Raw genomic sequence first — 55581 nt, forward strand, 5'->3', positions numbered from 1 at the left:
ACCAAGCTCGATCATCCCGAATGGGAGCATGTCGCGACGCTCGGCTCGACCATGAGCGTGGAGGAACTGACCGATGCAACGCTGCCGCTGGAAACGCTGGTGTGGCGGCTGTTCAACGAGGAAGAGGACGTCCGCATCCTCGCGGATATCCCGATCAGCCGTGGGTGCCGCTGCGACCCCGAGTACATCAAGGGCGTGATCTCGAAATTTCCGATCGAGGAACGCCAGTCGATGGCCGACGAGACCGGCTTCATCATCGTCGACTGTGCGTTCTGCGCCAAGAAATTTCCGGTGCCGGTCGAAGCCTAATACCTTCGACCGTTGGAGGAGAGCGGAACGTGAGGCGTTAACGTCGTTTTTACGCTTCTCGGCTACACCTGATCACGTGCTCTTATTCGGCACTTTTTTTCTCCCTTGTGGCGCATCTTGCGCCAACCTCAGGGCCGCCTCACCGGGCGGCCCTTTCTTTTTGTGCGCCGCTGGCCTAGCGCACTCCGCATCATGACATCTCCTGCTCCCTTCGCGGTCGCGCTCCTTTCGGGCGGGCTCGACTCTATGGTATCTGCCGCGATGGCGCGCGAAGCCGGCCAGCGCCTGCTCGCGCTGTCGTTCGACTATAACCAGCGTCACCGCGTCGAACTCGCCGCCGCGCGTCGGATCGCCGATGCACTCGGCGCCGAACGCCACATCGTCCTGCCGATGGACCTCTCCGCATTCGGCGGCTCCGCGCTGACCGCCGATATCGACGTTCCCAAGGACGGCGCTGGCACCGAGGACGGTGGTGCCATCCCCGTCACCTACGTCCCCGCCCGCAACACGATCTTCCTCAGCCTCGCGCTCGGCTGGGCCGAAGCCGCGGGTGCCCGCGACATCTATATCGGCGTCAACGCGCTCGATTATTCGGGCTACCCCGATTGCCGGCCTGAATTCATCGCCGCCTTCGAAGGGCTCGCCGAACTCGCCACCAAGGCGGGTGTCGAGGGCGATCCCTTCCGCATCCAGGCGCCGCTCCAGCACATGACCAAGGCGGACATCGTCCGCGAAGGCACGCGCCTCGGCCTCGACCTCGGTTTGAGCTGGTCGTGCTACGATCCCGCGCCGGGCTCCCTGCATTGCGGCGAATGCGACAGCTGTCGATTGCGCGCGCGTGGCTTCGACGAGGCGGGGATTGCCGACCCGACGCGCTACGCTGTGAAGCCGGCCTGACGCCATGAGCTACGCGGTCAAGGAGATGTTCCTGACGCTGCAGGGTGAGGGCGTGAACGCCGGTCGCCGTGCGGTGTTCGTGCGGTTTGCGGGGTGCAACCTCTGGTCGGGCCGCGAACAGGACCGCGCGACAGCGGTATGTCGGTTCTGCGATACCGAGTTCGTCGGTACCGACGGGCTCGGCGGCGGCAAGTTCGCGGATGCGCAAGGCCTCGCGGCAGCGGTTGCCGGCTTCTGGGGTGAGGGTGCACGCGACCGATTCGTCGTCCTGACCGGTGGCGAGCCGATGCTCCAGATCGACGATGCGATCGTCGATGCGCTCCATGCCGTGGGTTTCCGGATCGCGATGGAGAGCAATGGTACGATCGCTGCGCATCCCGGCATCGACTGGGTCTGCATCAGTCCGAAGGCGGGCAGCATCGTCGTCCAGCGCACGGGGCACGAATTGAAGCTCGTCTGGCCGCAGCCGGGCAGCGACATCGACGAGGTCGAGACCTGGGACTTCGCGAACTTCCTGCTTCAGCCGCTCGACGATCCACGCGCCGACGCGAACCGCGAGGCGTGCGTCGATCTGGTCATGCAGCGGCCTCAGTGGCGGCTATCGCTCCAGACGCACAAGCTGCTCGGGCTGCGCTGAGACAGGCGGGCAGCGTGCGAAGATATCGCCCCGCTGCCCTCGCTCAAGTCCATCATCGCTGCAACCGACCCGATCCGTTCCCCGAGATCATTCTGTCCCGAGTGGACCGATCGGCGCCTTAGCGCGTCGCGATCCCCGTACCGGCGGGCGGCCAATTCTGTACGCCGCATTTCTTGTCGACCCACTCGCCCTTCTTGTTCCAGCAGATCGGGTCGAGGCGGATCATCTTAGGCGCCGACCGTTCGCTGCCGATATACCGCGGGAAGCGCTGTTCGCCCCAGGGGATAAGGCTGTTGCGCAGTTCGCGCGAGCGGGCCAGCGCCACCTCCGCGAAGTGGCCGCGTGGCGCGAACACCGCATCGCGACCGATCGACGCCGCGGTCTGGCAGAACCCGTATTGCGCGGCCACCGTCGCAAAGCTCGAATAGGTACGCGTGCCGAACTGGTCGAGCGCGGCCTGTCCGGCGCGGACCCCCGCGGCCTTGTTCACGCGCAGGAAATATTTGGTCAGCGTATCGAAGGCGCCCTTCAACTCGTCGCCATGATCGGCGAGGATCGAATTATAGTTGGGCACGGTCAACAGCGTCGGCTCGAACTGGCACTGCAACGCCGCGACGTTGAGCGCAGCGCGCATGTGCCACACGAGCGCCGCCCGTGTCTCCGCGGAGGTCGCACCCGGCAGGGGCTGGCCCAGATCGGCCTCGTCGCCGACGACCGCCGCACCCGAGAAATCGCGCGACTGCAAGAAAAACTGCGCCGACGCCGACTGCGCCACCGCGAGCCCACTCGACGCCAAGCATAGCGCGAGCGCGGTACGCAACACCTTCATTCCAACCTCCCCGGGGGCACTACTTCAAGTCCGCGAATCTAGAGCGTTTCCACAAAACTCCCAAGCGATTTTAACCTTTTCCGATGAACCGCGGAACATCGACCCGCTAGCCGCGCGGAACTCGATTCGCCGCGTCCGAAACGATCCGGCGGCGTGCGGATAAACGCTCTCGAACACCAGGGTCCGGTACAACGAAAAGGGCCGCCCGGTTACCCGGGCGGCCCTTCACACCGCATAGGTCCTGTCGGAAATCACCGGCCGAAGCAGGTAATCTCCTAGGGATTACATTGCGTTGTTGGTCATCATGGTGTCGTTCGACATCATCGTGTCGTTCGCCATCATGGTGTCGTTGGCCATCATGCCACCGTTCGACGCGCCGTCGACTGCGGTCATGTTGTCGGTCATGGTGTCCATGCCTTCAGTGGCGTTCATGTCGGTGACCATCGTGTTGTCGGTCGTCGTCTCGGTCTTGGGACCGCACGCCGAAACGGCGAGTGCTGCGCTGGCGATCAGCGAACCGGTCAGGACCTTGGAAATGAGTGCACGCATGTGGAAGCTCCCTAGATAGAGGATTTGGCTGGCTGCTCGCCCTTAATACCCAAATCGTAGTGGACATTAATCCGATAACGCTTTGCCCTCAAGCCTCGTTTTCTCGAGGACAAGAAACTGTTTCAAGGAAAGCATCGGCCGTCAACGCCAGGGCGCCGTCTAAAGTTGCAAGGTCGGCTGGAATGCCGAGCGATTGCAGGCTGGTAACGCCGTATTCGGGCAGGCCGCAGGGCACGATACCACCAAAGTGCGACAGGTCCGGGTCGACGTTCACCGAGAAGCCGTGGAGCGTCACCCAGCGCTTCACCCGCACGCCGATCGCGCCGATCTTCGCTTCCCGTCCTTGATCGAGCGTCCAGATGCCGACCCGGCCATCGACCGCGAACGCCTCGACGCCGAGTTCGCCAAGCGCGGCGATCACCCAGGATTCGAGCGCGTGGACATAACACCGCACGTCGCGTCCGCGCTTCGTCAGGTCGAGCACGACATAGCCTATCCGCTGCCCTGGCCCATGATAGGTGTATTTGCCGCCACGCCCGGTCGGGATCACCGGAAAGCGCGCGTCGATCAGGTCATCAGGCTCGGCGCTGGTGCCGGCGGTGTAGACCGGCGGATGTTCGAGCATCCACAGCAGTTCGCGTGCCTCGCCGGCGCCGACTGCGACGGCTCGCGCCTCCATCTCGGCCAGTGCCTCGACATAGGGGGTAAGGCCGGCGCTGGTGCGCCATTCGATATCGGAGGGGAGGGGGGTGGTCACCGATCCCAATTGCGCACCGCCGTCGCGACTTGCAACCTTCACGCGCATTGCAACGATGTGGTCAAGCGCGGGGGCTTGGGCTAACCCGCGAGCTTGGCATGGCTGGGGAGCAACGCGCATGGTGAAGATGGGGACGGTCTGGGATCGCACGATCGAGGTGCTCAACGGACGCACCGGCATGATCGCGCCGATCGCCCTGCTCGGTATGGTCGTGCCCAGCGTGATCCGCGACGGCTATGTCGCGTTCTCGACGCCGGGAACGGTCAGCTTTGCCCTGACCGGCAGCGTGCTGGCGATCGGGACTTTGGTCGCGATGCTGTGGTCGCAACTGGCGATCGTCGCGATCGGGACCGATCCCGCCACCGACGCCGCGTCCGCACGCAGCCAAGCGGGCGCGCGGGTTCTGCCGGCGCTGGGCATCACCGTGCTGCTCGCGGTCGTCGCAGGGCTCCTCTTCGTGCCGCCGGTGATCGTCCTGGTCCAGTCGGGCTTCAACCTCTCCGCAGCCGCCAGCGGATCGACCGTGCAGATGACGCCGCCGACTGCCGGCGCCGCGGGGTTCACCGCCTTGTACGGCCTCGCCTATCTGGTGTTCGCGATCTGGGTCGGCGCGCGGCTGGTGCTGCTCAATCCGGTCATCCTCAACGAACGCCGCGGGATCGGTGCGATTCGTCGCTCGGTCCAGCTGACCAAGGGGCTGACATGGCGGATCATCGGCGTGTTGATCCTGTTCGCGATCGTCATGCTCGTGTCCACCTGGGCCGCGCAGTCGGTGACCGGAATCATCTTTCGCCTCGCGCTCGGCGCAAAGGGCATTGCGACCGCGACGTTCCTGTCGGGCGTCGTCGCCACGATCGTCACCACTGTCTTCACCGCGCTCGCCGCGGTCTTCACCGCGCAGCTTTATGTCGCGGTCAGAGAGAAACTTCCCCAGGAATGAAATCCCCGATGAAGCTCGATTTCGCGACCGTCCTCACCGACGCCTGGACCCTGTTCAAGCGCGATCGCGACCTGCTGCTGCGGATTGCCGCACCGTTCCTGTTCCTGCCCGCGTTCGCGCTCGCGCTGGTCGTGCCCGATCCTCCGATGCCCGACGCGGCGGCGGGCAACAACGAGGCGCAGGCGATGGTCTGGGCCGATGCGGTGCAGACCTGGGCGGCGGCGCATGGCGGCTGGTACCTGCTCGCCTATGTGATGAGCTTCTTCGGCACGTCCTTGTTTTACGCGCTGTATCTCGATCGCGAGCATCTCGACCTGGGGACGGCGTTGACCCGCTGCCTGCGGATATTCCCGCGCTTCCTGCTGGCGATGGTGATCGTGTCACTGCCGGCGGGGGCAGGGCTGCTGCTGTACGCGATCCCCGGCCTCTACATCCTCGGCCGGACGATGCTGACCGGCCCGGCGCTGTTCGCCGAAGCCCCGCTCGGCGCCCTCGGCGCGATCCGCCGCAGCTTCACGCTCAGCCGCGGTTCCGGGTTGCCGCTGATGGGGTTGGCCGCGTTCAGCTACATCAGCGGCTGGCTCGCCGGCGCGCCGTTCATGATGCTCGACAAGGCGTTGCGCGACGGCGGCGAGGCCAACCCGGTCGCGTTGGCGATCGTCGATGCTGGCGCCGCGGTAGCGGCGATGGCGGCAGGTATCGCGATGGCCTTGATCGCGATATCGGCTTACCGCCGCTTGGCTAGGTAAGCGCTGCTTCGTTCAATATAACAGCACCTCCCCGGCGAAGGCCGGGGCCCAGTTGGAGAGGTCGCAGTAACGACGCGCGACCTCCGTTAGCAACGTTTCCCAACTGGACCCCGGCCTCCGCCGGGGAGGTAAACGTGGTCGAATGGGATCGGCAGCGAACCAAGCCAGAGAAGCTGCTACCCCCGCTTAGCCAGAGACGGGATCTGCGGCGCCGTCTCCGGCGGCAGCAATCCCGACGCTCGCGGATCGGGAAACGTCTCGATCGTCCGCTTCACCGCCACAAATCCCTGCGCCCGATAAAACCCCAGCGCACTCGGATGGTCGAGCGTGCAGGTATGCAGCCACACCCGCTCCACCCCCTTGGCCCAGGCCCGCGCGCAAGCCTCGGCCATCAGCCACCGCCCATGCCCTTGCCCGGCCAGCTCCGGGATTAACCCGAAATACGAAATCTCGCATGCCCCTGCCTCGCGGAAATCGAGTTCGAGCATCCCGACCTCGATCTCCGCCGGATCGAGCACCGCATACACCCCGATCCCCGGATCATGGACGATCGCCGCCAGCGCATCGTCCGCCATCACCAGCCGCGAGAACCATAGCCACGGGCTGCCCACGCGCCGAAACAGCGCACGGTATTTCTCCAGCGCCGGACGCTCCCACTTCACCAGCCGCAACCGCGATCCCGGGCTCGGCCGCAGCGGTGGCCGCTTGCGCATCTCCAGCGTCGTGACGATCGTCGCGAGGACGTCGTCGGCAACCGGGATCAGCGCCACGTTACGACCACGTAGCGCGCGGCGGCAGGCTCATCAGGATCGCGTCGATGTTGCCGCCGGTCTTGAGCCCGAACAACGTCCCGCGATCATAGACGAGGTTGAACTCCGCATAGCGCCCGCGCCATTCGAGCATCCGCGCCTCGTCGGCCGCATCGAACGGCGTATCCATCCGCCGCCGCACGATCCGGGGATAGGCGTCGAGAAACGCCTCACCGACGTCGCGCGTGAAGGCGAAGTCGGTCTCGAAATCGCCATCGAGATGGTCGAAGAATATCCCGCCGACGCCGCGGCTGACTTTCCGGTGCGGGATGTAGAAATAGGTCTCCGCCCACTCCTTGAACCGCTCGTAATGCGCCGGATCATGCGCGTCGCACGCCGCCTTCATCGTCGCATGAAAGTCGGCCGTGTCCTCCTCGATCGGCAGCGGCGGGTTGAGATCGCCGCCGCCGCCGAACCAGCGCTTGGTGGTGTTGAGGAAGCGGCAGTTCATGTGCACCGCGGGCACATGCGGGTTGGTCATGTGCGCGACCAGGCTGATCCCGGTCGCGAAGAAGCGGGGGTCGTCGCCCGCACCGTGGATCGACTTGGCGAAGTCGCCCTCGAACGTGCCGCCGACGGTCGAGACGTTGACGCCGACCTTCTCGAAGACCTTGCCCTTCATCACGCCGCGCACGCCGCCACCACCCGGTTCGCCCGACGGATCGATCCGGTCCCAAGGCGTGTACTCGAACGACGCGTCGGAGCGCGCCTCCCGCTCGATCGCCTCGAACTCCGCGCAGATGCGATCGCGCAGGGATTCGAACCAGGTTCGGGCGGCGGCTTGCTGGGGGTCGAGATCGGTCATCCGCGGGTCTCTACCAAATCCTCCCCGGAACGGGGAGGGGCGGCGTGCTTTGCAAACAGCGCTCATCACAATCCCACGTCATCCTGACGAAAGTCAGGACCCAGAGCCATAAGCGTGGCGCCGGTTACTCTGGATCCTGACTTTTGTCAGGATGACGGCGTATGTGGGGGAGCACGACGTGCTATGGCTAAGCGGGCCAGCCGCCCGTCTGGCGCAACGCCTCCGCCGCAACGATCCCCGTCGCCACGGAGATATTCATCGACCGCAACCCCGGGCGCATCGGGATCAGCACCCGCACATCGGCACGCGCATGGACGTCCTCGGGAACCCCAGTCCCCTCGCTCCCCATCAACAACACGTCGTCGCTATGAAACTCCGCAACGTCAAGCCGTACAGCGCCCTTCGTCGTGAGCAACACGATCCGCCCGCTCACCTGCGCCAGGAACGCGTCCCAATCGACATGCCGGACCACGTCGACCGCCCCCACATAATCCATTCCCGAGCGCGCCACCGCCTTCTCGCTCCACGTGAATCCCATCGGTTCGATCAGGTCGACGCCGATCCCCATGCACGCGGCAGTCCGCAGGATCGCGCCGACATTTCCGGCGATATCGGGCTGATAGAGGGCAATTCTCATGCCCGATCCCTTAGCGCGAAGAGGGCCCGGCGGTAACCCAGAGCAAAATGCAGTTGGCAAACCCGGCCCCCGCCGTCTATCAAAGGCCAGCCTCCGTGGGGACGGTCGGGCAGGGTGGGCAACGGTTCGTCGAAACCGAAAGCCCCGCCAGGCCACGAAAAAAATAACGTGCAAGGGCGAGATGAATGGCGACAGTCGACGACATGGTTCCTCCCGGCGAATCGCCAGAGCCGTTTCACGAAGAGGCCCATGATCCTCGCCGCCGTGATTTCATCAACATCGCCGCCGTCTCGTTCGCCGGAGTCGGCGCGGTCGCGATCGTCCTGCCGCTGATCAACCAGATGAACCCGAGCGCCGACGTGCTCGCGCAGTCGACCACCGAGATCGACCTGTCGAAGATCCTCCCCGGCCAAGCGATCAAGACGTCGTTCCGCAAGCAGCCTCTCTTCGTGCGCAACCTGACGCCGAAGGAAATCTCGGAAGCCGACGCGGTCGACATTTCAACGTTGCGCGATCCGCAGACGCTCGAGCAGCGCACCAAGGCGGGCAAGAAGAACTGGCTGATCACGCTGGGCGTCTGCACGCATCTCGGCTGTGTCCCGCTCGGCGCGGGCGAGGGGGAGAACAAGGGCCCGTTCGGCGGCTATTTCTGCCCGTGCCACGGCTCGGCCTACGACACCGCCGCACGCATCCGCAAAGGCCCCGCTCCGTCGAACCTCCACGTTCCGGACTATGCCTTCAACTCCGACACCGTCGTCACGGTAGGCTGAGGAAAACGACATGAGCTTTCCCTGGGCCAAGCAATACGAACCGAAGCTGCCGCTGACGCGGTGGCTGGATGAACGGCTTCCCGTTCCCCGGCTCGTCTACAACGCGGTCGGCGCCGGTTACCCGGTGCCGCGCAACCTCAATTACTTCTGGAACTTCGGCGTCCTCGCCGGCGCCGCGCTGGCGATCCAGATCATCACCGGCATCGTTCTCGCGATGCACTATGCCGCAAACGGGCTGGTCGCATTCGACTCGGTCGAGAGCATCATGCGCGACGTCAACGCGGGCTGGTTCCTGCGTTACGCGCACGCCAACGGCGCCTCGATGTTCTTCATCGTCGTCTACACGCACATCTTCCGCGGGCTCTATTACGGCTCGTACAAGGCGCCGCGCGAGATGGTGTGGCTACTCGGCGTGGTCATCTTCCTGCTGATGATGGCGACCGCGTTCATGGGCTACGTGCTCCCCTGGGGCCAGATGAGCTTCTGGGGCGCACAGGTCATCACCGGCTTCTTCTCGGCGATCCCGCTGGTCGGCGACACGATCCGCATCTGGCTGCTCGGCGGATTCGCACCCGACAACGCCGCGCTCAACCGCTTCTTTTCGCTGCATTACCTGCTGCCGTTCGTGATCGCAGGCGTCATCATCCTGCACATCTGGGCGCTGCATATTCCCGGCTCGAACAACCCGACCGGCGTTGACGTGAAGGGCGAGCAGGATACCGTCCCGTTCCACCCCTATTACACGGCGAAGGACGGCTTCGGGCTCGGCATCTTCATGCTGATCTTCGCCGGCCTCCTGTTCTTCTTCCCGAACTATCTCGGCCACCCGGACAACTACATCCCGGCGAACCCGCTCTCAACGCCCGCGCACATCGTGCCGGAATGGTATTTCTGGCCGTTCTACGCGATCCTGCGCGCCTTCACCGCGGACTTCATCCTGCCGGCAAAGCTCTGGGGCGTGCTGGCGATGTTCGGCTCGATCCTGCTGCTGTTCTTCCTGCCCTGGCTGGACAGCTCGCCGGTCCGCTCGATGAACTATCGTCCCAAGGCGCGGATCGCGTTCTGGGTGCTGGTCGCCGACATCCTGATCCTCGGCTATTGCGGGGGTGCTCCGGCAACGGCGACCTACGTGATCCTGAGCCAGATCTGCGCGGCCTATTACTTCGCGCATTTCCTGATCATCCTGCCGCTGATCTCGCGCTCCGAGCGTCCGCGGCCGCTGCCCAACTCGATCACCGAGGCCGTCCTGGCCAATCACGGTGGTACGAGCCCGGCCCAGACCGCGCTGTCGACGGCTTCTGCGCCGCACACCGCGCACTGATACGAACTAGAGGACACACACATGGTTCGTCTCATCGCATCCCTGGTCGGCGCGGCCTTCGTGCTGGTGCTCGGCATCGCGCTGTTCGGCAGCGTCTACGGGGCCATCACCGACCCCGTCGCAGCCACCGCCGAGAGCGAGTATCATCTCCACCCCAAGGAGCTGGACCTCGCCTCGAACGGCGTCTTCGGTCATTTCGACCGTCGCCAGCTCCAACGCGGTTTTCAGGTCTACAAGGAAGTCTGCTCGGCCTGCCACTCGCTGCGGCTGGTGTCGTTCCGCGACTTGACCAAGATCGGCTATACCGACCCCGAGGTTAAGGCGATCGCCAACCAGTGGGTGATCGAACAGCCGTCGATCAACCCGGAGACGGGCGAGCCGGCAACACGGAAGAACATCCCGTCGGATCGCTTCCCGCTGCCGTTCGCCAACGACGTCGCCGCCCGCGCCGCCAACAACAACGCGCTGCCGCCCGACCTGTCGCTGATGACCAAGGCACGCCATGATGGCGGCGCGTACATCCACTCGCTGTTGACCGGCTACCAGCCGCAGTCGGCGAAGATGTTGAAGGAATTCCCGGACATCAAGACGCCCGAGGGTCTGCACTACAACCCGTATTTCGCGAACCTCAACATCGCGATGCCGCCGCCGCTGACGTCGGATGACCAGGTCGCCTATGCGGACGGGACGAAGGCGACCAAGGAGCAGATGTCGACCGACGTCGCGGCGTTCCTGACCTGGACCGCCGAGCCCAATCTTGAGACGCGTCATGCCGCCGGGTTCGCGTCGATCATCTTCATCCTGATCTTCTGCGGCCTCGCCTGGGGCGCGTACCAGAACGTCTGGCGTGACGTTAAGCATTGATGACGGCCGGCCTCCCGCGGTAAGGGCGCACGGATAAGGGAGCGGCGGACGGGCAAACAGCCTGATCCGCCGCTTTCGTTTTGGCCGTCGCGCCGCGCCGCAATACGGCCGCCGCTCCGTGCGAAGAAGGGAACGCCCATGTTCGATACCAACGAGCGCAACGCCGACCTGAAGGCGCTGATCCGCACCATCCCGGACTTTCCCAAGCCCGGCATCCAGTTCCGCGACATCACGACGTTGCTGCTCGACCCGCAAGGTTGGGCGACGGCGATCGAGCGGATGGTGGCAGCACTTTCCGGCCCCGTCGATCTGGTCGCCGGCATCGAAGCCCGCGGCTTCCTCTTCGCCGCCGCACTCGCCGCACCGCTCAAGGCCGGCGTCCTGCTGATCCGCAAGGACGGCAAGCTTCCCGGCGCCACCATCGCCGAGGACTATGCGCTCGAATACGGCACGGACCGCATCGCGATCCACGCCGATGCGTTTGCGGCCGGTGCGCGCGTCCTGCTGGTCGACGACCTGATCGCCACCGGCGGCACCGCCCGCGCCGCCGTCCGCCTCCTCCACAAGGCCGGTGCTGTCGTCACGCAGGCACAGTTCCTGGTAGACCTCCCCGATCTGGGCGGCGCGGAAGCACTGCGCGCGGATGGCATCGAAGCAACCGCCCTGATCCACTTCCCCGGCCACTGACGCGCGCTTGCCGACGCACGCTACCTAATGCAGGTCCTAATCGTGGTCACGCGTACTCCAATACGCCACCACCCCGGCGTAGGCCGGGGCCCAATTGGGGAATATTGCTGACAGAGAACCGCGCGCCGTTACCTCTTTCATCGCAATTGGACCCCGGCCTTCGCCGGGGGGGGGTAGTGAGGTAGCGGTTTGGTTCATGACTTGGTCGCCGCGTGCGCGAGGGAACGATAAGCGGACGACGTCCCGGTTCGCACAGGCGCGCCAGCCCCAAAACCCGTCAGACCCCATTCATGGAACTTGCGACATAAGGACTCCGTTGTGCGATGAATGGCGGCGCGTTGTGTCCGCTCTCCACGTACGGGAGAACCTCCATGTTTATGAAGCGCTTCGGCATTATCGGCCTCGCCCTGGGCCTTGGACTTGGCGTCGCGGGCTGCACCGACGGCTACGGCTATGGCGGCGCAGGCGTCGGCTATGCCAGCGACCCCTATTACGGTGGTGGCTACGGCGACGGCTATTATGGCGCAGGCTACGGCGGCGGCTATGATGGCTTCGCAGGCTATGGCGGCCTGAATTCCTACTATGGCTGGAGCGGCGATTATTATTATCCCGGCTCGGGCGTGTATGTCTACGATCGCTACCGTCGGCCGCATCGCTGGAACGGCGACCAGCAGCGCTATTGGCAGGGCCGCCAGCAGTATCGCGGCAACCGCAACGACGGCGGCCGCGGCAACTGGGGCGGATTCGGCAACCGCGGAAATGGCGGCCGAGACGGAGGCTGGCGTGGCAATCGTCCGGGCTACCAGGGCAATCCCGGTACGCCCGATCAGGGCCAGTTCGGCAACGGCCGTCCCGGGCGAGGTCCGGGCCAAGGCTGGGATCGTGGCCGTGGTCCCGATCGCGGACAGTTCGGCCAACCCGGCCAGCCGCCGCAACCCGGCCAGGTCACCAACCCACAGCAACCTCAGGCTCAGGGCGGCTTCCGTGGCAATCGTGGCGACGGCGCGTTCCGAGGCAATCGCGGCGGCGGTGGCCAGCGTTTCGGCGGTGGACAGCGTTTCGGTGGCGGACGTCAGGGCGGTGGCAACCGCGGCGGCGGTCGTCCTGCGCAGTAACTAGAGCAGATTGGTTCACGCGAGGGCGCGAAGGCGCGAAGAGAAGGATTAGTTTTTCACGCGGAGGCGCGGAGACGCGGAGAGTAGCTCAGGAACGGCACGGTCCACTCATCGCGACAGGGAAGTCCACGACGAAGCTCTTCCATCCTAAATCTCTCCGCGCCTCCGCGCCTCCGCGCCTCCGCGTGAACAAATCTTCTCTTAGCGCCTTAGCGCCTTCGCGTGAAAAACACCAACGTCAGACGAAGAGCCGGACTACGTGAGGGGCGATCGACCGCCAATCAACCGGTCGGCGTGCCAGCAGGGCGGGTAGCTACTAACCCATTAGACACGAACGTCATCACCATCACGTCGTCCTGATTGAACACCCGCATCCGGCTTTTGAAGATCCCCATCTCCGGCCGGCTCGCCGACACGCGTTTCTCCAGAATCTCGGTCTCGCAGCGCAGCGTGTCCCCCGGATACACCGGCTTCACCCATTTCAGCTCATCGATCCCCGGCGACCCGAGCCCAGCCTGCCGGTTCTCCTTCAGGTTCGCGACCACCATCGACATCACCATCGCGCACGTATGCCAGCCGCTCGCCGACAACCGCCCGAAATGCGTCTGCGCGGCCGCCTCGTCGGACAGGTGAAACGGTTGCGGATCGTACTTCGCGGCGAAATCCATCACCTCCTCACGCGTGACCGCATAGGAACCGAACGACGCAGTCCGACCGACCTCGATGTCCTCGAAATACTGCACAACCTCTCCTCTTATCGTTGCAGAACCTTCTGGAAGGGTGCGTCAGTGCCGTCCAGCCCCGCCTCGGCCGGCAACCCAATCAGGTCGCGCAGCAAAGGCTCGATCGCGACGTTGTCGAAGCTGGCAATCGTCTTGCCGCGCGCAAACGCCGGCCCGTTGGCGATGAACAGCGCGCGCATCTCCGGCGCCATGTTGTCATAGCCATGCATCCCGCCGACCGAAGCCTTGGTCGGCGCACTCGGATCGACCCGCCAGCCGACATCGGCAAGGCACAGATAGCTCGGCACGCGCGGGTTGCGACCATAATGGAACCGCGCCGGGATCTCCCCCTTCCGCCAGCATTGCAGGTGATCGTGACGGGTCAGCAATCGCGCCTCCAGCGCGGCCTCGTGCCCCGGCACCGCGAACAGAGTCGCATACGGCCCCGTCTCGACGGTGCGATAGTCTGCCTTGTCCGCGATCGCATCGAGCGCCACCACCCGTGTGCTGCTAGTCGCCGCCATCCCGTGATCCGCGACGATCACCAGGTTCGCCCGCTGCCCGAGCGCGGCCAACCCATCGACCAGCGTGCCAATGCTCGCGTCCACGTCGGCCACCGCCTGAGTCACGCCGGCGCTGTCCGGGCCGCCCGCATGACCCGCACTGTCGACCGTATCGAAATACAGCGTCACCAGCTTAGGCCGTATCGCTGCCGGCCGCCGCATCCAGTCGAGCACCGCGTTGACGCGCTGCGTCCCCGACACCTGCTGGTTGAACTGCTGCCAGTCCTCCGGCCGCGTACCGCCCTCGATCGCACCGTGGCTCTCGGCCTTCACCGTACCGCCGACCGCGACGTTCGCGCCTGGCCAGAACATCGTCGCCGTCCGGATCCCGGCCTTCTCCGCATCGACCCAGATCGGCGAGCTCTCGCTCCACCAGAACGGATCGTCCGTCGCCATCGTGAACGTCTCCCCCGGGCGCGCCGGATCTTCCATCCTGTTCCCGACGATCCCGCTCCGATCTGGCCGCAGCCCCGTCACCAGCGTCCAGTGATTGGGAAAGGTGATGCTCGGAAACGACGGCCGCATGCTCGCGAACACCCCGCCGGCGCGCAGCCGGTTGAGATTGGGTGTCACGCCACGATCGAGATAATCCGGCCGAAAGCCATCGATCGACACGAGGATCGTAACCGGCGCCCGAGTCTCGCCCGGCATCGCCGCGGCCGCGATCGATGCGGGGGCAGGCGCAGTGATCGGCGCAAGGGCAGGGGGCGTATACGGATAGGCACACCCAGCGAGCGTTAGCCCGAGTGCAGAACCGAGGAGAGCCAGCGCGTTCTTCATCATAACCGTTCGTCCCGAGCAGGTGGCGACTTCGCGCGATCCCTACTCGGCACGAACGATGAGAGAAAGCGATCCGTTCGGCGGCGAGCTTACCCTCGCTTGTTTCCCCGCGAAGGCGGGGACCCAGACTGGGCTCCCGCCTTCGCGGGAGAACAAGGAGCGCTGTGCGCTGTTATGCAGCCTACAACCCCACAGCCAGCTTGCTGAACAACGTCCAACTCACCGGCGTCTTCCCATACGCCGCCTCCAGCGCCGCCGGCTTGGCATACGCCGCGACGGTCCCGCCGAGCGCCAACCCAAGCGGCCCGACGATCGGCACCCGGTACGCATACCCGACCTCCGCCTTCGTCACCCGGAACTTGGTATCGTGCAGCGGATCGCCCTCGTCCGGAAAAAGCTCGTCGTTCGCCACGTTCTCGAGCCTGCCGAACACCGCATGCCGCGCCGAAAGCTCATAAGTCGCCTCCGCCAGGAACGCGCTCAGCTTCTCCCCCGGCACCCGGTCCTTAAGACTATACGCAAACGTCGTCGCCAGCCCGCCCCGCGCATATTGCACACTCGCGGTCGAGCGGTTCTCGTCCTCGCCCGGATGCTGCGCCTCGGGCTCCTTCAGATGGCCATGGCTCACCTGTACCGCCCAGAACGGCGACGGCGTCCACGTCCCCCGCACGCTCCACGAATCGAGCCGCGGCGTCTCGATATTCCAGCGATGCTCGTCCGGCTCGCGCCCCTTGAACGCCGACGCCTCCAGCTGGAACGCGGGCGTCGCATACCCCGCTGTCACCACGCCGTAGGTGATGTGCGTCGAATCGAACCAGTGATGCGTGATCGGCGACATCGGCTGATACCGTGCCGACCCGCGGTGCATGAATGCGCTCGGCCCCAGCGCCGGCTCGCCGACCGGCCCGCCATACAGGAAGACGCTCGCTCCGTTCCCCAGCCGGTAATCGACCTTCGCAGCAAGCTCCATGAACAGGTCGTGCGGATGCTGCCGATCGACCAGCGGCCGGTCGTTCGCTAGCTCGCCGGTCGCGAACAGATTGGTATAGCCGCGCGCGCCCATCAGCGGCTCAAGGCTGTTCATCGTCCGCAACTGGATATGGAACCGGTCGCCCAGATCGCGATCCGCCATCAGCATCGCCATCGACTGCACGAACGCCTCGCTCTTCCCGCGCGGGCCCCCCTGGTCGGTCGCGACGCCCCACGCATAGCCATGCGCCATCAGCATCCATTCGCCCGCCTGGACCATATACCCACGCATCGGTCCCTCGGCCGCCGGCAGCCGCGAAGTCCCGCTACCCTGGCTATAGAACCCCGCCGACGTCCCCATCGCCATCCCGGACATCGCCGAACCCGCCGGCATCTTCGCCAACGCCGCATCGGACGCCGCGCGATAGGCGGGGTCGCCGATCATCGCGTGCCCCATCGCGCCATGATCCATTGCCATCCCGGGCATCGCCGGGTGATCCATCTGCGCATGATCCATCACCGGCATGGCGTCCGGCATCGCTGCCGGTGCGGCCGGAGCCGGCGGCGCGACCGGAGCAGGGTGTCCATTCGTCGAATGGTCCATCGTCGAATGATCTACCGTACCGGCAGACTGCGATGGTTGAGCCGTCGGGGCAGCCGAGCGCGCACCCGAGCGCTTAGCCGCCGGCCGCGACTTCGCCTTCTTCACGGTCTTCTTGGGAGCCGCATCCGGCATCGTCATGCCGGGCATCGACATGGCATGTTGCGCCACCGCGGCAACCGGCAACACCGCCCCCACGACACCGCCCGCAAGCAGCATCACTCTCACGGTCCCAGCCGCGAGAAACCTCGATCGAGTCATTATTATATCCTTGGAAAAGCCTGAAAATCACGGTGCCTCAGCACCCGACGATCAAGCCTTTCGCGGAGGCCGCAAAGCCGGTGCGACGCCCGCCCCAAGATCCAGCACCGTCGCGCGTTCGGTCACCATCGCCGGCTCCCGCAACGCCACGCCGAGCACCCGAGCAGTATTCCAGTTCGAAGGCGGCACGCACCCGATGCACCCATGCAGCGGCGTAGCCTTGCGATCGGGCGCCTCGTGGTCTGGCATAGCCGCCTGCGTCCCGCTCATCGCCGCCATGTCCATGACGACGGCATGCCCGCGCGAAGCGGACGCATCATGACACGCCGCTGGCGCCACCGCAGGAAACGCAAATGCGGCAAGGAGCAAAGCCAGGATCAGGCGCGCGAGCATGCCTGCGGTCTAGGCTCTCGCCCGAGCCGGGACAACCGTGCAGTCTTTGCTTGCGCCCGCCAAAGCCAGAATAGCGCGAGATTGCCGACTTGCCCGAATGCCGCGAAAGGTTCAGCCTCGGCGCATGAAGACCCCAACGCATCCCGACCGAAACGAAACCCGCCAGGTCCCCGCCGCAAAAGTCTCGATCAGGATCGGCAAGCGGACCACCTTCGATGCCTCGGTAACGACCGTCGGACTGCTGTCGGTCGGCGCGCTCGTGTCCAGCATTCTCCTGTCCAGCGCCGTCATCGTCGTTGCAGCAGGCCGCAAGGCCGCAAGACGACCGTTGGCGTTGCCTGATCATACCAGGACCGACGGCTGACGCTTACACCATGCTGGTGGCCCCTCGAAACCTGCCCTCCGTTCCGGCACTGATTTCGGCGCACCTAGGTCGCTTTGAACATCGGCCTTATATCGAGGGGCTACGCGTATCCATTCCGCGCCCGATCAAACCCTGGCCGGTTCCTTGCGCTGTTGCGGACGTCCTGAAATCCGACCGTCACGACGATCCTTCATGCGCCGTGACGAGCCACATTATCCCACTGGGGTTCCATGCGTCATCATTGCATCGATCTTGGCTTTCGGCAGGTTGATCAACAAGCCGTTCTTGTTTCGCGCGAATGATCCGACGTCTACCTCCACGCTGCCCATCGAACTCGCCACCACCGCAAAGCCGTTCTCGACTTTTGCGACCCTGCCGATGACAAACCCATCGGCGTCGTGCACCTCCAGGCCCTGTCTGATATCTTTCGGCCTTGCCGGGAATTGTTGCAGGGCTCGGGTGGATCCCGCGACATCGCCATCGAGTCGGCGATAGTTGGTTTGCCGGTCGAGCGTCATTTCAGCAAAATCATTAGGGGTCGCGCTCATTGCCGGCTGGGCCGCCGAAGCTGACGGACCAGCGGTTTGCGCCTGTGCTGCGTCAACGAACACGGCGCCCCATACCCCGGCCGCCACTACAAGCATGCGCACGGTGCTTCCCCTTGCCCTACCACTATGATCAAACCAGTGAATTGGTACGTACGGTGTCGAATTTGCGACACTACGCTCAAACGCTATGCTTCAGCTAACGAATATCGATCGAATTTGGTGGGGCCGATTCAGCTCGTCCCTGGCTATTCGGAAGAAGCGGAAAATCGCGGTATCAGACGTCAGTCCGGAGCCCTATCCAGCCGATCCGTGTCGAACCGTCCGATTTTCGAAAGGATTCGATCAGGAAATCGGTTGTATACTTGCTCGCTCTTCCGCGATCATTGCCGCATTTGCTGAGCGTCGCGATTTCTATCGCCGTTACAACTCGCAAGAGAATTGAGCATCAGTAGCGATCGCTACACCGGTCCGCTCTTCGACGGGCTCCCGGTCGGACAACTCTGTCTTCAACAGCGGCTGTAACGATGGCGACGGGATAGCCTGCGAAAACTATCGCTAACCAGCCGCCGCCGCCGAACCCTCAGCTATGCAGGAAGTGCATCACGTCGCCGTCGTTCACGACGTACGCCTTGCCTTCCGCGCGCAGCTTGCCCGCCTCGCGCGCCTTCGATTCCCCACCGAGTGCGATGAAGTCGTCGAACGCGATCGTCTCGGCGCGGATGAAGCCCTTTTCGAAATCGCCGTGGATCTCGCCTGCCGCCTGCGGTGCGGTCGCGCCCTCGTGGACGGTCCAGGCGCGCGCCTCTTTCGGGCCGACCGTGAAGAACGTCAGCAGGTGCAGCAGCTTGTACCCCGCGGTGATGACGCGCGCGAGACCGGTCTCTTCCAGCCCCAGTTCGCCGAGAAACTCGCCGCGATCCTCGGCGGGCATCGTCGCGATCTCCGCCTCGATCGCCGCCGACACGACGACCGCTTCCGCGCCCTCGGCCTTCGCTTTCTCGAACACCCGCGCCGACAGCGCATTGCCGTTCGCCGCATCGCCCTCGTCGACGTTGCACACGTACAGCACGGGTTTCGCGGTCAGCAACTGCGCCTGCGCGAACACGCGCGCCTCGTCCTCGTCCTTCGGCACGGTCAGCCGCGCGGGCTTGCCTTCGCGGAGCAGTTCGAGCGCCTGGCCGAGCACGGCGGCGCCGATCTTGGCTTCCTTGTCGCCCTGCATGCCCTTCTTGGCGAGGTTCGGCACGCGCTTTTCGAGGCTTTCGAGGTCGCTCAGCATCAGCTCGGTGTCGACCGTCTCGGCGTCGGCGATCGGATCGACCTCGTTATCGACATGCGTCACGTCGCCGTCCTCGAAGCAGCGCAGCACATGGACGATCGCGTCGACCTCGCGGATGTTGCCGAGGAACTGGTTGCCGAGCCCTTCGCCCTTCGACGCACCGCGCACCAGGCCGGCGATGTCGACGAAGCCGAGCTGAGTCTCGATGATCTTCTGCGATCCGGCGATCTTCGCCAGTGCGTCGAGCCGCTTGTCGGGCACGCCGACGTTACCGACGTTCGGCTCGATCGTGCAGAACGGATAGTTCGCCGCCTGCGCCGCGGCCGTCTCGGTCAGCGCGTTGAAGAGAGTGGACTTGCCGACGTTCGGCAGCCCCACGATGCCGCAGCGAAAACCCATGATATGCCCTTGGTATAAGAATGTGGTGGCGCTTTAGGGCAGGGCGGTCCGGAAGGCCAGCATTCGCCCAAAGTGCTACGCTGATCCTCCCCCGCCAGGGGGAGGTGGCAGGCACTTGCCTGACGGAGGGGGAGGCTGGCGCGACCACGGTTTCGTGTTCCTCCCCCTCCGTCGCTTCGCGCCACCTCCCCCTGGCGGGGGAGGATTAGTAAGAGCTAGCCTAATCGACTCACTCGATTGCCGCAGTGCAGCAAAATAATTATACCGCTCGGTAGAGAAGTGCCGGCTCGACGGTTATGATAGCCGTCTCTCCAGATATTCCAGGAATTTCATGACCACGACCGCCAACGGCTACGCCGCGCAATCCCCCGAAACCCCACTCGCCCCCTTCAGCTTCGAGCGCCGCGAACCCGGCAAGACCGACGTCGCGATCGACATCGCGTTCTGCGGCGTCTGCCATTCCGACCTCCACACCGCCAAGGGCGAGTGGGAAGGCACGCTTTACCCCTGCGTCCCCGGCCACGAGATCGTCGGCCACGTCACCGCCGTCGGCAGCGACGTCACCAAGTTCAAGGTCGGCGACGTCGTCGGCGTCGGCTGCATGGTCGACAGCTGCGGCGAATGCCCGTCGTGCAAGGACGGCGAAGAGCAATATTGCGAGACCACCGGGTTCGTCGGCACGTATAACGGCCCCGATCCGGTGCTCGGCGGGCACACCTTCGGCGGCTATTCGGACAAGATCGTCGTCGATGAAGGCTTCGTGCTGAAGGTCTCGCATCCCGAAGCCGACCTCGCCGCGGTCGCGCCGCTGCTCTGCGCCGGCATCACCACCTATTCGCCGCTCAAGCACTGGAAGGTCGGCCCCGGCCAGAAGGTCGGCATCGTCGGCTTGGGCGGTCTCGGCCACATGGGCGTCAAGATCGCCAATGCGATGGGTGCCGAGGTCTATGTCTTCTCGACCTCGCCAAACAAGCGCGACGATGCCAAGCGTCTCGGCGCGAAGGACCTGATCGTGTCGAAGGACGAGGCCGCGATGGCGGAGCACGCCAACAGCTTCGACTTCATCCTGAACACCGTCGCGGCGAGCCACAACCTCGATACGTTCACCGCGTTGCTCAAGCGCGACGGCACGATGACTTTGGTCGGCGTCCCCGAGCACGCGCATCCGTCGCCCTCGGTCGGCAACCTCATCTTCAAGCGCCGCGCGATCGCCGGCTCGCTGATCGGCGGCATCGCCGAGACGCAGGAGATGCTCGATTTCTGCAACGAGCACGGCCTGGTGTCGGACATCGAGATGATCCGCATGGACGAGATCGAACCCTCGTATCAGCGCATGGTGAAGAGCGACGTGAAGTACCGCTTCGTCATCGACATGGCGTCGATGAAGTCGGCGTAATTTCCACCCCTCGTCATCCCCGCGCAGGCGGGGATCCATATTCTAAGGGGTGCGTGAGTATCGCCAAGGCCAGCCGATATGGGTTCCCGCCTCCGCGGGAATGACGAAAGGGGGGAGGGCGCCCCTCTTTATTCCGTCATCCTGACGAAAGTCAGGACCCAGGGTTACGGACGCCACCGTTCTTGGCTCTGGGTCCTGACTTTCGTCAGGATGACGAGGTAACGGGGAGCGGCGCCCCCATCACCACCGATAATTGAAACTGATACTAATCCGCTCACCCTTGGCAGCATTCGGCACGACCTCATGCCGCAACCAGCTCTCCCACAAGAAAACACTCCCAGGCTTAGGCTCGGCATACACAAACGTCCGCAAATCCTCCGCCGCATCCTCCAGCCGCGTCGGCGCCGCCATCATCATCGGCAGCCGAGGATCCTCCAGCTTCAACGCCCCAGCCCCCTCGGGAATCGCCACGTACATCGTCCCCGACACGACGCTATGCGGATGGATATGCCCCGAATGTGCGCCCCCAGGCTTCAGGACGTTCACCCAAAGACTGTCGAGCTTCAACTTCCGCCCGCCTAGATCGAACGCACAATCCTTCGCGAACTGCGCGACATGCTTGTTCAGCAGCCGCACCAGATCCCCGAACCGCGGATCGCGCAACGGTAGGTCGTTCAGCGACGCATACGAGGTGTACCCGCGATACCCATGCGCCTTAGACCAGGCGACGCCCGCGCGATCGGCCTTCGCCAGTTCGAGCGCGGCGTCCTCCAGTTCCTCGACCAGATCGTCGTCGCCGAGATCGGCCTCGTAGAACCGCGTGGCGAACAGGGAGCGGGTGGTCATGGCTGCATCCTCAACGCGACATCGTTCATGAAGCGGACGTCGTCGCTCTCCGCCAGCCACTTCGCCTCCGCCGCCACCGCGCCGAGCATGTCGGACAACGGTTCGATCTCGGCCTTCGCATAATTGCCGAGCACATAGCCGGTCACGCGATCCTTGTGCCCCGGATGCCCGATCCCCAGCCGCACGCGGCGAAACTCCGGCCCCAGATGCTGGTCGGTCGAGCGCAGGCCGTTATGCCCTGCGGTCCCGCCGCCGGTCTTCACCTTCACGCGGAACGGCGCGATGTCGAGTTCGTCGTGGAACACCGTCAGCGCCTCGACGCCGAGCTTGTAGAAGCGCAGCGCCTCGCCGATCGCGCGGCCGCTCTCGTTCATGAAGGTCGCAGGCTTCAGCAGCAGGATCTTGGTCGAGCCGATCCGCCCCTCCTGCGTCCAGCCCTGAAACTGCTTCTTGACCGCGCCGAAGCGGTGCACCTCGGCGATCGCGTCGGCGACCATGAACCCGACATTGTGCCGGTGCATCGCATATTGCGCCCCCGGATTGCCGAGTCCCGCCCAGATCTGCACGTATGATTCTCCAAAAGACCGCGTCGCCCACGCAACCGTGTTCTCCTGCGAACGCAGGAGCCCAGGGTAACGGGCGGCGGCGCTGCTTGATCCTGGACCCCCCCGTTCGCGAGGGAACAGTAAGGGGCAGCCCCATAAAACGAAACGGGCGGGAAAGCCCTAGCTTTCCCGCCCGCCAGATCATCCTAAGACGAAGGGCTGAACCCTCAGTCCTTCTTCTGCGGCGTGATCTTGTCGTCGTCATTATCGTCGTCGTTAGGCTCGACGACCGGTTCTTCCTCGGCAGCAGCCTCGGCAGCCTGTGCTTCGGCGACTTCAGCCTCGAGTTCTTCGTCCTCGACGGTCGGCACGGTCGGCGGCACGATCGTGGCGATCGCGAAGTCGCGGTCGTCGATCGCAGGCGTCGCGCCCTTGGGCAGCTTCACGTCGCTGATGTGGATCGAATCACCGATCTCCAGACCGGCGAGCGAAATCGTGATCTCGCTCGGGATGTCCGACGCGTCGACGACCAGCTCGATCTCATGGCGCGTGATGTTGAGGACGCCCTTGCCCTTCTTGATGCCCGGTGCGTCGTCCTCGTCGGTGAACGCGATCGGCACAGCGACCGTCACGGTCGAATGCTCGCCGATGCGCAGGAAGTCGACATGGATCGGACGATCCGAAACCGGGTGGAACGACACGTCCTTCGGCAGCGTGCGCACGCCGTTGACCATCACGACGGAATTCATGAAGTGGCCGGTCATCAGCGCCTTCATCAGCGCCTTTTCCTCGAGGTGAACCGAGGTTGGTTCCTGGTTCAGGCCGTAGATCACGGCAGGCACGCGGCCATCACGACGCAGCGCCCGGGAGGCTCCCTTGCCAACCCGGTCACGCGTCTCGGCTGCGAGCGTCAACTGGTCGCTCATCAATATTCTCCGAAACTCGTTTGTTGTCCTTCCCGCCCACGCCTCCAGGGATGACCATGGACCGGAAGCGCGGGCGCATAGCGGAGATCCGTGCAAAAAACAACGGTTGCGGGGAAGGTGCCTGCATCCTGCCGATACCTGCTACGCTTCGACCGCTGGCAATCTCGCCAGTTCTCGAGGAGCAGAACTATGACGTTTGGCAATGTCTGTGTTCTGCTTCTGGTGTTGTTCGCCTTTGCGACCTTGATCTTGAAGGTCGTCGAGACGGCACGCCGGAAGTAGCGCAACGGGCGGGGGGTGCGCGGCAACGTGCCCCCCAAACGATTGAACCCCCGCCACGGCAATGGCGAGGGTTCGTATCTCAAGGCACAGCCATGACGTTTGGCTTGTGATATATACGCCCGATTCAAACACCGTTCAATGCCCCTCGCCCCTCCGGGGAGAGGGAGGGGCCCGCGTGCGCTTGCACGTGGGAGGGTGAGGGGTGGTGGGGCTCGGGGCGATTATCCCAACTCCCCCTCACCCTTCCGTCGCAAGGGCTCCTCCCTCCCTCTCCCCGAGGGGAGAGGGACTCGGGCATCAATACCTGACCCGCTCGGCTTTCACGCCAAGCTTCGCCAACTGCGCCTGAACGCTGTCCTTGCCCGCAAGATGCCCAGCACCGACCGCGATAAACACAGTCCCCGGCGACTTCATCCGGTTCGCGACCCACTCCGCCCACCGCGCATTGCGGTCGAACAGCAGCGCCTTCGCCACCTCGGGCGAGTCCTTAAGGTCGTCGTTCATCTCCTTGGCCAACGCCTCGGGATCGCCCTTCGCCCACTCGTCGACCATCGTCGCCATCGTCTTCTCCAGCGTCGGCAGTTCGTCGATCGTGCTCCCCAGGAACTGCAACTGCGCCTTCTGCGAAAGTCCCCCGAAATACCCCAACTGCTGCTCCGCGGTCTCCAGCCCGATCACGGGCTTGCCCGCAGCCTTCGCCGCCGCGGTGATCACCTGCTCGGGCCCGTTCGCCGCATCATAGCCAAGCTTCGACAGCGGCGCGATCGACAGGTTGGTCGCGGCCAGCCACGGCTTGAACCGATCGAACGCATTCGCCGGCAGCCCCAGATCGGTCACCGCCTTCGCATACGCCGCACGCTTGTCCGCGGGCAGCTGCTCGGTCAGCGTCGGGCCGTCCTTCGACACGCCGGTCGCCATCACCAGCGACTGCATCTTCGCCGGATCGGGCATCACCAGCTCCAGCACCACCTGGTTCGAGCGATCGAACGCGGTCTTCACCGCTTCGTCGAACCACGTCATGCCGGGCTTCAGCACATGGATCGTCCCGAACAGGTAGATCGTCGTGTCCTTGTCCTTCACCACCCACAAGGCCGGATCGGCATCGTTCGCAGCTTGCACAGGCTTCGGCGCGACCTGCGCACAGGCGGGCAGGGCGAACGCCATCGCGATGGCGGACAGCGCGGATCGGAACGAAACGATCTTCGAAAACAGCTTCAAGGGGAGGGAATCCTTATCGTTGGTGCAGCCCATGTAGGACGCCGCACCTTAACGCACCACTTGCCTCCCGCACCCCCATCCGCCAAAGCCCGCGCGTGACCCAGCCCGTGACAAAGCCTCTTAGCTTCCAGCGCATGATCCTCACGCTCCACGATTACTGGAGCGAACACGGATGCCTGATCCTGCAGCCCTATGACATGGAAATGGGCGCGGGTACCTTCCACACCGCCACGACGCTCCGCGCGCTCGGCCCGAAACCGTGGAACGCCGCATTCGTCCAGCCCTGCCGCCGCCCGACCGACGGCCGCTATGGCGAGAACCCCAACCGGCTGCAGCATTACTACCAGTATCAGGTCATCCTGAAGCCATCCCCCGCCAACCTCCAGGAACTCTACCTCGGCAGCCTGGCCGCGATCGGCATCGACATGCTGAAGCACGACATCCGCTTCGTCGAGGACGACTGGGAAAGCCCGACGCTCGGCGCCTGGGGTCTCGGCTGGGAGGTCTGGTGCGACGGCATGGAGGTGACGCAGTTCACCTATTTCCAGCAGATGGGCGGCTTCGACATGAAGCCCGTCGCTGGCGAACTCACCTACGGGTTGGAGCGCCTGGCAATGTACATCCAGGACAAGGACTCGGTCTACGACCTCGCGTTCAACGACGCCGGCGTGACCTACGGCGACGTGTTCCTGGAGAACGAGCAGGAGATGTCGAAGTGGAACTTCGAGATCGCCGACACGGACTCGCTCTTCGACCAGTTCCGCAAGCACGTAGCGGAATGCGAGAACAGCCTCTCCGCCAAGCTCCCGATCCCAGCTTACGAGCAGGCGATCAAAGCCAGCCACATCTTCAACCTGTTGCAAGCACGAGGCGTAATCTCGGTAGCCGAACGCCAAGCTTACATGGGCCGCGTCCGAGACCTAGCCAAAGGCGCCTGCGCCGCTTGGATGGACAAGCACGGATGGGCAGCATGAGCCTCCATCCTTCCTCCCCTCCCGCAAGCGGGAGGGGACCGAGGGGTGGGCACGCGCTCACCACCATCGATACGCTAGCCATGACGCTCTCCATCCCCGCGCCACGTTCCACGCAAATGCTGCGCATGGACGGGCCGGGCGCCCACCCCTCGATCCCCTCCCGCTTGCGGGAGGGGAGGTGAAGACATGACCGACTTCCTCCTCGAACTCCGCTCCGAAGAAATCCCCGCCCGGATGCAGTCCAAGGCGCGTGACGATCTCGCCAAGCTGTTCACCGCCGAGCTCGCCAAGGCCGGCATCGCCACCAGCGCCATCCTCACCTACGCGGCTCCGCGCCGCCTGACGCTGATCGCGCGCGACCTGCCGCTCGAGACCGCTGCCGTCTCCGAGGAGACCAAGGGCCCCAAGACCTCGGCGCCCCCCCAGGCGCTCGAAGGCTTCCTCCGCAAAACCGGCCTCACCCGCGAGCAACTTTTAGACCGCAACGGCACGCTGTTCGCGGTCACCGAGAAGCCCGGCCGCGCCACCGCCGCCGTGCTCGCCGAGGCGATCCCTGCGATCGTCCGCGCGTTCCCGTGGCCGAAGTCAATGCGCTGGGGCGACGCCTCCGCCAGCACCGAATCGCTCCGCTGGGTCCGCCCGCTGCAAGGCATCGTCGCGTTGCTCGGCGGAGAGATCGTGCCGTTCGAGATCGCCGGCATCGCCAGCGGCGCCGCCACACTCGGCCACCGCTTCCACCACCCGTACCAGATCACGATCGGCGGCGCGCACGACTATGTCGAGAAACTGCGCGCCTGCCATGTCATCGTCGACCACGATGAACGCGCCACGCTGATCCGCGACCACGCGCGCGAAGCCGCGATGCAGGCTGGCCTTGAACTGATTGAGGACGAGGGACTCGTCGCGGAGAATGCAGGCCTGACGGAATGGCCGATTCCGCTGCTCGGCCAGTTCGACCCCGCGTTTCTCGACGTCCCGCCCGAGGTGATCCAGCTCACCGCGCGCGTGAACCAGAAATATTTCGTCTGCCGCGACCCGCAAGGAAAACTGGCGAACGCGTTCGTCTGTACCGCTAACATCGCCGCGCACGACGGCGGCGCGAAGATCGTCGAGGGCAACCGCAAGGTCCTCGCCGCGCGGTTGTCGGACGCGAAGTTCTTCTACGACACCGACTTGAAGGTCCCGCTCGAAGAGCAGGCCGAGAAGCTGTCGAAGATCGTCTTCCACGAGAAACTCGGCACCGTAGCCGACAAGGTCGACCGCGTCGCCAAGCTCGCCCGCTGGCTGGTAGAAGAGGGCATAATCCTCCCCGGAACGGGGAGGGGGACCAGCGAAGCTGGTGGAGGGGGCGCGCCACGAAGCGGAGCGTCCGCGGAGAACCCCCTCCACCCTCAGCCTGCGGCTGACGGTCCCCCTCCCCTTGCAGGGGAGGAATTGGCAGACCTCGCCGACCGCGCAGCCCGCCTCGCAAAGGCAGACCTCGTCACCGGCATGGTCGGCGAGTTCCCCGAGCTGCAAGGCCTGATGGGCGGCTACTACGCCGCGGCACAGGGCGAGCACCCATCCGTCGCCACCGCCATCCGCGACCACTACAAGCCGGTCGGCCAAGGCGACGACGTCCCCACCGACCCGGTAACGGTGGCCGTAAGCTTGGCGGACAAGCTGGATAGTCTGTTTTCGTTTTTCGCGGTTGGCGAAAAGCCGACCGGCTCGAAAGATCCATTTGCTCTGCGTCGTGCTGTGCTCGGCGTGATCGCGCTCGTCATCGAAAACGATCTGCGCCTGTCGCTTAATTCGGCGTTCGCTGTCGGCAACAGCTTGGTGGGTAGAACGCTCGCAGGTATGAGTATCTCAACCTATCCGTTGGCTCTGCGGTCGTTCGAAGATAAATATTTTGAGGCGCTAGATGCAGGTCAGCCCTTTGAACGCAGGCCTGATTTGATGTATTTTTCGTCCTATCACGATGTGCAATTTGCTCCGGCCATTTCCGCAGTTATCGACCAGTTTCGGTCTGCATTGGCATCGCCCAAAGTGGAAGCATCTGGTCTTCTCGACTTCTTCGCCGACCGCCTAAAAGTCCAGCAACGCGAAGCCGGCGTTCGGCACGACCTGATCGACGCGGTGTTCGCGCTCGGTGGCGAGGATGATCTCGTCCGCCTGCTCGCGCGCGTCCACGCGCTCCAGGCGTTCGTGACCACCGAGGACGGCGCGAACCTGCTCGCCGGCTACAAGCGCGCCGCCAATATCCTGAAGAAGGAAGCGCCGAAGGACGACGCCGCCTCTTCTGCTCCCATCCCTGAAAGGGAGGGGCCGGGGGTGGGTAGCCCTCGTGGGAACGCCGCGCTCGCCTCGGACCGACCCACCCCCAACCCCTCCCTTCCAGGGAGGGGCGAAGAAACGCTGTCCTACACCCCGGAACCCGCAGAGACTGCGCTGATGACCGCGCTCGACTCCGCCGAACCCCGCGCCACCGCCGCGATCGCGCGCGAAGACTTCGCCGCCGCGATGGCTGCCCTTGCAAGCCTCCGCGCGCCGATCGACGCGTTCTTTGATAGCGTTATCGTCAACGACTCCGATCCCGCCAAGCGCTCCGCCCGTCTCGCACTACTTGAGCGAGTCCGCGCCGCAGTGCACAACGTCGCAGATTTTTCGAAGATCGAGGGCTGACTGGGGTGGAAGTGCAGACGGCTCCCAGCGTCTGCACTTTCTATACTTCACTTTTGCCCCGCCCATAAAAACAAGCACTTAGAGGACCCGCGATGACCAAATATGTGTACCGCTTCGGCGGCGGTGTTTCGGATGGCGGCAAGGGCGACAAGAACCTGCTCGGCGGCAAGGGCGCGAACCTCGCCGAGATGGCGTCGATCGGCCTGCCGGTCCCGCCGGGCTTCACGATCTCGACCGATTTCTGCGCGGTCTATTACGACGAGGGCGGCCAGTTCCCGCAAGGCCTGCGCGACGAGGTCGCCACCGGCCTCGCGCACATCGAGGGCGTCACCGGCAAGAAGTTCGGCGACCCCGCCGACCCGCTGCTCGTCTCCGTCCGGAGCGGTGCCCGCGCCTCGATGCCGGGAATGATGGACACCGTCCTCAACCTCGGCCTCAACGACCAGACCGTCGAAGGTCTCGCCGCCAAGTCCGAGGACGCGCGCTTCGCGTGGGACAGCTATCGTCGCTTCATCCAGATGTACGCCGACGTCGTCCTCGAACTCGATCACGGCGCGTTCGAGGAAGCGCTGGAGATCGCCAAGGAAGACCAGGGCTTTACGCTCGACACCGAACTCTCGGCCGACGACCTGCGCAAACTCGTCGTGGAGTATAAGGGCCTCGTCGAGAAGCTCTGGGGCAAGCCCTTCCCGCAGGACGTCCACGACCAGCTCTGGGGCGCGGTCGGCGCGGTGTTCGGTTCCTGGCAGTCGGAGCGTGCGAAAGTCTATCGCCGCCTCAACGACATTCCCGGCGGCTGGGGCACCGCGGTCAACATCCAGGCGATGGTGTTCGGCAACATGGGCGACACCTCGGCGACCGGCGTCGCGTTCACGCGCGACCCGTCGAAGGGCGACCGCGCCTATTACGGCGAATTCCTGATCAATGCGCAGGGCGAGGACGTCGTCGCCGGCATCCGCACCCCGCAATACCTTACCAAGACCGCGCGCGAAGACGCCGGCGCCAAGCCCGCCTCGATGGAAGAGGCGATGCCCGAGGTCTACACCCAACTCGCCGACGTGTTCGACACGCTCGAAAACCACTACCGCGACATGCAGGACATCGAGTTCACGGTCGAAAAGACCAAGCTCTGGATGCTCCAGACGCGCGCCGGCAAGCGCACCGCCAAGGCCGCGCTGAAGATCGCCGTCGACATGGCCAACGAAGGCCTCATCACCCGCGAGGAAGCGATCCTGCGCATCGAGCCGATGGCGCTCGACCAGCTGCTCCACCCGACGCTCGATCCCAAGGCGCATCGCGACGTCCTGACCAAGGGCCTCCCCGCATCGCCGGGTGCAGCCTCGGGCGCGGTCGTGTTCGACGCCGATGCCGCCGAGAAGAAAGCCGCCGATGGCGTCGCCGTGATCCTGGTTCGCACCGAGACCTCGCCCGACGACATCCACGGCATGCACGCCGCCAAGGGCATCCTGACCGCACGCGGCGGGATGACGAGCCACGCGGCTGTGGTGGCGCGCGGCATGGGACGCCCCTGCGTTTCGGGCGCCGGCACGCTCTCCATCGACGCCAAGGCGAAGATCATGCGCTGCGGCGGTCGCGAGGTGAAGGAGGGCGACCTGCTCACCATCGACGGCACCACCGGCGAAGTGATGATCGGCGCGGTCGCGACCGTGCAGCCGGAGCTGTCGGGCGATTTCGCCACGCTGATGGTGTGGGCCGACGAGGTCCGCCGCCTCAAGGTCCGCGCCAACGCCGAGACCCCCGAGGATTGCCGCGTCGCGCGCGAGTTCGGCGCCGAGGGTGTCGGCCTATGCCGCACCGAGCACATGTTCTTCGAGAGCAGCCGCATCACCAACGTCCGCCAGATGATCCTGGCGAGCGACGAGAAGGGCCGCCGCGTCGCTTTGGAGAAGCTGCTCCCCGAACAGCGTAAGGATTTCACCGAGATCCTCGAGGTGATGGCCGGCCTGCCGGTGACGATCCGCCTGCTCGATCCGCCGCTCCACGAATTCCTTCCCCACGAGGAGTCCGAGTTCGCCGAAGTCGCGACCGCGGCGGGCGTCGACGTCGACACGCTCAAGCGCCGCGCGGCGGAACTGCACGAGTTCAACCCGATGCTCGGCCATCGCGGCTGCCGTCTCGGCGTGACCTATCCCGAGATCTACGAGATGCAGGCCCGCGCGATCTTCGAGGCGGCGGTCGATGTCGCCGAGAAGTCCGGCGCGGCCCCGATCCCCGAAGTCATGATCCCGCTCGTCGCCACCCGCCGCGAGCTGGAACTGATGAAGGCCGTCGTCGACAAGGCCGCCCAGGCCGTGTTCGCCGAAAAGGGCCGCACGATCGAATATCTCGTCGGCACGATGATCGAACTCCCCCGCGCAGCACTCCGCGCCGGCGAGATCGCGGAAGTCGGCGAGTTCTTCTCGTTCGGCACCAACGACCTGACGCAGACCACCCTGGGTGTCAGCCGAGACGACGCCTCGCGCTTCCTCGGCGCCTATGTCGAGCAGGGCATCTACGCCAAGGACCCGTTCGTCAGCATCGACGTCGAAGGCGTCGGCGAACTGATCGAGATCGCCGCCGAACGTGGTCGCAAAACGCGCGCCGGCATCAAGCTCGGCATCTGCGGCGAACACGGCGGCGACCCCGCCAGCATCGCATTCTGCGAAAAGGTCGGCCTCGATTACGTCTCGGCGAGCCCCTACCGCGTCCCGATTGCTCGCCTAGCAGCGGCACAAGCGGCGCTGTCGAAGAAGTAAGCGCTACCCTCAATCAAGGCACCACCCCGGCGAAGGCCGGGGCCCAATTGGAACGTCCAGAGTAACGAAGGACCACCCCCGGTTACTCAACGCTCCCAATTGGGCCCCGGCCTCCGCCGGGGTGGTCGCTCGTTGGGTGAGTTATCGGAAACCAAGAATATTTCCCCGCGAAGGCGGGGACCCAGACTGGGCTCCCGCCTTCGCGGGAGAACAAGGGTCAGGGGCTAACCTACCCCCAAACCTCACCGACGCTGGTCGAAATCGAACCACCCACGCTTGGTCCCATCGGCGTTATACGCCGGCCGGGCATAAGCGGGCCGCGCCGCCGAAGCCGCACTCGGGTGCGCAACGGGAGCCGCTACCGAGCGATCATCGACCACGCGCCGCTCGACCACCGGCGCCGCAACCCGCGCCGCCTCGGCCGCCTTCACCAACCGAGCATTCTCCCGCTCGGCCTCGACAGCCCGCTTCTCCGCCGCCGCAGCGCGAACATCCCCATCCTTCTTCACCGAAGCATGTGCATCCCGCTCGGCCAGATACCGCGCCTTCCACTTCTTGCCCCCCGGATGACTCGCCAGTCCGAACAGCCAGCCGGCGACGAAAACCAGCGCAAGCGCCGCGAACTGCGTAGGTGTGGAAAACAACGGCATCGTAAAACCCTCCTGTTACGGGAGCTCAACGATCAGGCCGCCGAGCGGTTGCCTCAGGTCTTCAACAGCGCATCGGAGATCGAACACGCCGCCGGCCCGAGGATGACGACGAACAGCACCGGCAGGATGAACAGGATCAGCGGAATGGTCATGATCGCCGGCAACCGCGCCGCCTTCTCCTCCGCGCGCATCATCCGCTCGTTGCGGAATTCGCCCGACAGCACGCGCAGCGCAGACGCCAGCGGCGTGCCGTATTTCTCGGTCTGGATCATCGTCGTGACGACGCCCTTCACCGCATCCAGCTTCACCCGCTGCGCCAAATTCTCGAACGCCATCCGCCGATCGGTCAGGAACCCGAGCTCGATCGCGGTCAGCGTGAACTCCTCGCCAAGCTCCGGATATGCCCGCCCCAGTTCGCGCGCGACGCGGTGGAATGCGGCATCGACGGTCAGCCCCGCCTCCGCGCAGATGACCAGCAGATCGAGCGCGTCGGGAAGCCCCTTGCGGATCGCGTCCGAACGCTTCTTGATCTTGTTATCGAGATACAGATCCGGCGCTTTGTAGCTCAGGATGAACGTCATCGCGACGAGCCCGTATTTCTTCAGCGGCCCCCAGGTCGCAAAACCATCGGTGCCGTACACCCAGTACAGCATCGCCCCGCCCAGCACGATCGGCAGCACGAGCCGGCCGAAGATCACTGCCGGCGCCCATTCCTTCGATCGGATTCCTGCCTGCATCAGTTTCTGCTGGACCGCCTTGACCTGGCTGTCCTGCAGCATCTTCATCGACGACAGCACGCCGCGCATCCTGTCGGCGGTATCGTTGCGCTGGACCAGCTTGGCACGGCGCTTGGTCGACGCGGTGATGCCCGCCTTCAGCTGTTCGCGGCGGTCGTTGAGCGCCTTGACGCGCTTGGTCATCGGGTCGTGCACCGTCGTTACCGCGTAGATCGCGACCATCACCGCGAAGGCGGCGACCCCCGACAGGATCGTCGCGACCCAGAGTACGTCGATCCCCAGCAGGGTTGGTCCGGCAGTCGTGCCCATCATGCGCCCCTAAATCTCGAAGCTGATCATCTTGGACATGATGAAGGCGCCGATCGCCATCCACACGATGCCGCCCATGCCGATCGCCATCAGCCGCTCGTCGATGAAGAAATTCTGCATATACTTGCCGTTGATCACCCAGATCATTCCGAACACGATGAAGGGTAGCGCGCCGATGATGTACGCGGATGCCTTCGATTCCGACGACATCGCCTTGATCTTCAGCTTCATCTGGCCGCGCATGCGCAGCACGTTGGACAGGTTTGCCAGTGTCTCGGCCAGATTGCCGCCGGTCTCGCGCTGGATCGCGATGGTGATCACGAAGAACTGGAACTCCGGGGTGCCGAGCCGATCGGCGGTTTCCTGAAGCGCCGCATCCATCGTTCGGCCAATCTTCATCTTGTCGCTGACCGAGCGAAACTCTTCGCCGACCGGGCCATCCACTTCCTGGCCGACCACACCGATCGTCTCGCTGATCGGCAGTCCCGAGCGGAGTCCACGCACCAGCAGGTCGATCGCATCGGGAAACTTCGTCGTGAACTTGCCGACCCGCCGTGCGATCGTCTTGCTCACGATGAATTGCGGCAAGCCGACCCCGATGAACAGGCCGACGAACAACGCCAGCAGGATCGGCAGCCCCTTGAGGATCATCAGCAGCGCAATGACCAGCGCAATGATCGCGGTCGCCATGCCATATTGACCGACGGTCCAGGTCTTGCCGGTCATCGCCAGACGCTTGGCGAGTTGAACGGGGTTGGGCAGGATGCGCGTGAACGCAACGTCCATCTTCGTGTTGCGAGCGGTCGCGATGCGCCGCGCCTGCGCTTCGGCCACGACCAGCGCATCGCCGTGGCGTTCCCGCAGCGACGCGATCCGTCGGGACTGCGCGCGGCTGGCCGACGGTCCCGCGAACGCGAACGCCACCATGCCGAGGACCACGACGGCACCGATCATCACCAACAGGAACGGCAACATTTCCATCGCGACCTAACGCCTCCGTCTTGTCGATATGCGGACTGGACGCGAGATCGTCACTTGGTCTTCGCCGTGCGCTTGGGAAGCAGGCCCTTGAGCTCGCCGAACTTGCCCATCAGCGACTTGCCCTTCGCTTTCACGCCATCGGTCGCGGCATCCGGAACGGCGGTAGCCAGAGCGGTCGCCAACGCCAGAATCGGCGCGATCGTCTTGGAGGTCTTGCCTGCCTCGACGATCGGTTTCCCCAGCTTGGCCGCCTGGGCCGCAAGCTTCTGGTCGAACGGCACCAGATAATCGATCTTGCGCTCGATCGAGCCTTCGAAATCCTTGCGGCTGATTTCCAGCTGGCCGCCGGCGTGCACCCGGTTGGCGAGCACGAAGATCTGCGTCTGCGGCGCGTTCGTCTTCATCCACGAGAGGATGCGGATCGTGTCGCGTGCCGACGCGAGCGTCAGTTCGGTAACGATGACGCCGAGCTGAACCTCGCTGATCAGATGCGGATGCTGGATGAGCATCGCACGCGGCAGGTCGACGACGGTACATTCGAACGCCGACCGCATCTCCTCCTGCAACTGGTAGAAGGCGGAGCCGTCGGTGATCAGCGGCGTGTTGATCGGCGCCTCGGCACTGAGCACCGACAGCTTGTCCGACGCCTTGACCATGGCGCGCTCGATGAACAGTCCGTCGATCCGGCTCGGATTGTCGATCGCGTCGGTCAGGCCACGACCCGGCTCGAGATCGAGACCGAGCGCGCCGGTTCCGAAATGCACGTCGAGATCCAGCAGGGCGGTGGCGCGGTCTTCCTTGTCCGCGAGTAGCCAGGCGACCGAGGTCGCGATCGTCGATGCGCCGACCCCGCCCCGCGTACCGATCACGGCAATCGCGCAGTGCGGGCGATCAGGCGATAGCTCGACGTGCTTCGGCGCGTTCAATAGCGTTTGCGCGTGACCGAACGCCTCGCGCAGCATGTCGGGATGCAGGGGCTTCAGCAGATAGTCCTGGATTCCGCTGGCAACGAGATCGCGGTACAGGCGGACGTCGTTCACCTGCCCGGCGGCGATCACGACGGTACCCGGCTCGCACACTTCGGCGAGGGCGCTGATGTCATTGATCGGATCACCCGATTCGGCGAGATCGACGAACAGGATCTGCGGCGAGGCGGATACCGACAGTGACTGGATCGCGTTGCGCAGGCCACCCTTGTGGATCTTCTCGACGGCCCAGCCGAGTTCGCTGGCGATCGGGCGCAGCGCCTCGGCCGTGATTTCGTCGCACACATAGGCCGTGAAGGGCTCGCGGTGCGCGATGCCGCCCGGTTTCCAGGGTGCGTTCATCACTTGCCTCCCGTGCTGGCGGCGGTGAGACCGGCGGCGCCGGTGGGCGTCTTTTTGCGATAGGTATCGATCGCCTTGTACGACAGCGCGGCGTCGGTGGTCTCGGTGCCCGGCGCACCCCGCACGAGGTCGGCGGGATTGGCGATCATCGCCGCGAGGTTGCGATTGATCGCGCAGCCATAGTTGGACGAGGTGTTCGATTCGAACTCATTGGTGGAATCGCGCGACCAGTCGGGGCAACGCGGTACGGTCGCGCGCATGCGGCTGACCACCACGCGGATCGAGCCCGGCGTCACGGGAGCGGGCGTCACGGCCGGATCGGCGCTGAGCAACAGGCCATAGCGTGAAATAACCGCCGATACGGCGTCACGCGCGCGAAACCCTTCCGCAGCGGGATCGTCGATCGTCACGCGGTCGCCATAACCGAGCCGCATCGTCTCGACCCAACCTGCCAGACGGTCCGTTTCGCCCGCGGCGAGCGCGCCGCCGGCAAGGCTCAAGTCCAGCGCATAGTCGGTACGGCTGACGACCGGTTGGTGAACCGATTCGAGGCCGCGATTCTCGGTGCCCGCGCAGCCGCTGAGCAGCAATGCGGCGACAAGAGGCGCTAGGATCGATTTGGTGATCATCGGATATCCTTGGTGCGTTGCGTGGAAGCGCGGCTCAATTCGAGAAGCCGGGAGCGGGCACGACGCCCTTCTTGGACCTGGTGCTGGTCTGGGTGTCTGTAGCGGGCATCGCGTCGTCCTGGGCGCGACGACCTTCGCCGCGTGGCACCGGCAGTATCGGGGCGACCGCGCCGATCGATGGCGAAGCGTAGGTCGATGGCGCGACCGTCGGTACCGGTCGCTTGCCGCCGCCGCCCGTGCTCAGCGTACCCAGCAAAACCCTGTCGAGATCGCTTGGTGCCCGCGCACCATCTGTCGGCAGCGCGATGTCGCTGGCGTTGTTGACCGGCTTCACCAGATACGGGGTGATGACGATCACCAGCTCGGTCTCGTTGCGCTGGAACGCGTTGGACCGGAACAGCGCGCCGATGATCGGCAGGTTCGATAGCCCCGGTGTCTTGTCATACGAATTATTGTGGGTGTTGGAGAGCAACCCGCTGATCATCATGCTCTGACCCGAACCAAGCTCGACGGTCGTCTCGGTGCGGCGGGTCGTGAGGCCTGGAACCCGCGTCCCGCTAACGCTCACCGCGTTCGAATAATCGAGCTGCGACACTTCCGGGCGCACCCGCAGAGAAATCCGTCCATCCGACAATACCGTGGGCGTGTAAGCGAGGCTGACCCCGTATTGCTTATATTCAACCGAGATCGTGCCCAACGCCTGTGCCAAAGGAATTGGGATTTCGCCACCTGCGAGGAAGGTCCCCGTCTCGCCCGATAATGCCGTGAGATTGGGATTGGCGAGCGTCGTCACTTGCCCGAGCGTTTCGCCCAGATCGATTGCGCCAAGCAGGTCCATGCCCAACAGCCTGCCCGCCAGCCCTATTGTCGAGCCGATCGCGGCCTTGGCCGGAAACCCATACAACGTATCACCGGGGCGCGCGCCGTTAGCATCGACGGCTGCGCCCGGCAGGTTGGGAACGCCCGGAACGGTCGTGATTGTGCCTTGGCGACCCTGCGCGATGTTGAACAGGAAATTACCCGAGCCCCGACTCGTCAGGTTAACGCCGATATTCTTGACGAAGCTCCGGGTGACTTCGGCGATCCGCACCTGCAGATTGACCTGCAGCGGCGTCGCCGTCTTGAGGCGTGACAGCACCTTGGTCGAGTCCCCGACGAACGCCTGGACCAGGCGTTCCGCTTCGGCCGCATCCTCGGGCGCGAGTACGGTTCCGGTCAGCAGGATCAGCCCGTTCATCGGCGTCGCGACGACCTGCGCTTCGGGCATCGCCAGCCCGAGCATCTGCTGCACCGAGTCGAGATTGTTGCCGACCCGGATCGTCGCTGCATAGACCACGCCGCCGCCCTTGGTCGTCGCCGAGATGGTCGTTTCACCGGTTTTCTTGCCGAACACGTAAAGCTGCGTCGGCGAGCGAACCTGGACGTCCGCGATCGTATCGTCGGCGACGAACAGGTCGGTCATCGGCCGCGCCAGTGTCACCATGCGGCCGCGGCCGGTGTTGATCTGGACGATGGGGGATCCCGATGGAGCGGTCGTCGGCCGGGCGTGCTGTGCCAGCACCGGGACGGCGGCCGCGGCGGCCGCGGCCAACGCCATCGCCAGTGGCCAGCCGAGGCGCGTCCTTGGAGGCGTGGGTGCAATACGCATCTTAATTCTTCCCCCCGACCGGAACGACGGTCATTGCGTTGCCGCGTGCGACCCGCACGACTGGGCCTTGCACCGCGACCGCGCCGCTCGGCCCACCCGGTCCGATTGGCATGCCCTGCATCGCCTGACCGGAATTGGCCTCGACTGGTTTGCCGGGTACGCTGCTGCGCTGGTAGCGCGAGACGTCGGCGCCCGTTTGATAGCTCGAAGCCCCCCCCTGGGGTTGGCTCGCAAGCCGCCCCATCATTGCCTTTTCGGCCTTCGGATCATTGCCTTCGGGCACCTTCACCGCTCCCGATGCGATCGCCTCTTCGAGTTCGGCGGAATTGTCCGCGATCGAGCGCAATGACAGCGACAGCGTGCCGAGCGTCTGCGCGACCGCGACCTGCTCGGCCATCTTCGGCGTCGCTTCGATCGTGACATTCGAGAAGGTCTGGACCTTGGTCTTGCCGTCCTCGCCGACCAGATTGTCGGTACGCTGGTCGGTCGCGAGCACGCGGATGTTGCGCATGATCGTTTCGGACACTTTCAGCGGCTGACCCTCGCCGCCACCTGTGACGGTCTGCGTCAGGACGAGATCGATTCGATCGCCGGGAAACACGAACCCCGCGACCGCCGCCTGTGCCGAGACGGGGACGGTGACCGCCCGCATGCCGGGGCCGAGGGCGGCGGCGAGGAAGCCGCGGTCGCCAGGCTTCACCAGGGCTCCCTGCGTTACCGGCTGCCCTGCAGTGATGATGCTGCGCACCACCGTGCCCTGCAGCGACTGGAGGTTGGTCTTGTCGCGAAGATAATAGGCGTTGCCGACCAGTTCCTTGGGCCAGGGCTGAAACTTCAGCGCGGTCGCATCGAGGATCGTGCCGACCGGCAGCGAGCGGGTCGCGACCAGTACTTCGGGGCCGTCGATGACCGGCGCGGCCATCACGACGGCGCCGGCTTGCGGCGCAGAGCTGCCGGCAATCAGCGTTCTCGCAAAGAATGCCGTGATGCCCGCGACGATCAGCGCGCCAACCAGCAATATGATCTTACGACTGTCCATGACTAGTTCGTGCCTTTCAGGCGCCGGTATTTTGCTTCGGCGTTAATCATGACTGAAACTGATTAAGGAGTGGTTCGCGCAGCGCGAGCAGCCCGGCGAACGCTATCGCCACGCCGTAGGGGACCTCGATCTGCCCCGAAGTATTCTTGATGCTGCGCTCGATCATCATGACGACCGTCACCACGCCGCCGGCGATCGACATCACCATCAGCATCGACAGGAATGCGGGGAACGGCAGCCACAGCGCGAGCGCGACGATCAGCTTGACGTCGCCGCCGCCCATCATCCCGAAATGGAACGCGACGAGGAAAACCGCGAACACCGCGAGCGCCGCGCCGATCTGCAACGCCATGTCCGGCCAGATGTCGAGCCCGCTGGCATACCACCAGAGCGGTGCCAGCAGCGCGACCGTGGCCGTCTTCCAGTTGGCGATCTCACGCGTGCGCGCATCCTGGATGCCCGCGGAGACCAACAGGCCGCCGAGCACGAGAATCAAAATTGGTTGAGCAATGTTCCACCCCATCGGCTAAGCCCTAACGGAGATGGCTTTCGAAAAAGTAACCGTCCCGAATGTGCCGGCATTCGGCCCCGTCCGCCGCGCGATCCCCGTCGATGCGCAGGTCGGTTATTGGGCTGCACCTGACGGTTGGAAACTGCGCCGTTTCGACTGGCCCGCGGTGAACCCGCGCGGCCGATTGCTGTTCCAGACCGGCCGCGGCGATATCTTCGAAAAGTATCTCGAGACGTTCGCGCACCTCCATGCACAGGGGTGGTCGGTCACCGCGTTCGACTGGCGCGGGCAGGGGGGATCGGGACGGTTGTCGCCGAACCCGCATGTCGGCCATGTCGGCGACTACGGTATCTACGACGCGGATCTCGCCGCGTTCTGGGCGGGATGGCGTGCGGAGGGCACCGGACCGTACGTCGTGCTCGGGCATTCGATGGGTGGCATGATGGTCATGCGTGCGCTCGCAGCGCGCTCGATCGATCCCGACGTGGCGATCCTCGTCGCACCGATGATCGGGCTGAAGTCGCCGATCGGTGCGAGCATCGCCGCCTGCATCGCACGCTGGATCGCGGCGCGCGGGGATCCGATGCGCGCGGCATGGCGCGGCAACGAACGGCCCGGTGCGGTTACGTCACGCCGGTCACTGCTGACGCATGACGATGACCGGTATGCCGACGAACGCTGGTGGCAGGACCGGCATCCCGAACTGGTGCTCGGACCGCCGAGCTGGACCTGGCTTGCGCACGGTTTTGCCGGTGCGGCCGCGCTCTCATCGGATCCGCGAATCGAGACGATCGAGACGCCGGTGCTGATGCTGCTGGCCGACGCCGACAAGCTGGTCGATCCGCGCGCGGCGTTGCGGCTCGGCGCGCGTCTGCCCGATGCGCAGATCGTCCGGTTCGGTCCCGAGTCGGCGCATGAGATTTTGCGCGAGGCGGACGGTGTGCGTGATCGTGCGCTGGCCGCGATCGATTCGTTCCTGGCGGCCGTCGTGCCCGCACGTCGGTGACGCCGGTCTACGACATCGTGATCGTCGGCGCGGGGATGGCCGGTGCTAGCCTCGCCGCTGCGATCGGATCGCGCGCCAGTGTGCTCGTACTCGAAGCCGAGGATTCACCCGGCTATCACGCTACCGGACGCTCGGCGGCATTCTGGTCGGAAACCTATGGCGGCCCCGATATCCAGCCGCTTACTACCGCCTCCGGTCCCTTCCTCGAGGCTGGCGGACACCTGGCGCCGCTCGGTTCGCTCCACATCGGTCGTGCTGGCGACGAAGCCGCGATGGACGCGTTCCTCGCGGAGTTCGCAAACAGCGACGTCGTCCTCGAACGAGTCGATCCGGCGGCATTCGTGCCCGGCCTTCGCCCCGAATGGATGCTCGGCATACAGGAAGCGAGCTGCGCCTATATCGACGTCGCCGCGCTCCACGCCGAACGCATCGCCACCGCACGTCGCGCGGGTGCGGACTTCGTGACCGATGCCGCGTTCGTCGCCGCGCGGCGTACCACTGGTGTCTGGACCATCGATACGAAGGCCGGGATTTTCCAGGCGCGCACGCTCGTCAACGCCGCCGGCGCCTGGGCCGACGACGTCGCGGCGCGCGCGGGCGTCCGTCCGCTCGGCTTGACCGCCTATCGCCGCACGATGGTGCAGCTCCGGACCGATCCCGGCGCGCCCGAGGGCCTGCCGCATATCGCCGACATCGCGGGACGCTTCTATTTCAAGCCCGAGCCCGGCGGCCGCCTCTGGCTCAGTCCGCACGATGAGACGCCGACCGCTCCGTGCGACGCCGCGCCTGAGGAAATCGACATCGCGATCGCGGTCGACCGGTTCGAGCATGTCGTCGACTGGCGCGTCGCCGCGGTCGAGCGAAGTTGGGCGGGCCTGCGCACGTTCGCGCCCGACCGCCTGCCGATCTACGGCTTCGACCGCGACGTTCCCGGCTTCGTCTGGTGCGCGGGGCAAGGCGGTTTCGGTATCCAGACCGCTCCCGCCGCCGGATTGCTGGTCGCCAGCCTCGTGCTGGATACGCCCCCCGATCCGGCGGTCGCAGCGATCGATCCGACCCGGTATTCCCCCAACCGATTCACCCGCGGCTTCTGATCGGCCAAAACTCGGTCCAACCGTTCGAGTCGCGGCAATATCGACAGAGAAGAGCACTCTTTCAGGACCTGCGGATGGCCATCGGCCGTGCCGATCCTGCACAATTCGTACACCAGAATGCAGCATATATCGGGACTTCATACCCGAGAACCTGACAGCTCTTGCTTTTCCAAAAGCAACAGGAATGATTTAGTCCGTGAAACTAAAGCAATGTTAATTTATTTTCCTGGTTAAGCAGTCATCCACCATCCGTAGGCGGCGCAAGTTCATCGGTTTCACGCGAAACCTGGGCGGACCGGGTCGTCGGCATCGCGTCGTTGTTGAGAGTGTAAAGATCATGGACGAACTCTTCGTGGGAAGTGCTGTTTCGACGATAAGCGCGCGTGGCGAACTGGTTCTTCCCGAACATTTCTGCATTACGATACAAGCACGGCAGGCGCGCGAAGACCTGTTCATCGGCCTTCACGCCGAGGATCCGTGCCTGTTGGTCTACGATCGCCGCGGCGTCGCCGAGCAGCATGGCGCCCTGGCGGAACCGAGCAGCGACCGGACGTGGGAAAGCGGAACGCGCGATACGCTGCTCCGGCGCAAGCTCGGGTTCGTTGCGCCCGCGCAGATGGACGGCAAGGGTCGGCTCCGTATCGCCTCGTGGATGCGATCGCGGCGAGGTGTGCGCCAGCGCGCGCTGCTGGTCGGCATGGGGCGCCATTTCGAAGTCTGGAACCTCGACCAGGTGCTCGAACAGGGGCCGGGCGACCTGATCGTGCTGGCCGCGCTGCATCTAGATTCGCTTAAGTTCGCATCGCCCACGATCAAGGAGGATCATCATGAACCTGCTATGTCACGCCTCGGGGCACGTCGCCGCGCCGCTCGTCCTGGAAAACCAGGGGTTCCTGTTCAGCCGCTGCCAGCGGTGTCGCCACGACCTGATCCGCTCCGCATCGTCGGAAGCCGATAGCTGGACAGGGGTTCCCGAGGGCTTGCGCGTGGCGTGGCGCTCGACCGACGTGTCGGCGTTCGACCAGCCGTCATGGGTGCAGCGATACTGGGAACGCGCGCGTGACCGTAGCCAGCAATCGACCGTCGCAGTCACCGATGCGGCGCAGGTCGCGCTGGCGATCGTCGGCTGGCATGCTACCGACGCCGTCCGCCGCGCAAAGGCAGCGACGCTCGCCGCGTATCGCTCGAGCCGCCAAATTATCCGCCTGCCACGCCCGACGCCGCGCCCGGCAAGGCCGTCGCATGCCGGGATCGTCATCATCAACCTGACGATGAACCGCGACTCGTATGCGCGCGACGCAGGGCATGCCGATACCCAGTTCGGCGACATGATCGGCGCGTAACGCGAGACACGTCCCCGGCGGAGGTCGGGGTCCAGCAGGATACGGCGCTAGGGGAGGGCGATGCGCCGTGGCCTCCACATCCCGCTGGACCCCAACCTGCGCCGGGGACGTACCGAATAGCCTAGCGTCGCCCCGCCGCCACCGCGGCATCGCTCGCCAGCTTGTCGGCGCGTTCGTTCTCCGGGTGCCCGGCATGACCCTTGACCCATTGCCACTCGATCTTGTGCCGTGCCACCGCGGCCAGCAGCGCATGCCACAGCTCGGCGTTCTTCACCGGCTTCTTGTCGGCGGTCTTCCAGCCGTTGCGCTGCCAGCCCTTCACCCATTTGGTGAGGCCATCCATCACGTATTTGCTGTCGGTATACAGCGTCACCGCGCACGGCCGGGTCAGCGCGTTGAGCGCCTCGATCGCCGCGGTCATCTCCATCCGGTTGTTGGTCGTCGGCGTCTCGCCGCCCGACAATTCCTTCTCGTGCGCGCCCATGCGGATCACCGCCCCCCAGCCGCCTGGGCCAGGATTGCCCTTGCACGCGCCGTCGGTGAAGATCTCGACCTTGGTGATGGAAACGGGAGCTTCGTCAGTCATGCGAATAGATCGTCCTTGCGATACGCCTCGAACCGCCGCCAGTACGCCAGCGGATCCTTGCGCGTCACCAGCGCATCCGCCGGCGTGTTGAGCCAATCCCACGCGCGCGTCGCCAGAAAGCGAAGGCACGCGCCCTGCGCCAGCACCGGCAGTGCGGCCCGCTCGGCGGCCGACAGCGGATGCCGATCCATATAGCCCGCGACCAGCGCCCTGCCGACTGCGGCGTCATAATTCCCGCCCTGCGCATCGAACGCCCAGGCGCTGTGCAGGATCGCCAGATCGTACGCACGGATGTCGGTGCACGCGAAGTAGAAGTCGATCAGTCCCGTCACCCGGTCGCCGAGCATTAGCACGTTGTCGGGAAACAGGTCGGCGTGGATCACGCTGCGAGGTAGGTCGACAGGCCACGCCGCGACTACCGCATCAGCTGCCGCATTCACCGTATCGAACAACCCCGGCTCGATCGCATCAAGATCGCGGCCGCATTTCGCCAACAAGGCGCGCCAACCGTCAGGTCCCAGCGTGTTCGGCCGCACGCCGTCGAACCCGGCAAGGCTCCCATGCATCGACCCCATCGCGGCCCCCGCCGCATACGCCTGCGCCTCGGTCGGATGCGACACCGAAACGCCGGTGAGGAACTCGATCAGGCACGCCGGCCGCCTGCACAACTCGTGGATCAGCGCACCGCTGCGATCGGGCAGCGCGCGCGGCACCGGGTTGCCGTCGACCGCGAGATGATCGAGCATCGCCATGAAGAACGGCAGATCGTCCGCCGACACACGCTTTTCGTACAGCGTCAGGATGAACCGCCCGGTCGTCGTATCGACCAGGTAGTTGCTGTTCTCGACCCCCTCGGCGATGCCCTTGGCCGAGACGAGTTCGCCGTGATCGAACTTGGCGAGGAACGCGGTCAGCGCCTCCGCCGATACCTGCGTATAGACCGCCATGCTAGGCGGCCGCCTCCAGTCCGCGCGGCAGCTTGAACGCGATCGTCTCGCGGTTCGTCTCGACCTCGCGCTCGCTCACGGTATAGCGTTCGGAAAGCCGATCCACGAGTTCGCGCACCAGCAATTCAGGTGCGGACGCGCCTGCGGTGATCCCCAACGTGCCGACGCCGGCAAGAAAGTCCCAGTCGAGCTCGCTCGCGCGCTGGATCAGCATCGCCGGCGTCCCCTCGCGCTCGGCGACCTCGACCAGCCGCACCGAATTCGACGAGTTCGGCGCACCGATCACGAGCACCGCATCGACGCTGTGCGCGATCGCCTTCACCGCGGTCTGGCGGTTCGACGTCGCGTAGCAGATGTCCTCGCCACGTGGCGGCAGCATCTGCGGAAATCGGCGCTGCAACGTCGCCACGACCGCGGCGGTGTCGTCGACCGAAAGCGTCGTCTGAGTCAGGAAGGCCAGATTGGCATGATCGATCGGCATGAACACCTCGGCGTCCTCGACCGTCTCTATCAGCGACATCGCACCCGCCGGCACCTGCCCGAACGTGCCGATCACCTCGGGATGCCCGGCATGGCCGATGAACACGATATGCCGCCCCTGCGCCACCAGACGCTCGGCCTGGCGATGGACCTTCGATACCAACGGGCAGGTCGCGTCGAGATATTCGAGGCCGCGGTTCTGCGCATCGAGCGGCACCGACTTGGGGACGCCGTGCGCGGAGAACACGACCGGCGCGCCGTCCGGCACCTCGTCCAGTTCCTCCACGAAGATCGCGCCCTGCGCCTTCAGCGTGTCGACGACGAACTTGTTGTGGACGATTTCGTGGCGAACATAGACCGGCGCCCCGTGTTTCTCGATCGCCAGTTCGACGATCCGGATCGCGCGGTCGACGCCCGCGCAAAAGCCTCGGGGTGCTGCGATCAACAGTTCGAGCGGCGGCTTGTCGATTGGGCTCATGATGGCTTGCCTCTACGCGATTGCTTGCCTGGACGATAGCCGGTTCCTATGGTGCTCGCCGACCAGGGAGCGCGCGTCGTCGCGACGCTCTCAACGCTCGTTCGAGAAGGTACGCGTTCCCGTGAAAGCCCCCATCCTAGCCGTTTCGGCAGTTGCTGTTCTTCTCGGCGGGTGCGCCAGCAAGGGCGAAGTCGACGCGACCGGCGGCATCTCCGCAGTCCGTTCGGTCTGTCCGCCGGTGGCGATTCCGGCGGCGACCGGCGACATCACGCTGTTCGATCCGGTCACGAGCCACGACCAGTCGGCGATCGACGTCGCCGCGCTGATGACCAACGTCCGCTCGACCTGCGCGGATGCGACCGACCAGGTCGTCACCAGCGTCACCTTCGACATCCGCGCCCGGCGGACCCGTACCGAGGGTGCACGCGACGTCACCTTGCCGTATTTCATCACGGTGGTCCGCGGCGGCAATGCCGTTGTCGCAAAGCGCATCGGTCGCGTCGCGCTGCACTTCGATGCGGGACAGCCTCTGGCGTCGGCTTCGGCAACCGCGTCAGCCACAGTGGCACGCTCGGCCGCCACGCTGCCTGACGATGTTCGGGAGAAGCTTACCCGCAGGCGGAAGGCCGGCGATCAGGACGCGGCGGTCGATCCGCTCAGCACACCGGAAGTGAGACAGGCCGTACTGCGCGCCAGCTTCGAGGCGCTGGTCGGGTTCCAGCTCACCAACGACCAACTCAAGTACAACGCGACCCGTTGAACGACACTCCCTCCCCCGGCTGGGGGAGGGAGTACCGTGGGTCGGTGCTGTTTACTTGTCGTCGCGGACCAGTTCGGTCGCGGCGAGGTGTTCCGCCAAGAACCACACCTGCGGCTCGTGCGTGCGAATGATGTTGCTGACCAGAAGGTCGTTGGTGCCATCGTCACCCGATTCATCGGCCGCCTCCGCGCCCTCGTGAGCCTGACGCAGGATAATCTCATGCGCTTCGAGCAGGCGGGCAAGCTGCGTCGGAACGTCCTCGCGACCCTTGGGCGGGCGGGGAATCGTCGTCATCTCGGCAACGTCGTGTGACATCGCGATCGAGATGCCGCCCAGTGCCATGATCCGCTCCGCGACGAGATCGACGAGCGCCGCCTGCTCCTCGTAATGCTTGTCGAGCAGCAAATGCAGTTGGTAGAAGGTCGCACCCGACATCTGCCAGTGATGCTTCTTGTACATGTCGCGGATCGTCATGGTGTCCGCGAGCACTTGGTTCAGCGTTGCGACGCTCTGCGCACGGGCATTGTCCTCGAGCGCGATCGGCAGGCGCTTGAGCGTGCCATAGGCCTGGATTTCGCGATACTCGACCTTGTACTGCGGCTGTGCCTCGACCGACACGTTCGCATCGATCTTCGTCAGTTTTGCGGGTTTCTTCGCCATTCGGAATTCCTGTCTGTTCGTGTGAACGCGTCGATTATAACGCACGACCGCACGGATCGACAGCAAACGAAATCCTCGCTCACCGTGATCGCGAACGCCGCCCGGCCCTTGACGCGAGGCTGTCAGCGAAGGAAGCGGGCGCCAGCAACGCGTAGGGAGTTCAGGATGACGGAAGCACCTCTGGTCGCAGGTATCGAACTCGGTGGGACCAAATGCATCTGCATTCTTGCGCGCGGCCCCGATCACATCGAGGAAACCGTCCGTATCCCGACGACGCGGCCCGAAGAGACACTGGCGGCGATCGAGGCTGTGCTCGACCGATGGACCGGCTTCGTCGCGATCGGTATTGCCAGCTTTGGTCCGGTCTCGATCGACCGCCACTCGCACGACTACGGACACATCACGACGACGCCCAAGCCGGGCTGGGCAGGGACCGATATCGCCGGACGGCTGCAACGTCGCTACGACGTGCCGACCGGCTTTCATAGCGACGTGGTCGGCGCGGCGCTGGCCGAGGCGCGCTGGGGTGCGGCGAAGGGCTTGCCCGACATCGCCTATGTCACTGTCGGCACCGGCGTCGGCGCAGGCATGATCGCGAACAATCGTCCGGTTGACGGGCTGACGCATTCCGAACTCGGTCATATCCGCCCGGCACGGTTTCAGGGCGACGACTGGATCGGCAATTGCCCGTTCCACGGCGCCTGCATCGAGGGGCTCGTCGCCGGCCCGGCGATCGCTGCGCGGATCGGGCATCCCGCCGACGAGGCACCCGCCGAGCACCCGGTATGGGACAGCGTTGCCGATGCGCTCGGTCAGCTTTGCCATACGCTCGTCCTCACCGGCATCCCGCGCAGGATCGTCATGGGCGGCGGCGTGATGGGCGCGTCGCATCTGTTTCCGCGCGTGCGGGCGGCGATGACGCGCAGTCTCGGCGGCTATATCACGCTGCCCGAGGTGGCCCTGACGGAGACGTTCGTCGTGCCGCCGGCGCTCGGCAACAATGCAGGGCCGCTGGGTGCGATCGTGCTGGGCGCTCAGGCACTTGGCCACCAGTTGGAAACATCGTTTACCGCGTCTTAACCGCATTTGGTTACCGCTCCTGGTCAAGAGTGACGGGCAGGATACGCCATCGCCGGACGGCGACGGTCTCTCCCAACGAGGAGCGGTTTCGATGCGCATTCTGATCGTGGACGACGAGCCGGCGATGCACGACAGCTACCGGCGCAGCTTCGCCGGTCCGCGATCGAGCAGCGACGAGGCGCTGGAGGCGATGGCCGCCGAATTGTTCGGTGACGACGCTCTCGCGGGCAACGCGGTCTCGAGCTCGGATACCGGTTTCGTCGCCGGGGTCGATGCCACGGCGTTCACGCCGACATATTGCGATCAGGGCATGGCCGCCGTGGCTGCAGTGGAGCGTGCGGTCGAAGAGGGGGCTCCGTTCGCGGTCGCGTTCATCGACGTGCGGATGCCGCCCGGGATCGACGGTCGCGAAACCGCGAGGCGGATCCGGATGATCGATCGCGACATCAATCTCGTCATCGTCACCGGTTTTTCCGACTTTTCGCCGATCGAGATCAGCAAGGTCGCCGGCCCCGCGGACAAGATCTTCTACATCGCCAAGCCGTTCGAAGTTGCCGAAATCCTGCAGACAGCGACCGCGCTGGCGCAGCGCTGGCAGAACGATCGCGATCTCGCGGCGGCGCGCGATCTGCTCGCAGCCCAAGTGCTGCAGCTCGAGGAGCAGGGCGCCGAACTGGCCGCGAACGAAAGCCGTGCGATCCACATGGCGATGCACGATTCGCTGACCGATGCACCCAACCGGCTTGCCTTCCTGCGCGCGCTGGCGGCCCGCACACGCGGCGAGGGGCTGTTCGCGACGGTCATGATCGATCTCGATCGGTTCAAGCTGGTCAACGATACGCTCGGGCATCTCGCCGGCGATGCGATGATCCGCGAGATCTGCACCATCCTCAACCGTGCGACCCCCGATGGCGCACTGGTCGCGCGGCTTGGTGGTGACGAGTTCGGCGTTCTGTTCGATACGTCGAGCGAGGCGGCAGCCGTGATGGCGTGCGAACTGATCGTCGCGGCGTGTTCGGTCAGCCTTCAGGTGTTCGGCAATTCGGTTCAGGGCGGTGCGTCGGCGGGCGTCGTCGTCACGGCGGGGGCGGCTGCTGGTACGGGGGGCAGCGATCCGGTCGACGTCATCCGCCGCTCCGATCTCGCGCTCAACGACGCCAAGCGCGGCGGCCGCGGCATCGTCCGGTTGTTCGACGAGAGCATGGACGAGGGCATCCGCTTTCGCCGGCGCGTCGAGGGGGGCTTGAGCAAGGCGATCGCGAAGGGCGAGTTGAGCCTGGTCTATCAGCCGATCGTCTCGCGCGATGCGATCGAGGTGATCGGGTTCGAGGCGCTGGTCCGCTGGAACACCAGCGAATACGGGTCGATGAGCCCGGCGACGTTCATCCCGATCGCAGAGGAATCGAACCTCATCCACGAACTGGGCGACTGGGTCTTGCACGAAGCGCTCGACGTCCTGAAGCAGTGGCCCGGCCAATATGTGTCGGTGAACTTTTCCCCACGCCAGTTTCGCCGCCACAATTTCGTCGGGCACATCATGGAAAGCGTCCAGCGCGCCGGCATTGTCCCCGCGCGGCTCCAGATCGAGATCACCGAGACCGCGATCTTCGACGATGCCGAACGTGCGGCCGAGACGCTCTACAAGCTGCGGCAGATGGGCTTCCGGATCGCGCTCGACGATTTCGGGACGGGCTATTCGAGCCTCTACAACATCCGCAAGTTCGCGCTCGATTGTCTCAAGATCGACAAGTCGTTCATCGACGGCATGGGCCGCGAGCGCGAAAGCGCCGCCATTGTACATTCGATCATCCACCTAGGTCGCGCCCTCGGCCTCGGTGTGATCGCCGAAGGCGTCGAAACCGAAGCGCAGGTGCAGGCACTGCGGCTGGCAGGGGCAAGTCACCTTCAGGGATATTATTTCTCCCGCCCGGTTTCGGCGGAGGACGCGCTGGCGATGGCGCAGGCGCATACGCTGATCGGCAAGGACGACGTTTCCAGCGACCAACCCGCGATCAGGCAGACGTTCGGCCTGCGCAACTAATGCCTGCCACGGGGATGGGCCGATTGCCGCCGTCGTTCGGACGACAATTCGGACGGATGCGGACCCCATCGTCGCTCGGTGGCAAGCTGATCCTGATCATGACGGCGGTCGGGCTGGTCGCCACGATCGGGATCACTTTACTGCTTGCCGGTATCATCACCCCGAGCTTCACCACGCTACAGGACAGGGCGGTCGCCGCGCATGTCGAGCGCACCCCTGCGGCATTGTCCGACTATGCCGCTGACGTCGAAAGCGCGGCGCGCGATTACGGCGACTGGACCGACGGCTATTCGTTACCCGTACGGCCCGATGCGGTGTTCGAACCCGAGGGTTTTTCGGCGCTGGGCATGCGTGATCTCGGCGTAGACGGCATGGCGTATGTGACGGCGGAGGGCCGCGTCGCGATTGCCCGCTGGCGCGGTCCAGCGACCAGCGCGGACCGGCGCGGCATGGATACGCAATTTGCCAAGGTGATCGGCGAAATCGACATCGCGCAGGTTCTCCGGGGGCGAAGGTCGGACCGCTTCTATGCACGGGTTGGAAGCAGCGTCGCGGCGATCGGCGTGGCGCTGGTCCGGCGCTCGGACCGCGATCGTGGCGCGCGTGGCTATGTGGTGCTCGCGCGTGTCGTTACAGCCCAGCAGATGTCCGATCGGCTCAAGCGCGATGCACGGATCGATCTGACGACGAACGGCGATACCTATTCGGTGACGTCGAGCCGGTCGAAGCTGCTGATCGCGGTGCCGATCATCGGTGCGGACGGCCATGCGGTCGCAACCACGCGGCTCAGCATTTCGCGCGACGTATCGCTGCTCGGGCGGCGGATGCTGCTGCTCGCGGTCGCCGGCTCGACCATGCTGTTGCTGCTGGTGCTCGTCGTCCTGCGGCGGATGATCGCGCGGCTCGTGCTGCGCCCGTTGCACCGGATCGAGGACCATATGCAGCGTGTCCGCGTGTCGGGCGCGCTCACGCTGCTCGAAGAGGACGAGCGGCGCGACGAGATTGGCTCGCTCGGGCGCAGCTTCAATGCGATGCTGCGTCAGTTGAAGGACCTGCGCGAACAGATCGAGGTTCAGTCGTTCGACCTCGGACGCAGCGAAAGCGCCGTCGCGGTGATGCACAATGTTCGCAACGCGCTCAGCCCGATCAGCACGATTCTCAGCCAGGAGATCGCGCAGACGCCACCGATCGACCGCACGCCGATCGACCGCGCCATTGCCGAACTTGCTTGCGGCGACCTGCCGGAAGCGCGTCGCCGGAAACTCGCCGCGTTCGTCGGAGCGGTGATCGAGGCGGAAACGACCAATCGTGAGACGACCAGGCGCGAACTCGCGACTGGGCGCAAGGCGATGGCGCACGTGCTGGAGATTATCGACCAGCAACAACGCGCGGCGCACGAACGTCCGGCGTTGGAGGTATGCGACGTCAGCGACATCATCGCGCGCAACGCGACGATCGCACGCTATTCACAGGGTGCGTCGATCGCGTTCAGCTTTCCGGCAGGGCCGTATCTGGTCATGGCAAGCCGTGTGATCCTGAGCCAGGTGATCGGCAACCTGTTCGGCAATGCGGTCGAAGCGATCGATGCACGAGGTACGGGCAGCGGGTCCATTACGGCGCTGGTCGCGCAGTCGGCTGGGCGCGTGACGATCCAGATCCGCGACGACGGAGAAGGCTTCTCCCCCGATATCGCCCCGGCATTGTTCCAGCGCGGGTTTTCCACGCGCGCGCACAAGTCGGGCGGGCTCGGGCTGCATTGGTGTGCGAACTCGGTGACCGCGATGCAGGGCGCGTTGCGGCTGGAGAGTGATGGGCCGGGACTTGGTGCGGTCGCTATCCTGACGTTGCGCGCAGGGGATCAGGCCATGGCCAACGACATAGAGTCCCGAATATCGGTCACAACAGGCTCGGCTGAACCTCGTCCTCGTCGCCCATAATTCCCGACAGCGTCAGCCCGAGCAAGCGTACGCCTTCCGGCGTGGGCAGTTGCGCCATCAGCAATTCCAGCCCGGCTTCCAGAAACGCAGCCTTGTCCGTTACCGCCGATGCCGACGACCGGGCGCGCGTAATGGTGCGAAAATCGGCGTGGCGCAGCTTCAGCGTGATCGTGCGCCCACGCGTACCGTGCCGCTCGATCCGTAGCCATGCTGCGTCCGCCACGCGGTGCAGTGCCGCACGCAGGTCTTCGGCGCTGGTAAGATTGGTCTCGAACGTGCGCTCCGCCCCGACCGATTTCGCCACGCGATTGGCCCGCACCGGACGGTCGTCGATGCCGCGCGCTGCCCTGTAGAGGTATTCCGCATAGCTGCCGAAATGCGCCTGGAGGAAAGCAAGGCTCTGTGCGTACAGATCCGCACCTGTGAGGATGCCGAGCCGCTCCATCTTCTGCGCGGTGACCGGCCCTACCCCGTGGAAGCGCTTGACCGGTAGCGACTGGACGAACGCCGCACCGCGCTTCGGCGTGATGATGCAGATTCCGTCGGGCTTGTTCTGGTCGGAAGCGAGCTTTGCGATGAACTTGTTGTAGCTGACCCCGGCGGATGCGGTGAGGCCGGTATCCGACTTGATCCTGGCACGGATTTCTTCGGCGATCGCAGCGGCCGTGCCGAGGCCGCGGATATCCTCGGTCACGTCGAGATATGCTTCGTCGAGCGACAACGGCTCGATCAGATCCGTATAGTCGGCGAAGATCGCACGGATCCGGTCGGATACTTCGCGGTACACGTCGAACCGCGGCGGCACGAACACCAGCTCGGGACAGCGCCGGATCGCGGTGACCGACGGCATCGCGCTGCGCACCCCGAACGCCCGCGCCTCGTAGCTCGCCGCGGCGACCACACCCCGCGCACGCGACCCGCCGACCGCCACCGGCCTGCCCCTGAGCGAGGGATCGTCGCGCTGCTCCACCGACGCATAGAAGGCATCCATATCGACATGGATCACCTTGCGCTGGGCGGGAGGCTGGGTAGGAGGAAGCATCAGCGCGTAAGATAGGCGTGCGGGGGGCGGCGATACAGGTGCATCCGCAACCAATCGCGCAACCATGGGTACTGCCGACGGGCATACGAAGGGACGCGAATGCAGGTCGGGACGGAATGCTGGCGGGTCGAACGCGCCGAACAGATGGCGGTGATCGTCGATGCGGAGAAGTATTTTCGCACCGCTCGCGTCGCCATGCTGGGGGCAAAGCGCCGTATCCTACTGATCGGTTGGGACTTCGACGCGCGTATCGAGCTTGAGCCCGGTATCGATCGGCCCGGCGAGCCCAAGAAGCTCGGCGAATTCATGCTGTGGCTGGTCGAGCGCGAGCCCGAGCTCGAGGTGTTCGTGTTGCGCTGGGACACCGGCGCGATCAAATCGCTGTTCCGCGGCTCGACGATCTTCACGATGATGAAATGGATGAAGCACAAGCGCATCCATACCAAGCTCGACGGGCATCATCCGACTGCTGCGTCGCATCACCAGAAGATCGTCATCATCGACGACGCGCTGGCGTTCTGCGGCGGGATCGACATGACCGGCGACCGCTGGGACACGCGCGATCACCACGACGACGATCCGCATCGCATCCAGCCATCGGGCAAGCCGTACAAACCGTGGCACGACGCAATCAGCGCGGTGCAGGGCCCTGTCGCGCACGCGCTGGGGGAGTTGTTCCGACGTCGCTGGCATCTGGCGGGCGGGATGAAGATGACCGCGGGCAAACCCGGCAGCAAATTCTGGCCCGAGGGACTCGAGGTCGACTTCCGCAATGTCGACGTCGCCATCGCGCGTAGCGAGCCGGAAATGTCCGATCAGGAGCCGGTGTACGAGAGCGAGGCGCTGTTCCTTGGCCAGATCGCGCGCGTGAAGCGGCATCTCTACATCGAGAGCCAGTATTTCGCGTCGCGCAAGATCGCCGAAGCGGTGGCCAAGCGGCTGGACGAAGCCGACGGCCCCGAGATCGTCATCATCAACCCGACCACCGCGCAGGGCTGGTTGGAGCCGATCGCGATGGACACCGCGCGCGCGCGGCTGATGGAGGCGTTGCACCGACGCGACACGCACGGTCGGTTGCGGATGTACCATCCATTTACCAAGGGCGGCGAGGCGATCTATTGCCATGCCAAGATCCTGATTGCCGACGAGGAGGTGTTCCGGCTCGGCTCGTCGAACGTCAACAATCGCTCGCTGCGGCTCGATACCGAGTGCGACCTGGCGATCCGTGCTACCGATGCGGCGACATCGAAGGGAATCGTCGCGATCCGCGACGGCCTGATCGCGGAGCATCTCGGCGTCGAGCCGCAAGTCGTCAGCGATCTGATCGCGGAAACCGGTTCGTTGATCGAGACGATCGAGCGGCTGCGCGGCGAAGGTAAGACGGTGCAGCCTTACGAGGTGCCGGACCTGACCTCGGTCGAGGAGTGGCTCGCCGACAACGAGGTGCTCGATCCCGAAGGACCGCAGGAGATGTTCGAGACGCTCAGCAAGCGCGGCCTGTTCCGGCGGCTGCGGCGGAAGAAGTAGCTCAGATCTTCGATCCTCCCCCGCCAGGGGGAGGTGGCTGGCCCTTGCCAGTCGGAGGGGGAGGACATGGAACGGGCGTGGCGCTTGCCTCCCCCTCCGTCACCTTCGGTGCCACCCCCCCCCTGGCGGGGGAGGATTGAAACGGGACGCTTACCCAAAGACAGGAAAGGCCGCGGCACCCCCCGGTACCGCGGCCTTGAGCGCTCCCGACAACTGGGGAGTTACGCCACCTGTGCTTCGAGCGCTTCGTCGGGCTCGCGCAGCACATAGCCGCGACCCCAGACGGTCTCGATGTAATTCTCGCCATCGCATGCGAGGCTGAGCTTCTTGCGGAGCTTGCAGATGAACACGTCGATGATCTTCAACTCGGGCTCGTCCATCCCGCCATAAAGGTGGTTGAGGAACATTTCCTTGGTGAGCGTGGTGCCCTTACGCAGCGACAACAGCTCCAGCATCGCATATTCCTTGCCGGTCAGATGCACCCGGCTGCCACCGACCTCGACCGTCTTCGCGTCGAGATTCACTGCCAGCTTGCCGGTCCGGATAACCGACTGGCTATGGCCCTTCGAGCGGCGGACGACGGCGTGGATGCGCGCGACCAGTTCCTCGCGGTGGAACGGCTTGGTGACGTAATCGTCGGCGCCGAAGCCGAAGCTGCGTACCTTCGAATCCATCTCGTTAACGCCCGACAGGATCAGCACCGGCGTTGATACGCGGGCGACCCGGAGGCGCTTGAGAACGTCGTAACCGTGCATGTCGGGCAGGTTCAGGTCGAGCAGGATGATATCGTAATCATACAGCTTGCCAAGATCGAGGCCTTCTTCCCCGAGATCGGTGATGTAGACGTTGAACCCTTCGGTCGTCAGCATCAGCTCGATAGCCTTGGCCGTGGTCGGCTCGTCCTCGATCAGCAGCACCCGCATGCGTCGTCCCCTTATCGCGAGACCGCTCGACACCCCATGTCTGCAGCTCGACTTCGATTCATTAACCACACAACATCTGAAGGCAAAAGGTTAATTTCGAGCTAAGCCTTGCCGACCAGCGCCCCGTCGCACTCGCTGAGCCACTGAGTTTCTTACAATTTAACGATCTAACCGGCGCATGTCCCGACGAGCGTGGCGAGAGATGTTTGCCGCTAGTTTCGATTCGTTCGACCCCAGCAGCGCTTGCTACTCGGGTCGAACGGGCTTTGACGCCTGCGCGTCTCTTCGCGTCTATAGTGCCAGATCGGGGCTGCGATCGGGCTTGACGCGCATCGCCGCCGGGCGCGGTCGCGCGGCTACGCTGACCGTCGGTGACGCCACCGCGAGTTGCAACGTATCCGCGGTCGCCGCCCAATGCTCTGCCAGCGCGTCCGGGCTCTCGTTCAGCATCACGCCGTAGGTCGGAACGATCTCACGGATCTTTGTCTGCCATTGCGCTGTCGCCAGATGGTTCGGGAACACCCTTTTCAACAGGTTGAGCATGATCGACGGTGCGGTCGAGGCCCCCGGCGAGGCGCCCAGCAGCGCAGCAATGGAGCCGTCCTTCGACGCTACGATCTCGGTGCCGAGCCGCAGCACGCCGCCCTTTTCCGGATCGCGCTTGATGATCTGGACGCGCTG

General features: G+C 64.9%; 55 protein-coding genes (2 of these 55 running past the window's edge). 23 read left to right on the forward strand and 32 right to left on the reverse strand.

The genetic code is table 11. The annotated features are described in order from the left end of the window. The 3 genes from O6W96_RS15215 to queE form a co-directional block, all read left to right on the forward strand. Positions 1–309: the 3' end of an Hsp33 family molecular chaperone HslO gene (locus O6W96_RS15215; RefSeq protein ID WP_353470348.1), read on the forward strand. It extends 609 nt beyond the left edge of the window; 309 of the gene's 918 nt are visible here — the last part of the coding sequence; its start codon lies beyond the left edge, outside the window; it ends in the stop codon at positions 307–309. Between the two features lie 192 nt (positions 310–501). Continuing rightward, complete coding sequence (gene queC, locus O6W96_RS15220) at positions 502–1206, forward strand: 7-cyano-7-deazaguanine synthase QueC (RefSeq protein WP_353470349.1); 705 nt, start codon at positions 502–504, stop codon at positions 1204–1206. Positions 1207–1210: 4 nt separating this feature from the next. After that, on the forward strand, positions 1211–1843 hold the full coding sequence (gene queE, locus O6W96_RS15225; protein WP_353470350.1) for a 7-carboxy-7-deazaguanine synthase: 633 nt from the start codon (positions 1211–1213) through the stop codon (positions 1841–1843). A 118-nt stretch (positions 1844–1961) separates the two neighbouring features. On the opposite strand, the gene O6W96_RS15230 is transcribed toward queE, so the two are convergent. The 3 genes from O6W96_RS15230 to lipB all read right to left on the reverse strand — a co-directional run bounded on the left by O6W96_RS15230 (position 1962) and on the right by lipB (position 4026). Continuing rightward, the gene (locus tag O6W96_RS15230; RefSeq protein WP_353470351.1) at positions 1962–2672 is read right to left on the reverse strand and encodes a hypothetical protein; all 711 of its coding nucleotides are present in this window, start codon (positions 2670–2672) and stop codon (positions 1962–1964) included. Positions 2673–2954: 282 nt separating this feature from the next. Beyond that, positions 2955–3221: a hypothetical protein gene (locus O6W96_RS15235; protein ID WP_055881015.1), complete on the reverse strand. Its 267-nt coding sequence runs from the start codon at positions 3219–3221 to the stop codon at positions 2955–2957. Between the two features lie 88 nt (positions 3222–3309). Continuing rightward, on the reverse strand, positions 3310–4026 hold the full coding sequence (gene lipB / locus O6W96_RS15240; protein WP_353470352.1) for a lipoyl(octanoyl) transferase LipB: 717 nt from the start codon (positions 4024–4026) through the stop codon (positions 3310–3312). Positions 4027–4096: 70 nt separating this feature from the next. On the opposite strand from lipB, the gene O6W96_RS15245 reads away from it, so the two are divergent. Both O6W96_RS15245 and O6W96_RS15250 read left to right on the forward strand, forming a co-directional pair. Continuing rightward, complete coding sequence (locus O6W96_RS15245) at positions 4097–4918, forward strand: hypothetical protein (RefSeq protein ID WP_353470353.1); 822 nt, start codon at positions 4097–4099, stop codon at positions 4916–4918. Positions 4919–4926: 8 nt separating this feature from the next. Beyond that, entirely contained in the window at positions 4927–5667 is a 741-nt protein-coding gene (locus O6W96_RS15250) for a hypothetical protein (protein WP_353470354.1), read from the forward strand. Between the two features lie 176 nt (positions 5668–5843). Here the strand turns inward: O6W96_RS15250 and O6W96_RS15255 are convergent, their stop codons facing one another. The 3 genes from O6W96_RS15255 to O6W96_RS15265 form a co-directional block, all read right to left on the reverse strand. Further along, positions 5844–6437 carry a GNAT family N-acetyltransferase gene (locus O6W96_RS15255; protein ID WP_353470355.1) on the reverse strand — a complete coding sequence of 198 codons (594 nt, stop codon included), beginning with the start codon at positions 6435–6437 and terminating at the stop codon, positions 5844–5846. A gap of 1 nt (position 6438) precedes the next feature. Further along, complete coding sequence (gene hemF, locus O6W96_RS15260; protein ID WP_353470356.1) at positions 6439–7281, reverse strand: oxygen-dependent coproporphyrinogen oxidase; 843 nt, start codon at positions 7279–7281, stop codon at positions 6439–6441. A gap of 187 nt (positions 7282–7468) precedes the next feature. After that, positions 7469–7918 (reverse strand): tRNA (cytidine(34)-2'-O)-methyltransferase, encoded by a 450-nt coding sequence (locus tag O6W96_RS15265; RefSeq protein ID WP_353470357.1) that lies wholly within the window; start codon positions 7916–7918, stop codon positions 7469–7471. A gap of 203 nt (positions 7919–8121) precedes the next feature. Here O6W96_RS15265 and petA point away from each other — a divergent pair, with 203 nt between their 5' ends. The 5 genes from petA to O6W96_RS15290 all read left to right on the forward strand — a co-directional run bounded on the left by petA (position 8122) and on the right by O6W96_RS15290 (position 12675). Further along, on the forward strand, positions 8122–8688 hold the full coding sequence (gene petA, locus O6W96_RS15270; RefSeq protein ID WP_056489394.1) for a ubiquinol-cytochrome c reductase iron-sulfur subunit: 567 nt from the start codon (positions 8122–8124) through the stop codon (positions 8686–8688). Between the two features lie 10 nt (positions 8689–8698). Next, positions 8699–10009, forward strand: coding sequence for a cytochrome b (locus O6W96_RS15275; protein ID WP_353470358.1), 1311 nt, complete (start codon positions 8699–8701; stop codon positions 10007–10009). A 21-nt stretch (positions 10010–10030) separates the two neighbouring features. Beyond that, positions 10031–10873 carry a cytochrome c1 gene (locus O6W96_RS15280; RefSeq protein ID WP_353470359.1) on the forward strand — a complete coding sequence of 281 codons (843 nt, stop codon included), beginning with the start codon at positions 10031–10033 and terminating at the stop codon, positions 10871–10873. A 138-nt stretch (positions 10874–11011) separates the two neighbouring features. Continuing rightward, the gene (locus tag O6W96_RS15285) at positions 11012–11560 is read left to right on the forward strand and encodes an adenine phosphoribosyltransferase (protein WP_353470360.1); all 549 of its coding nucleotides are present in this window, start codon (positions 11012–11014) and stop codon (positions 11558–11560) included. 371 nt (positions 11561–11931) lie between these two features. Beyond that, on the forward strand, positions 11932–12675 hold the full coding sequence (locus tag O6W96_RS15290) for a hypothetical protein (RefSeq protein WP_353470361.1): 744 nt from the start codon (positions 11932–11934) through the stop codon (positions 12673–12675). A gap of 281 nt (positions 12676–12956) precedes the next feature. Here the strand turns inward: O6W96_RS15290 and O6W96_RS15295 are convergent, their stop codons facing one another. From O6W96_RS15295 to O6W96_RS15310, 4 genes are all read right to left on the reverse strand, one after another. Further along, positions 12957–13418 carry a MaoC family dehydratase gene (locus O6W96_RS15295; protein ID WP_353470362.1) on the reverse strand — a complete coding sequence of 154 codons (462 nt, stop codon included), beginning with the start codon at positions 13416–13418 and terminating at the stop codon, positions 12957–12959. 11 nt (positions 13419–13429) lie between these two features. After that, positions 13430–14740, reverse strand: coding sequence for an ectonucleotide pyrophosphatase/phosphodiesterase (locus O6W96_RS15300; protein ID WP_435372230.1), 1311 nt, complete (start codon positions 14738–14740; stop codon positions 13430–13432). 181 nt (positions 14741–14921) lie between these two features. Beyond that, positions 14922–16571 carry a hypothetical protein gene (locus tag O6W96_RS15305; protein WP_353470364.1) on the reverse strand — a complete coding sequence of 550 codons (1650 nt, stop codon included), beginning with the start codon at positions 16569–16571 and terminating at the stop codon, positions 14922–14924. Between the two features lie 51 nt (positions 16572–16622). Continuing rightward, entirely contained in the window at positions 16623–16964 is a 342-nt protein-coding gene (locus tag O6W96_RS15310) for a hypothetical protein (protein ID WP_353470365.1), read from the reverse strand. A 124-nt stretch (positions 16965–17088) separates the two neighbouring features. On the opposite strand from O6W96_RS15310, the gene O6W96_RS15315 reads away from it, so the two are divergent. Beyond that, positions 17089–17328, forward strand: a complete 240-nt coding sequence (locus O6W96_RS15315; protein WP_353470366.1) for a hypothetical protein — start codon at positions 17089–17091, stop codon at positions 17326–17328. A 212-nt stretch (positions 17329–17540) separates the two neighbouring features. Here O6W96_RS15315 and O6W96_RS15320 read toward each other — a convergent pair whose 3' ends face one another. Beyond that, positions 17541–17978 carry a hypothetical protein gene (locus tag O6W96_RS15320; RefSeq protein WP_353470367.1) on the reverse strand — a complete coding sequence of 146 codons (438 nt, stop codon included), beginning with the start codon at positions 17976–17978 and terminating at the stop codon, positions 17541–17543. A gap of 478 nt (positions 17979–18456) precedes the next feature. Further along, positions 18457–19554 (reverse strand): redox-regulated ATPase YchF, encoded by a 1098-nt coding sequence (gene ychF / locus O6W96_RS15325; protein ID WP_353470368.1) that lies wholly within the window; start codon positions 19552–19554, stop codon positions 18457–18459. A 331-nt stretch (positions 19555–19885) separates the two neighbouring features. Between ychF and O6W96_RS15330 the strand changes: the two genes are divergently transcribed. After that, on the forward strand, positions 19886–20950 hold the full coding sequence (locus tag O6W96_RS15330; protein WP_353470369.1) for an NAD(P)-dependent alcohol dehydrogenase: 1065 nt from the start codon (positions 19886–19888) through the stop codon (positions 20948–20950). A gap of 240 nt (positions 20951–21190) precedes the next feature. Here O6W96_RS15330 and O6W96_RS15335 read toward each other — a convergent pair whose 3' ends face one another. The 4 genes from O6W96_RS15335 to O6W96_RS15350 all read right to left on the reverse strand — a co-directional run bounded on the left by O6W96_RS15335 (position 21191) and on the right by O6W96_RS15350 (position 24713). After that, a complete protein-coding gene (locus O6W96_RS15335; protein ID WP_056047257.1) occupies positions 21191–21796 on the reverse strand; it encodes a TIGR02466 family protein in 606 nt (201 codons plus the stop codon). After that, positions 21793–22362 (reverse strand): aminoacyl-tRNA hydrolase, encoded by a 570-nt coding sequence (gene pth / locus O6W96_RS15340; RefSeq protein WP_353470370.1) that lies wholly within the window; start codon positions 22360–22362, stop codon positions 21793–21795. Before pth ends, O6W96_RS15335 begins: the two co-directional genes overlap by 4 nt. A 206-nt stretch (positions 22363–22568) precedes the next feature. Next, a complete protein-coding gene (locus tag O6W96_RS15345) occupies positions 22569–23267 on the reverse strand; it encodes a 50S ribosomal protein L25/general stress protein Ctc (RefSeq protein ID WP_277983200.1) in 699 nt (232 codons plus the stop codon). Positions 23268–23846: 579 nt separating this feature from the next. Then, the gene (locus tag O6W96_RS15350) at positions 23847–24713 is read right to left on the reverse strand and encodes a TraB/GumN family protein (protein WP_435372234.1); all 867 of its coding nucleotides are present in this window, start codon (positions 24711–24713) and stop codon (positions 23847–23849) included. 188 nt (positions 24714–24901) lie between these two features. On the opposite strand from O6W96_RS15350, the gene O6W96_RS15355 reads away from it, so the two are divergent. From O6W96_RS15355 to ppdK, 3 genes are all read left to right on the forward strand, one after another. Beyond that, positions 24902–25741 carry a glycine--tRNA ligase subunit alpha gene (locus tag O6W96_RS15355; RefSeq protein ID WP_056047263.1) on the forward strand — a complete coding sequence of 280 codons (840 nt, stop codon included), beginning with the start codon at positions 24902–24904 and terminating at the stop codon, positions 25739–25741. 186 nt (positions 25742–25927) lie between these two features. After that, positions 25928–28408, forward strand: coding sequence for a glycine--tRNA ligase subunit beta (gene glyS / locus O6W96_RS15360; protein WP_353470372.1), 2481 nt, complete (start codon positions 25928–25930; stop codon positions 28406–28408). A 92-nt stretch (positions 28409–28500) separates the two neighbouring features. Beyond that, positions 28501–31164, forward strand: coding sequence for a pyruvate, phosphate dikinase (ppdK, locus tag O6W96_RS15365; RefSeq protein WP_353470374.1), 2664 nt, complete (start codon positions 28501–28503; stop codon positions 31162–31164). Between the two features lie 242 nt (positions 31165–31406). On the opposite strand, the gene O6W96_RS15370 is transcribed toward ppdK, so the two are convergent. Genes O6W96_RS15370 through O6W96_RS15405 form a run of 8 tightly spaced genes read right to left on the reverse strand, consistent with a single transcriptional unit; the run spans position 31407 to position 39008 of the window. Then, a complete protein-coding gene (locus O6W96_RS15370; RefSeq protein WP_353470375.1) occupies positions 31407–31814 on the reverse strand; it encodes a hypothetical protein in 408 nt (135 codons plus the stop codon). A 53-nt stretch (positions 31815–31867) separates the two neighbouring features. Continuing rightward, the gene (locus tag O6W96_RS15375; protein WP_353470578.1) at positions 31868–32860 is read right to left on the reverse strand and encodes a type II secretion system F family protein; all 993 of its coding nucleotides are present in this window, start codon (positions 32858–32860) and stop codon (positions 31868–31870) included. A 9-nt stretch (positions 32861–32869) separates the two neighbouring features. Further along, positions 32870–33841: a type II secretion system F family protein gene (locus O6W96_RS15380; RefSeq protein WP_353470376.1), complete on the reverse strand. Its 972-nt coding sequence runs from the start codon at positions 33839–33841 to the stop codon at positions 32870–32872. Between the two features lie 50 nt (positions 33842–33891). After that, positions 33892–35169, reverse strand: a complete 1278-nt coding sequence (locus tag O6W96_RS15385; protein ID WP_353470377.1) for an AAA family ATPase — start codon at positions 35167–35169, stop codon at positions 33892–33894. Further along, a complete protein-coding gene (locus O6W96_RS15390; RefSeq protein ID WP_353470378.1) occupies positions 35169–35798 on the reverse strand; it encodes a CpaD family pilus assembly protein in 630 nt (209 codons plus the stop codon). Before O6W96_RS15390 ends, O6W96_RS15385 begins: the two co-directional genes overlap by 1 nt. 34 nt (positions 35799–35832) lie before the next feature. Then, positions 35833–37446, reverse strand: a complete 1614-nt coding sequence (locus O6W96_RS15395) for a type II and III secretion system protein family protein (protein ID WP_353470379.1) — start codon at positions 37444–37446, stop codon at positions 35833–35835. A 1-nt stretch (position 37447) separates the two neighbouring features. Then, on the reverse strand, positions 37448–38485 hold the full coding sequence (gene cpaB, locus O6W96_RS15400; protein ID WP_353470380.1) for a Flp pilus assembly protein CpaB: 1038 nt from the start codon (positions 38483–38485) through the stop codon (positions 37448–37450). Between the two features lie 46 nt (positions 38486–38531). Continuing rightward, positions 38532–39008, reverse strand: coding sequence for an A24 family peptidase (locus tag O6W96_RS15405; RefSeq protein WP_353470381.1), 477 nt, complete (start codon positions 39006–39008; stop codon positions 38532–38534). A gap of 19 nt (positions 39009–39027) precedes the next feature. Here O6W96_RS15405 and O6W96_RS15410 point away from each other — a divergent pair, with 19 nt between their 5' ends. After that, the gene (locus O6W96_RS15410; RefSeq protein ID WP_353470382.1) at positions 39028–40002 is read left to right on the forward strand and encodes an alpha/beta hydrolase; all 975 of its coding nucleotides are present in this window, start codon (positions 39028–39030) and stop codon (positions 40000–40002) included. 35 nt (positions 40003–40037) lie between these two features. Continuing rightward, positions 40038–41096, forward strand: a complete 1059-nt coding sequence (locus tag O6W96_RS15415) for an NAD(P)/FAD-dependent oxidoreductase (protein WP_435372235.1) — start codon at positions 40038–40040, stop codon at positions 41094–41096. 238 nt (positions 41097–41334) lie between these two features. Here the strand turns inward: O6W96_RS15415 and O6W96_RS15420 are convergent, their stop codons facing one another. Beyond that, complete coding sequence (locus tag O6W96_RS15420; protein WP_353470384.1) at positions 41335–41877, reverse strand: hypothetical protein; 543 nt, start codon at positions 41875–41877, stop codon at positions 41335–41337. A 46-nt stretch (positions 41878–41923) separates the two neighbouring features. Here O6W96_RS15420 and O6W96_RS15425 point away from each other — a divergent pair, with 46 nt between their 5' ends. Beyond that, positions 41924–42439, forward strand: a complete 516-nt coding sequence (locus O6W96_RS15425; RefSeq protein WP_353470385.1) for a hypothetical protein — start codon at positions 41924–41926, stop codon at positions 42437–42439. A gap of 121 nt (positions 42440–42560) precedes the next feature. Here O6W96_RS15425 and rnhA read toward each other — a convergent pair whose 3' ends face one another. Genes rnhA through ispH form a run of 3 tightly spaced genes read right to left on the reverse strand, consistent with a single transcriptional unit; the run spans position 42561 to position 44930 of the window. Beyond that, positions 42561–43025 carry a ribonuclease HI gene (rnhA, locus tag O6W96_RS15430; protein WP_192145546.1) on the reverse strand — a complete coding sequence of 155 codons (465 nt, stop codon included), beginning with the start codon at positions 43023–43025 and terminating at the stop codon, positions 42561–42563. Next, positions 43022–43972, reverse strand: coding sequence for a homoserine kinase (gene thrB, locus O6W96_RS15435; protein ID WP_353470386.1), 951 nt, complete (start codon positions 43970–43972; stop codon positions 43022–43024). The genes rnhA and thrB overlap by 4 nt, the downstream gene beginning before the upstream one ends. A 1-nt stretch (position 43973) precedes the next feature. After that, on the reverse strand, positions 43974–44930 hold the full coding sequence (gene ispH, locus O6W96_RS15440) for a 4-hydroxy-3-methylbut-2-enyl diphosphate reductase (RefSeq protein WP_353470387.1): 957 nt from the start codon (positions 44928–44930) through the stop codon (positions 43974–43976). A gap of 121 nt (positions 44931–45051) precedes the next feature. On the opposite strand from ispH, the gene O6W96_RS15445 reads away from it, so the two are divergent. Then, positions 45052–45690: a hypothetical protein gene (locus tag O6W96_RS15445; protein ID WP_353470389.1), complete on the forward strand. Its 639-nt coding sequence runs from the start codon at positions 45052–45054 to the stop codon at positions 45688–45690. 51 nt (positions 45691–45741) lie between these two features. Here the strand turns inward: O6W96_RS15445 and O6W96_RS15450 are convergent, their stop codons facing one another. Further along, positions 45742–46350 (reverse strand): Dps family protein, encoded by a 609-nt coding sequence (locus O6W96_RS15450; RefSeq protein WP_353470390.1) that lies wholly within the window; start codon positions 46348–46350, stop codon positions 45742–45744. A 165-nt stretch (positions 46351–46515) separates the two neighbouring features. Between O6W96_RS15450 and O6W96_RS15455 the strand changes: the two genes are divergently transcribed. From O6W96_RS15455 to O6W96_RS15465, 3 genes are all read left to right on the forward strand, one after another. After that, positions 46516–47430: an ROK family protein gene (locus O6W96_RS15455; RefSeq protein ID WP_353470391.1), complete on the forward strand. Its 915-nt coding sequence runs from the start codon at positions 46516–46518 to the stop codon at positions 47428–47430. A 91-nt stretch (positions 47431–47521) separates the two neighbouring features. Then, positions 47522–49471: a GGDEF domain-containing response regulator gene (locus O6W96_RS15460; RefSeq protein WP_353470392.1), complete on the forward strand. Its 1950-nt coding sequence runs from the start codon at positions 47522–47524 to the stop codon at positions 49469–49471. Between the two features lie 56 nt (positions 49472–49527). After that, positions 49528–51408 (forward strand): ATP-binding protein, encoded by a 1881-nt coding sequence (locus O6W96_RS15465; protein WP_353470393.1) that lies wholly within the window; start codon positions 49528–49530, stop codon positions 51406–51408. Here O6W96_RS15465 and dinB read toward each other — a convergent pair. Further along, a complete protein-coding gene (dinB, locus tag O6W96_RS15470) occupies positions 51368–52450 on the reverse strand; it encodes a DNA polymerase IV (protein ID WP_353470394.1) in 1083 nt (360 codons plus the stop codon). The genes O6W96_RS15465 and dinB overlap by 41 nt on opposite strands. Positions 52451–52549: 99 nt before the next feature. On the opposite strand from dinB, the gene O6W96_RS15475 reads away from it, so the two are divergent. Then, on the forward strand, positions 52550–53977 hold the full coding sequence (locus O6W96_RS15475; protein WP_353470395.1) for a phospholipase D-like domain-containing protein: 1428 nt from the start codon (positions 52550–52552) through the stop codon (positions 53975–53977). A gap of 221 nt (positions 53978–54198) precedes the next feature. Here O6W96_RS15475 and ctrA read toward each other — a convergent pair whose 3' ends face one another. Next, on the reverse strand, positions 54199–54900 hold the full coding sequence (gene ctrA, locus O6W96_RS15480; RefSeq protein WP_128455376.1) for a response regulator transcription factor CtrA: 702 nt from the start codon (positions 54898–54900) through the stop codon (positions 54199–54201). 291 nt (positions 54901–55191) lie between these two features. Further along, positions 55192–55581: the final stretch of a malate dehydrogenase (quinone) gene (gene mqo, locus O6W96_RS15485; protein ID WP_353470396.1), read on the reverse strand. The gene runs 1326 nt beyond the window's last position; only the last 390 of its 1716 coding nucleotides appear in the window; its start codon lies off the right edge, out of view; its stop codon occupies positions 55192–55194.

This window comes from Sphingomonas faeni, assembly GCF_040407495.1.
Lineage (GTDB): Bacteria > Pseudomonadota > Alphaproteobacteria > Sphingomonadales > Sphingomonadaceae > Sphingomonas > Sphingomonas faeni_D.

What these genes read in the sequence shown, in the direction of transcription:
- queC (WP_353470349.1), top strand. Translation starts at nt 502, where the DNA reads ATGACATCTCCTGCTCCCTTCGCGGTCGCGCTCCTTTCGGGCGGGCTC.
- queE (WP_353470350.1), top strand. Translation starts at nt 1,211, where the DNA reads ATGAGCTACGCGGTCAAGGAGATGTTCCTGACGCTGCAGGGTGAGGGC.
- O6W96_RS15230 (WP_353470351.1), bottom strand. Translation starts at nt 2,672, where the DNA reads ATGAAGGTGTTGCGTACCGCGCTCGCGCTATGCTTGGCGTCGAGTGGG.
- O6W96_RS15235 (WP_055881015.1), bottom strand. Translation starts at nt 3,221, where the DNA reads ATGCGTGCACTCATTTCCAAGGTCCTGACCGGTTCGCTGATCGCCAGC.
- lipB (WP_353470352.1), bottom strand. Translation starts at nt 4,026, where the DNA reads ATGCGCGTGAAGGTTGCAAGTCGCGACGGCGGTGCGCAATTGGGATCG.
- O6W96_RS15245 (WP_353470353.1), top strand. Translation starts at nt 4,097, where the DNA reads ATGGTGAAGATGGGGACGGTCTGGGATCGCACGATCGAGGTGCTCAAC.
- O6W96_RS15250 (WP_353470354.1), top strand. Translation starts at nt 4,927, where the DNA reads ATGAAGCTCGATTTCGCGACCGTCCTCACCGACGCCTGGACCCTGTTC.
- hemF (WP_353470356.1), bottom strand. Translation starts at nt 7,281, where the DNA reads ATGACCGATCTCGACCCCCAGCAAGCCGCCGCCCGAACCTGGTTCGAA.
- O6W96_RS15265 (WP_353470357.1), bottom strand. Translation starts at nt 7,918, where the DNA reads ATGAGAATTGCCCTCTATCAGCCCGATATCGCCGGAAATGTCGGCGCG.
- petA (WP_056489394.1), top strand. Translation starts at nt 8,122, where the DNA reads ATGGTTCCTCCCGGCGAATCGCCAGAGCCGTTTCACGAAGAGGCCCAT.
- O6W96_RS15275 (WP_353470358.1), top strand. Translation starts at nt 8,699, where the DNA reads ATGAGCTTTCCCTGGGCCAAGCAATACGAACCGAAGCTGCCGCTGACG.
- O6W96_RS15280 (WP_353470359.1), top strand. Translation starts at nt 10,031, where the DNA reads ATGGTTCGTCTCATCGCATCCCTGGTCGGCGCGGCCTTCGTGCTGGTG.
- O6W96_RS15285 (WP_353470360.1), top strand. Translation starts at nt 11,012, where the DNA reads ATGTTCGATACCAACGAGCGCAACGCCGACCTGAAGGCGCTGATCCGC.
- O6W96_RS15290 (WP_353470361.1), top strand. Translation starts at nt 11,932, where the DNA reads ATGTTTATGAAGCGCTTCGGCATTATCGGCCTCGCCCTGGGCCTTGGA.
- O6W96_RS15300 (WP_435372230.1), bottom strand. Translation starts at nt 14,740, where the DNA reads ATGAAGAACGCGCTGGCTCTCCTCGGTTCTGCACTCGGGCTAACGCTC.
- O6W96_RS15305 (WP_353470364.1), bottom strand. Translation starts at nt 16,571, where the DNA reads ATGACTCGATCGAGGTTTCTCGCGGCTGGGACCGTGAGAGTGATGCTG.
- O6W96_RS15310 (WP_353470365.1), bottom strand. Translation starts at nt 16,964, where the DNA reads ATGCTCGCGCGCCTGATCCTGGCTTTGCTCCTTGCCGCATTTGCGTTT.
- O6W96_RS15315 (WP_353470366.1), top strand. Translation starts at nt 17,089, where the DNA reads ATGAAGACCCCAACGCATCCCGACCGAAACGAAACCCGCCAGGTCCCC.
- ychF (WP_353470368.1), bottom strand. Translation starts at nt 19,554, where the DNA reads ATGGGTTTTCGCTGCGGCATCGTGGGGCTGCCGAACGTCGGCAAGTCC.
- O6W96_RS15330 (WP_353470369.1), top strand. Translation starts at nt 19,886, where the DNA reads ATGACCACGACCGCCAACGGCTACGCCGCGCAATCCCCCGAAACCCCA.
- O6W96_RS15335 (WP_056047257.1), bottom strand. Translation starts at nt 21,796, where the DNA reads ATGACCACCCGCTCCCTGTTCGCCACGCGGTTCTACGAGGCCGATCTC.
- O6W96_RS15345 (WP_277983200.1), bottom strand. Translation starts at nt 23,267, where the DNA reads ATGAGCGACCAGTTGACGCTCGCAGCCGAGACGCGTGACCGGGTTGGC.
- O6W96_RS15350 (WP_435372234.1), bottom strand. Translation starts at nt 24,713, where the DNA reads ATGGCGTTCGCCCTGCCCGCCTGTGCGCAGGTCGCGCCGAAGCCTGTG.
- O6W96_RS15355 (WP_056047263.1), top strand. Translation starts at nt 24,902, where the DNA reads ATGATCCTCACGCTCCACGATTACTGGAGCGAACACGGATGCCTGATC.
- glyS (WP_353470372.1), top strand. Translation starts at nt 25,928, where the DNA reads ATGACCGACTTCCTCCTCGAACTCCGCTCCGAAGAAATCCCCGCCCGG.
- ppdK (WP_353470374.1), top strand. Translation starts at nt 28,501, where the DNA reads ATGACCAAATATGTGTACCGCTTCGGCGGCGGTGTTTCGGATGGCGGC.
- O6W96_RS15370 (WP_353470375.1), bottom strand. Translation starts at nt 31,814, where the DNA reads ATGCCGTTGTTTTCCACACCTACGCAGTTCGCGGCGCTTGCGCTGGTT.
- O6W96_RS15375 (WP_353470578.1), bottom strand. Translation starts at nt 32,860, where the DNA reads ATGGGCACGACTGCCGGACCAACCCTGCTGGGGATCGACGTACTCTGG.
- O6W96_RS15380 (WP_353470376.1), bottom strand. Translation starts at nt 33,841, where the DNA reads ATGGAAATGTTGCCGTTCCTGTTGGTGATGATCGGTGCCGTCGTGGTC.
- O6W96_RS15385 (WP_353470377.1), bottom strand. Translation starts at nt 35,169, where the DNA reads ATGAACGCACCCTGGAAACCGGGCGGCATCGCGCACCGCGAGCCCTTC.
- O6W96_RS15390 (WP_353470378.1), bottom strand. Translation starts at nt 35,798, where the DNA reads ATGATCACCAAATCGATCCTAGCGCCTCTTGTCGCCGCATTGCTGCTC.
- O6W96_RS15395 (WP_353470379.1), bottom strand. Translation starts at nt 37,446, where the DNA reads ATGCGTATTGCACCCACGCCTCCAAGGACGCGCCTCGGCTGGCCACTG.
- cpaB (WP_353470380.1), bottom strand. Translation starts at nt 38,485, where the DNA reads ATGGACAGTCGTAAGATCATATTGCTGGTTGGCGCGCTGATCGTCGCG.
- O6W96_RS15405 (WP_353470381.1), bottom strand. Translation starts at nt 39,008, where the DNA reads ATGGGGTGGAACATTGCTCAACCAATTTTGATTCTCGTGCTCGGCGGC.
- O6W96_RS15410 (WP_353470382.1), top strand. Translation starts at nt 39,028, where the DNA reads ATGGCTTTCGAAAAAGTAACCGTCCCGAATGTGCCGGCATTCGGCCCC.
- O6W96_RS15415 (WP_435372235.1), top strand. Translation starts at nt 40,038, where the DNA reads ATGGCCGGTGCTAGCCTCGCCGCTGCGATCGGATCGCGCGCCAGTGTG.
- O6W96_RS15420 (WP_353470384.1), bottom strand. Translation starts at nt 41,877, where the DNA reads ATGCAGCGCGGCCAGCACGATCAGGTCGCCCGGCCCCTGTTCGAGCAC.
- O6W96_RS15425 (WP_353470385.1), top strand. Translation starts at nt 41,924, where the DNA reads ATGAACCTGCTATGTCACGCCTCGGGGCACGTCGCCGCGCCGCTCGTC.
- rnhA (WP_192145546.1), bottom strand. Translation starts at nt 43,025, where the DNA reads ATGACTGACGAAGCTCCCGTTTCCATCACCAAGGTCGAGATCTTCACC.
- thrB (WP_353470386.1), bottom strand. Translation starts at nt 43,972, where the DNA reads ATGGCGGTCTATACGCAGGTATCGGCGGAGGCGCTGACCGCGTTCCTC.
- ispH (WP_353470387.1), bottom strand. Translation starts at nt 44,930, where the DNA reads ATGAGCCCAATCGACAAGCCGCCGCTCGAACTGTTGATCGCAGCACCC.
- O6W96_RS15450 (WP_353470390.1), bottom strand. Translation starts at nt 46,350, where the DNA reads ATGGCGAAGAAACCCGCAAAACTGACGAAGATCGATGCGAACGTGTCG.
- O6W96_RS15455 (WP_353470391.1), top strand. Translation starts at nt 46,516, where the DNA reads ATGACGGAAGCACCTCTGGTCGCAGGTATCGAACTCGGTGGGACCAAA.
- O6W96_RS15460 (WP_353470392.1), top strand. Translation starts at nt 47,522, where the DNA reads ATGCGCATTCTGATCGTGGACGACGAGCCGGCGATGCACGACAGCTAC.
- O6W96_RS15465 (WP_353470393.1), top strand. Translation starts at nt 49,528, where the DNA reads ATGCGGACCCCATCGTCGCTCGGTGGCAAGCTGATCCTGATCATGACG.
- dinB (WP_353470394.1), bottom strand. Translation starts at nt 52,450, where the DNA reads ATGCTTCCTCCTACCCAGCCTCCCGCCCAGCGCAAGGTGATCCATGTC.
- O6W96_RS15475 (WP_353470395.1), top strand. Translation starts at nt 52,550, where the DNA reads ATGCAGGTCGGGACGGAATGCTGGCGGGTCGAACGCGCCGAACAGATG.
- ctrA (WP_128455376.1), bottom strand. Translation starts at nt 54,900, where the DNA reads ATGCGGGTGCTGCTGATCGAGGACGAGCCGACCACGGCCAAGGCTATC.